Annotated in this window: 50 protein-coding genes, 2 tRNA genes and 1 pseudogene (2 of these 53 running past the window's edge); 33 read left to right on the top strand and 20 right to left on the bottom strand. The window is 62.1% G+C overall.

Features of this window, described 5'->3' with window-relative positions; all coding sequences use genetic code 11:
- On the bottom strand, positions 1 to 754 hold the 5' portion of the coding sequence (locus AC0L2Y_RS22265; protein WP_473559528.1) for a helix-turn-helix domain-containing protein. The gene continues 698 nt to the left of window position 1, outside the view; only the first 754 of its 1,452 coding nucleotides appear in the window; it begins with the start codon at positions 752 to 754; the stop codon falls past the left edge of the window.
- Positions 755 to 994: 240 nt separating this feature from the next.
- Here AC0L2Y_RS22265 and aceA point away from each other — a divergent pair, with 240 nt between their 5' ends.
- Both aceA and AC0L2Y_RS22255 read left to right on the top strand, forming a co-directional pair.
- The gene (aceA, locus tag AC0L2Y_RS22260) at positions 995 to 2,284 is read left to right on the top strand and encodes an isocitrate lyase (RefSeq protein WP_473559526.1); all 1,290 of its coding nucleotides are present in this window, start codon (positions 995 to 997) and stop codon (positions 2,282 to 2,284) included.
- Between the two features lie 78 nt (positions 2,285 to 2,362).
- Positions 2,363 to 2,605, top strand: coding sequence for an SMc00767 family acetate metabolism repressor (locus AC0L2Y_RS22255; RefSeq protein ID WP_352526326.1), 243 nt, complete (start codon positions 2,363 to 2,365; stop codon positions 2,603 to 2,605).
- 65 nt (positions 2,606 to 2,670) lie between these two features.
- On the opposite strand, the gene AC0L2Y_RS22250 is transcribed toward AC0L2Y_RS22255, so the two are convergent.
- Positions 2,671 to 3,132 carry a RidA family protein gene (locus AC0L2Y_RS22250; RefSeq protein ID WP_352488318.1) on the bottom strand — a complete coding sequence of 154 codons (462 nt, stop codon included), beginning with the start codon at positions 3,130 to 3,132 and terminating at the stop codon, positions 2,671 to 2,673.
- A 431-nt stretch (positions 3,133 to 3,563) separates the two neighbouring features.
- Between AC0L2Y_RS22250 and AC0L2Y_RS22245 the strand changes: the two genes are divergently transcribed.
- Positions 3,564 to 3,953: an ANTAR domain-containing protein gene (locus AC0L2Y_RS22245; protein WP_473559524.1), complete on the top strand. Its 390-nt coding sequence runs from the start codon at positions 3,564 to 3,566 to the stop codon at positions 3,951 to 3,953.
- Between the two features lie 32 nt (positions 3,954 to 3,985).
- Here AC0L2Y_RS22245 and AC0L2Y_RS22240 read toward each other — a convergent pair whose 3' ends face one another.
- Positions 3,986 to 4,702: an HAD family hydrolase gene (locus AC0L2Y_RS22240; protein WP_352488577.1), complete on the bottom strand. Its 717-nt coding sequence runs from the start codon at positions 4,700 to 4,702 to the stop codon at positions 3,986 to 3,988.
- A 169-nt stretch (positions 4,703 to 4,871) separates the two neighbouring features.
- Here AC0L2Y_RS22240 and AC0L2Y_RS22235 point away from each other — a divergent pair, with 169 nt between their 5' ends.
- From AC0L2Y_RS22235 to AC0L2Y_RS22220, 4 genes and pseudogenes are all read left to right on the top strand, one after another.
- Complete coding sequence (locus AC0L2Y_RS22235) at positions 4,872 to 6,305, top strand: glutamine synthetase family protein (RefSeq protein WP_352488315.1); 1,434 nt, start codon at positions 4,872 to 4,874, stop codon at positions 6,303 to 6,305.
- 58 nt (positions 6,306 to 6,363) lie between these two features.
- Positions 6,364 to 6,733 (top strand): annotated as a pseudogene (locus AC0L2Y_RS22230) (four helix bundle protein).
- 89 nt (positions 6,734 to 6,822) lie between these two features.
- The gene (locus AC0L2Y_RS22225) at positions 6,823 to 8,109 is read left to right on the top strand and encodes an NAD(P)/FAD-dependent oxidoreductase (protein WP_473559521.1); all 1,287 of its coding nucleotides are present in this window, start codon (positions 6,823 to 6,825) and stop codon (positions 8,107 to 8,109) included.
- Between the two features lie 211 nt (positions 8,110 to 8,320).
- On the top strand, positions 8,321 to 9,145 hold the full coding sequence (locus tag AC0L2Y_RS22220) for an SH3 domain-containing protein (protein WP_473559519.1): 825 nt from the start codon (positions 8,321 to 8,323) through the stop codon (positions 9,143 to 9,145).
- A 63-nt stretch (positions 9,146 to 9,208) separates the two neighbouring features.
- Here the strand turns inward: AC0L2Y_RS22220 and AC0L2Y_RS22215 are convergent, their stop codons facing one another.
- Entirely contained in the window at positions 9,209 to 9,955 is a 747-nt protein-coding gene (locus AC0L2Y_RS22215) for an SDR family oxidoreductase (protein WP_473559517.1), read from the bottom strand.
- A gap of 274 nt (positions 9,956 to 10,229) precedes the next feature.
- On the opposite strand from AC0L2Y_RS22215, the gene zwf reads away from it, so the two are divergent.
- The 3 genes from zwf (at position 10,230) to edd (ending at position 14,291) form a co-directional block, all read left to right on the top strand.
- Positions 10,230 to 11,699, top strand: a complete 1,470-nt coding sequence (gene zwf / locus AC0L2Y_RS22210) for a glucose-6-phosphate dehydrogenase (RefSeq protein ID WP_473559515.1) — start codon at positions 10,230 to 10,232, stop codon at positions 11,697 to 11,699.
- Positions 11,681 to 12,394, top strand: a complete 714-nt coding sequence (gene pgl, locus AC0L2Y_RS22205; RefSeq protein WP_473559514.1) for a 6-phosphogluconolactonase — start codon at positions 11,681 to 11,683, stop codon at positions 12,392 to 12,394. The genes zwf and pgl overlap by 19 nt, the downstream gene beginning before the upstream one ends.
- A gap of 73 nt (positions 12,395 to 12,467) precedes the next feature.
- Positions 12,468 to 14,291: a phosphogluconate dehydratase gene (edd, locus tag AC0L2Y_RS22200; RefSeq protein ID WP_473559512.1), complete on the top strand. Its 1,824-nt coding sequence runs from the start codon at positions 12,468 to 12,470 to the stop codon at positions 14,289 to 14,291.
- 103 nt (positions 14,292 to 14,394) lie between these two features.
- On the opposite strand, the gene AC0L2Y_RS22195 is transcribed toward edd, so the two are convergent.
- From AC0L2Y_RS22195 to AC0L2Y_RS22180, 4 genes are all read right to left on the bottom strand, one after another.
- Entirely contained in the window at positions 14,395 to 16,062 is a 1,668-nt protein-coding gene (locus AC0L2Y_RS22195) for a vWA domain-containing protein (protein WP_473559510.1), read from the bottom strand.
- 110 nt (positions 16,063 to 16,172) lie between these two features.
- Positions 16,173 to 17,171, bottom strand: a complete 999-nt coding sequence (locus AC0L2Y_RS22190) for a GlxA family transcriptional regulator (RefSeq protein ID WP_473559508.1) — start codon at positions 17,169 to 17,171, stop codon at positions 16,173 to 16,175.
- A 16-nt stretch (positions 17,172 to 17,187) separates the two neighbouring features.
- Complete coding sequence (folD, locus tag AC0L2Y_RS22185; protein WP_473559506.1) at positions 17,188 to 18,087, bottom strand: bifunctional methylenetetrahydrofolate dehydrogenase/methenyltetrahydrofolate cyclohydrolase FolD; 900 nt, start codon at positions 18,085 to 18,087, stop codon at positions 17,188 to 17,190.
- Positions 18,088 to 18,296: 209 nt separating this feature from the next.
- Positions 18,297 to 19,031 carry a hypothetical protein gene (locus AC0L2Y_RS22180; protein WP_473559504.1) on the bottom strand — a complete coding sequence of 245 codons (735 nt, stop codon included), beginning with the start codon at positions 19,029 to 19,031 and terminating at the stop codon, positions 18,297 to 18,299.
- Positions 19,032 to 19,258: 227 nt separating this feature from the next.
- Between AC0L2Y_RS22180 and proC the strand changes: the two genes are divergently transcribed.
- Positions 19,259 to 20,074 (top strand): pyrroline-5-carboxylate reductase, encoded by an 816-nt coding sequence (gene proC / locus AC0L2Y_RS22175; protein ID WP_352488299.1) that lies wholly within the window; start codon positions 19,259 to 19,261, stop codon positions 20,072 to 20,074.
- Between the two features lie 285 nt (positions 20,075 to 20,359).
- On the opposite strand, the gene AC0L2Y_RS22170 is transcribed toward proC, so the two are convergent.
- Both AC0L2Y_RS22170 and AC0L2Y_RS22165 read right to left on the bottom strand, forming a co-directional pair.
- Positions 20,360 to 21,676 carry an NAD(P)H-dependent oxidoreductase gene (locus AC0L2Y_RS22170; RefSeq protein ID WP_473559502.1) on the bottom strand — a complete coding sequence of 439 codons (1,317 nt, stop codon included), beginning with the start codon at positions 21,674 to 21,676 and terminating at the stop codon, positions 20,360 to 20,362.
- Between the two features lie 97 nt (positions 21,677 to 21,773).
- Positions 21,774 to 25,607 (bottom strand): caspase family protein, encoded by a 3,834-nt coding sequence (locus AC0L2Y_RS22165; protein WP_473559501.1) that lies wholly within the window; start codon positions 25,605 to 25,607, stop codon positions 21,774 to 21,776.
- A gap of 251 nt (positions 25,608 to 25,858) precedes the next feature.
- Between AC0L2Y_RS22165 and AC0L2Y_RS22160 the strand changes: the two genes are divergently transcribed.
- Positions 25,859 to 26,740, top strand: coding sequence for a YihY/virulence factor BrkB family protein (locus tag AC0L2Y_RS22160; RefSeq protein ID WP_352488295.1), 882 nt, complete (start codon positions 25,859 to 25,861; stop codon positions 26,738 to 26,740).
- 114 nt (positions 26,741 to 26,854) lie between these two features.
- On the opposite strand, the gene AC0L2Y_RS22155 is transcribed toward AC0L2Y_RS22160, so the two are convergent.
- The 4 genes from AC0L2Y_RS22155 to AC0L2Y_RS22140 form a co-directional block, all read right to left on the bottom strand.
- On the bottom strand, positions 26,855 to 27,616 hold the full coding sequence (locus AC0L2Y_RS22155; protein WP_352488293.1) for a glutamine amidotransferase: 762 nt from the start codon (positions 27,614 to 27,616) through the stop codon (positions 26,855 to 26,857).
- Positions 27,617 to 27,699: 83 nt separating this feature from the next.
- Positions 27,700 to 28,701: a rhamnose ABC transporter substrate-binding protein gene (locus AC0L2Y_RS22150; protein ID WP_352488291.1), complete on the bottom strand. Its 1,002-nt coding sequence runs from the start codon at positions 28,699 to 28,701 to the stop codon at positions 27,700 to 27,702.
- A gap of 46 nt (positions 28,702 to 28,747) precedes the next feature.
- Positions 28,748 to 29,695, bottom strand: coding sequence for an ABC transporter permease (locus AC0L2Y_RS22145; protein WP_473559498.1), 948 nt, complete (start codon positions 29,693 to 29,695; stop codon positions 28,748 to 28,750).
- Positions 29,696 to 29,732: 37 nt separating this feature from the next.
- Positions 29,733 to 32,291 carry an ATP-binding cassette domain-containing protein gene (locus AC0L2Y_RS22140; protein ID WP_473559496.1) on the bottom strand — a complete coding sequence of 853 codons (2,559 nt, stop codon included), beginning with the start codon at positions 32,289 to 32,291 and terminating at the stop codon, positions 29,733 to 29,735.
- Between the two features lie 195 nt (positions 32,292 to 32,486).
- On the opposite strand from AC0L2Y_RS22140, the gene AC0L2Y_RS22135 reads away from it, so the two are divergent.
- From AC0L2Y_RS22135 to AC0L2Y_RS22115, 5 genes are all read left to right on the top strand, one after another.
- Entirely contained in the window at positions 32,487 to 33,770 is a 1,284-nt protein-coding gene (locus AC0L2Y_RS22135; RefSeq protein ID WP_473559494.1) for an ROK family transcriptional regulator, read from the top strand.
- Positions 33,771 to 33,961: 191 nt separating this feature from the next.
- A complete protein-coding gene (locus AC0L2Y_RS22130) occupies positions 33,962 to 34,162 on the top strand; it encodes a CsbD family protein (RefSeq protein WP_023719429.1) in 201 nt (66 codons plus the stop codon).
- Positions 34,163 to 34,450: 288 nt separating this feature from the next.
- The gene (locus AC0L2Y_RS22125; protein ID WP_352488284.1) at positions 34,451 to 34,927 is read left to right on the top strand and encodes a hypothetical protein; all 477 of its coding nucleotides are present in this window, start codon (positions 34,451 to 34,453) and stop codon (positions 34,925 to 34,927) included.
- A 264-nt stretch (positions 34,928 to 35,191) separates the two neighbouring features.
- A complete protein-coding gene (locus tag AC0L2Y_RS22120) occupies positions 35,192 to 35,449 on the top strand; it encodes a hypothetical protein (protein WP_473559492.1) in 258 nt (85 codons plus the stop codon).
- A gap of 77 nt (positions 35,450 to 35,526) precedes the next feature.
- Positions 35,527 to 36,129, top strand: a complete 603-nt coding sequence (locus tag AC0L2Y_RS22115; RefSeq protein WP_473559489.1) for an SOS response-associated peptidase — start codon at positions 35,527 to 35,529, stop codon at positions 36,127 to 36,129.
- Positions 36,130 to 36,226: 97 nt separating this feature from the next.
- Here the strand turns inward: AC0L2Y_RS22115 and AC0L2Y_RS22110 are convergent, their stop codons facing one another.
- The 3 genes from AC0L2Y_RS22110 to AC0L2Y_RS22100 all read right to left on the bottom strand — a co-directional run bounded on the left by AC0L2Y_RS22110 (position 36,227) and on the right by AC0L2Y_RS22100 (position 39,754).
- A complete protein-coding gene (locus AC0L2Y_RS22110) occupies positions 36,227 to 36,772 on the bottom strand; it encodes a group I truncated hemoglobin (protein ID WP_473559487.1) in 546 nt (181 codons plus the stop codon).
- A 1,296-nt stretch (positions 36,773 to 38,068) separates the two neighbouring features.
- The gene (locus AC0L2Y_RS22105) at positions 38,069 to 38,860 is read right to left on the bottom strand and encodes a DUF1194 domain-containing protein (RefSeq protein WP_473559485.1); all 792 of its coding nucleotides are present in this window, start codon (positions 38,858 to 38,860) and stop codon (positions 38,069 to 38,071) included.
- A gap of 819 nt (positions 38,861 to 39,679) precedes the next feature.
- Positions 39,680 to 39,754, bottom strand: a tRNA-Thr gene (locus AC0L2Y_RS22100).
- Positions 39,755 to 39,889: 135 nt separating this feature from the next.
- On the opposite strand from AC0L2Y_RS22100, the gene AC0L2Y_RS22095 reads away from it, so the two are divergent.
- The 16 genes from AC0L2Y_RS22095 (at position 39,890) to AC0L2Y_RS22020 (ending at position 51,902) form a co-directional block, all read left to right on the top strand.
- Positions 39,890 to 40,135, top strand: a complete 246-nt coding sequence (locus AC0L2Y_RS22095) for a hypothetical protein (protein ID WP_473559483.1) — start codon at positions 39,890 to 39,892, stop codon at positions 40,133 to 40,135.
- Between the two features lie 158 nt (positions 40,136 to 40,293).
- A complete protein-coding gene (murA, locus tag AC0L2Y_RS22090; RefSeq protein ID WP_292662909.1) occupies positions 40,294 to 41,586 on the top strand; it encodes a UDP-N-acetylglucosamine 1-carboxyvinyltransferase in 1,293 nt (430 codons plus the stop codon).
- A 299-nt stretch (positions 41,587 to 41,885) separates the two neighbouring features.
- Positions 41,886 to 42,317 carry a DUF2948 family protein gene (locus AC0L2Y_RS22085; RefSeq protein WP_473559481.1) on the top strand — a complete coding sequence of 144 codons (432 nt, stop codon included), beginning with the start codon at positions 41,886 to 41,888 and terminating at the stop codon, positions 42,315 to 42,317.
- Between the two features lie 4 nt (positions 42,318 to 42,321).
- Positions 42,322 to 43,614, top strand: coding sequence for a histidinol dehydrogenase (gene hisD, locus AC0L2Y_RS22080; protein ID WP_473559479.1), 1,293 nt, complete (start codon positions 42,322 to 42,324; stop codon positions 43,612 to 43,614).
- Between the two features lie 2 nt (positions 43,615 to 43,616).
- On the top strand, positions 43,617 to 44,102 hold the full coding sequence (locus tag AC0L2Y_RS22075) for a UPF0262 family protein (RefSeq protein ID WP_473559477.1): 486 nt from the start codon (positions 43,617 to 43,619) through the stop codon (positions 44,100 to 44,102).
- 13 nt (positions 44,103 to 44,115) lie between these two features.
- Positions 44,116 to 44,586, top strand: coding sequence for an arsenate-mycothiol transferase ArsC (locus tag AC0L2Y_RS22070; RefSeq protein ID WP_473559560.1), 471 nt, complete (start codon positions 44,116 to 44,118; stop codon positions 44,584 to 44,586).
- An 89-nt stretch (positions 44,587 to 44,675) separates the two neighbouring features.
- A complete protein-coding gene (gene infA, locus AC0L2Y_RS22065; RefSeq protein WP_006200926.1) occupies positions 44,676 to 44,894 on the top strand; it encodes a translation initiation factor IF-1 in 219 nt (72 codons plus the stop codon).
- A 25-nt stretch (positions 44,895 to 44,919) separates the two neighbouring features.
- The gene (locus AC0L2Y_RS22060) at positions 44,920 to 45,549 is read left to right on the top strand and encodes a Maf-like protein (RefSeq protein WP_352470150.1); all 630 of its coding nucleotides are present in this window, start codon (positions 44,920 to 44,922) and stop codon (positions 45,547 to 45,549) included.
- A complete protein-coding gene (gene yacG, locus AC0L2Y_RS22055) occupies positions 45,546 to 45,737 on the top strand; it encodes a DNA gyrase inhibitor YacG (RefSeq protein WP_352488273.1) in 192 nt (63 codons plus the stop codon). Before AC0L2Y_RS22060 ends, yacG begins: the two co-directional genes overlap by 4 nt.
- A 375-nt stretch (positions 45,738 to 46,112) precedes the next feature.
- Positions 46,113 to 46,188, top strand: a tRNA-Phe gene (locus AC0L2Y_RS22050).
- A 212-nt stretch (positions 46,189 to 46,400) separates the two neighbouring features.
- Positions 46,401 to 47,618: a tyrosine-type recombinase/integrase gene (locus AC0L2Y_RS22045; protein WP_473559475.1), complete on the top strand. Its 1,218-nt coding sequence runs from the start codon at positions 46,401 to 46,403 to the stop codon at positions 47,616 to 47,618.
- Positions 47,619 to 47,960: 342 nt separating this feature from the next.
- Positions 47,961 to 48,197, top strand: a complete 237-nt coding sequence (locus AC0L2Y_RS22040; RefSeq protein WP_473559473.1) for a multiubiquitin domain-containing protein — start codon at positions 47,961 to 47,963, stop codon at positions 48,195 to 48,197.
- Positions 48,197 to 48,574, top strand: a complete 378-nt coding sequence (locus tag AC0L2Y_RS22035; protein WP_473559471.1) for an E2/UBC family protein — start codon at positions 48,197 to 48,199, stop codon at positions 48,572 to 48,574. The genes AC0L2Y_RS22040 and AC0L2Y_RS22035 overlap by 1 nt, the downstream gene beginning before the upstream one ends.
- Entirely contained in the window at positions 48,571 to 49,911 is a 1,341-nt protein-coding gene (locus AC0L2Y_RS22030; RefSeq protein WP_473559469.1) for a HesA/MoeB/ThiF family protein, read from the top strand. Before AC0L2Y_RS22035 ends, AC0L2Y_RS22030 begins: the two co-directional genes overlap by 4 nt.
- The gene (locus AC0L2Y_RS22025) at positions 49,884 to 51,389 is read left to right on the top strand and encodes a hypothetical protein (RefSeq protein WP_473559467.1); all 1,506 of its coding nucleotides are present in this window, start codon (positions 49,884 to 49,886) and stop codon (positions 51,387 to 51,389) included. Before AC0L2Y_RS22030 ends, AC0L2Y_RS22025 begins: the two co-directional genes overlap by 28 nt.
- A 9-nt stretch (positions 51,390 to 51,398) precedes the next feature.
- Complete coding sequence (locus AC0L2Y_RS22020; RefSeq protein WP_473559465.1) at positions 51,399 to 51,902, top strand: ubiquitination-like system serine protease family protein; 504 nt, start codon at positions 51,399 to 51,401, stop codon at positions 51,900 to 51,902.
- Positions 51,903 to 51,911: 9 nt separating this feature from the next.
- Here AC0L2Y_RS22020 and AC0L2Y_RS22015 read toward each other — a convergent pair whose 3' ends face one another.
- From AC0L2Y_RS22015 to AC0L2Y_RS22005, 3 genes are all read right to left on the bottom strand, one after another.
- Positions 51,912 to 52,955: a DUF4238 domain-containing protein gene (locus AC0L2Y_RS22015; RefSeq protein WP_473559463.1), complete on the bottom strand. Its 1,044-nt coding sequence runs from the start codon at positions 52,953 to 52,955 to the stop codon at positions 51,912 to 51,914.
- Complete coding sequence (locus tag AC0L2Y_RS22010; RefSeq protein WP_473559461.1) at positions 52,955 to 53,728, bottom strand: hypothetical protein; 774 nt, start codon at positions 53,726 to 53,728, stop codon at positions 52,955 to 52,957. The genes AC0L2Y_RS22015 and AC0L2Y_RS22010 overlap by 1 nt, the downstream gene beginning before the upstream one ends.
- A gap of 217 nt (positions 53,729 to 53,945) precedes the next feature.
- Positions 53,946 to 57,195 carry the 3' portion of an AAA family ATPase gene (locus AC0L2Y_RS22005; RefSeq protein ID WP_473559459.1) on the bottom strand. The gene runs 620 nt beyond the window's last position, so 3,250 of the gene's 3,870 nt are visible here — the last part of the coding sequence; its start codon lies beyond the right edge, outside the window — the gene reads right to left on this strand; the stop codon is at positions 53,946 to 53,948.

The following is a 57,195-nucleotide window of genomic DNA, read 5'->3' as shown; positions in this document are numbered from 1 at the left end:
GGATCTCGGCGGCGACAGCGACGCTCATGCGGATCAGGCAGGCCTCCATAGCCACCTCGCGCAGCTGATCGAATGGCGACAGGCGCTCGGATAGGAACAGGCGCTGCGAGTGACGGTCATAGCGACGGCGCCAGTTGGGCATGGTGGCGACCGGCAGTACCTTGACGACGATGCCGAATTCACGCCGCAGCCAGGCCTTCAACGCACTGAACAGATCGTCGCCGGGATCGAGCACCGACGTGAAAGCCTCGGCTTCCTCTTCGAGCGCGGCAAAATGGTTCGGCCGGCGTTCGAAAATCTCATGCACCTCGTCGATCGGCAGCCTGGCACCGGAGAGTGCGGTGGCCTTGCCCTCGCGCGCGAGCAGCTCGTTGAGATCCGATAATCGCTCGGCCTGCTCGCGATAGGCGCGAAACAGCTTTATGACAGCGGCGGAAGCGTTTGGCGCCGCCTCGGCAAGCTCGATGAGTTCCTGGTCGCCCGGCAGTTCGCCGGCCAGCAACGGATCTGAAAACACTTCCTTCAAATCGGCCACCGACCCCCTCGCCTCGCCCTGCAATTCGTGCGGGTCGACCTTGTAGACGGATGCCAGCCTCAGGATCAGTTGCACCGTCAGCGGCCGCTGGTTGCGCTCGATGAGATTGAGATAGGACGGCGAGATGCCGAGCCCTTCGGCCATCGCCGTCTGGGTCAGCCCCTTGGCGTTGCGGATGCGGCGAATGCGCGGCCCGGCGAAGATTTTATGGTCGGCCAATCGACTGCCCTTGACAGAAATTTACATCCGCCAATGACATGGCGGTCTTTTACAATCATGACAGATTTACAGCTCTCATTAGTCAAACACAACACAGGTTTTCTCTTATTTTTTGACCAATCTGAAGCTTTTTCTCGCTTGCATCGTGCCGGCATGTAAATGGTGTCACACATATGGCGCAGTTATTTTTCCCTCTGCGGCGCCTTCCGAAATCGGCATCAAAACGGCCTGGAGTGACCAATGACCGACTTTTACAACCTTGTCCCGTCGGCGCCGCAAGGCCGCTTTGATGGCATCGAAAGGCCCTATTCGCCGGACGACGTGAAACGGCTGCGCGGCTCGGTGCAGATCCGGCAGAGCCTTGCTGAAATGGGCGCAAACCGGCTGTGGCAGCTCATCCACGGAGAGGATTTCGTCAATGCGCTCGGTGCCATGTCGGGCAACCAGGCGATGCAGCAGGTGCGGGCCGGGCTGAAAGCGATCTATCTGTCGGGATGGCAGGTCGCCGCCGATGCCAACACGGCTTCCGCCATGTACCCGGACCAATCGCTCTATCCCGCCAATGCGGCGCCCGAACTGGTCAAGCGCATCAACCGCACCCTGCAGCGCGCCGACCAGATCGAGATTTCGGAAGGCAAGGGGCTGTCGGTCGACACCTGGTTCGCGCCGATCGTCGCCGATGCCGAAGCCGGCTTCGGCGGGCCGCTCAACGCTTTCGAGATCATGAAGGCGTTCATCGAGGCGGGTGCGGCCGGCGTCCATTACGAGGACCAGCTGGCTTCGGAGAAGAAATGCGGCCATCTCGGCGGCAAGGTGCTGATCCCGACCGCCGCACACATCCGCAACCTCAACGCGGCGCGCCTTGCCGCTGACGTCATGGGTACGCCGACGCTGGTCGTGGCGCGCACCGACGCGGAAGCGGCAAAGCTCCTGACCTCCGACATCGACGAACGCGACCGGCCCTTCGTCGATTATGGCGCCGGCCGCACTGCGGAGGGCTTCTACCATGTCAGCAACGGCATCGAGCCCTGCATCGCCCGCGCCGTCGCCTATGCGCCCTATGCGGACCTGATCTGGTGCGAGACCTCCAAGCCCGATCTGGCGCAGGCCAGGACGTTTGCCGAGGGTGTGCGCAAGCATCATCCAGGCAAGCTGCTTGCCTATAATTGCTCGCCGTCTTTCAACTGGAAGAAGAATCTCGACGACGCGACGATTGCGAAGTTCCAGAAGGAACTCGGCGCCATGGGCTACAAGTTCCAGTTCATTACGCTTGCCGGTTTCCACCAGCTCAACTTCGGCATGTTCGAGCTCGCCCGCGGCTACAAGGAGCGGCAGATGGCAGCCTATTCGGAACTGCAGGAGGCGGAATTCGCCGCGGAAGCCAATGGCTACACCGCCACCAAGCATCAACGCGAGGTCGGCACCGGCTATTTCGACGCCGTCTCGATGGCGATCACCGGTGGCCAGTCTTCGACCACGGCCATGCATGGATCGACCGAGCACGCCCAGTTCAGGCCGGCGGCGGAATAGCGGAATAGCAGACAAACAGAGGGAACGCCCAAACGGGCATGGCAACACAACAGACATGGCAACACAGGGAGAAGACCAATGGCATCGATAAGCCGCGTCAAGGAACGGGCCGAAGAGCAGGCCACCAGCATGAATGTCGACCAGCAGGCGACCATCCGAATGCTGGCAAACGATCTGCACAGGCTCAATCAGTCGGTGATGAAGGCGGTCGAGGCCGGCGTCTCGGTCGAGCTGGTGCGCTCGGCACGGCACCATGGCGGCGACGGCAACTGGGGCGATCTGCTGATCCCGGTCATCGTCACGCAGCGGAGCCACGGCTGATGAACTCGATAGCACGGCGCCTCTTTTGAGCGCATGCTATCGCACCTCGCAGGCAGCGGCTGTGCCTAATCCGGCAGAGCCGCTAATGCAACGATTTCAATGACAAGATCAGGCTGCGCAAGCGCTGCAACGCCAATAACTTCCGAGGGCGGCGGGTTGTTGTAGCTGCAGTGCTTCGGGCAGTGCTCGGCAAAGAATTCGTCCAAGACGTCCAGGCGAAAATTGGGCGAGCTCAGCACGCCGCCATCGGGAAATGGCCCCTTAACAAAGAAGGTCAGCCTAATGAGATGGTCGAGCGCACTGCCAAGCTCTTCCAGATCTGATTTGATGTTGGTGAGAATTGCGCGCCACTGCGCGGCCGCATCGCCAACGGTGCCGCCGCCGCTTTTGCCGATCGGATCGTAGTCCTCGGCGGTCGCGGTGTTTCCGGAAAGGTAGACAAACCCCTTTGCGCCGGTAACGACCGTACCCTTTCCCCATGGCATCAACCGGCCATTTTTGAATTTCTTGTGAGTCACGAGTTCCATTGTCATCTCCCGTCGCTCAAAGAGACGTGCCTAGCCAACGAGGAAGGGTAGTCCGGCGAGGCGATACGACAAGCTCGCGACAGACCTGCCTCGCCTTCGTTCAACCTTACGTCAAACCGGCTACAGCTGCGAGTTGGTCGTTCGCGCTGCAAAGCCAAACTTCGCTGAAGCCTGCCCGGTTGTAGTGACAACTTCTCCTTCGGGAGGCGGCAAAGAAAAGCACTTAATTTTAATTTTAATGTTTCTTGCGATATTCTCCTGATATGCCATTTGAGCTTGACATGAGCAGTGATCTCACGCCAATTACCTCTCGAGTTTCAACCCTGCATTGAAACATTGAACAACGGCCTGCCCCCGCCATGTGCCCAGCGAATCGCGATATCGAGACTGCAAAACAGCTGCCTTTCGTTAGCCGGGACATGGAGACGCGGATGCTCCCGGATTTCTCGCGGGTGCTGGTGGTCGGAAAATCACCGATCAACCGTGTCGTGGTTTCAAAGATCGTGGAGCGGTCCGGCCTCAAACCGGTCTCGGAAACTCCCGAAACCGCGGCAAAGGCCTTGCACGCGCTGATTCCCGGGACTGTCGTTCTCGACGGCGGTGCGGAGAACGGGGACTGCGACGCCTTGCTGTCGGGTATCGATGCACTGCGAAGAGCGTCAGGCAGATCGCTTCCGTCGGTGATCCTGCTTTCAGTCAAGAGCGGCACTCCGGAGAGCCTGGGCCTGTCCAGCGTCATCGATGCAGTGGTCGTCAAGCCGATCACCACCGAACGGCTGCAGCCGGTGATCGACCGGCTGATCGCAATTAGCCGCAATTGACGCCTACCGCGATGCCTCGGCTGCAGACCTGATCAATCAGTCTCGCCGATATGCTCGATCAAGCCCGGCAGTTCACCGAGATTGGCTATCTGGCGAAAGCGTGGTGCCGAGACCGGCGGCTCGACATGTTCCAGCACCCAGGTCAGCTCATGCGGAACGTGGATGCCCCAACTGCCGGCTTCGATGGCCGGCACGACGTCCGATTTGAGCGAGTTGCCGACCATCATGCCCTTTTCCGGGCCGTCGCCGTGGCGGCTGAAGATGCGGCTATAGGTGGCCGCGCTCTTGTCGCTGACGATCTCGACGGCATCAAACAGCTCGCCCAGTCCGGATTGCGCCAGCTTGCGTTCCTGGTCGAACAGGTCGCCCTTGGTGATCAGCACCAGGCGGTAGGCGCCGGTCAGCTTTTCCACGGTTTCGCGCGCATGCGGAAGCGGCTCGATCGGATGGCTGAGCATCTCGCGGCCCGCGGCGAGAATTTCGGCGATAGTCGAGGCCGGCACCAGGCCGTTGGTGACCTCGATCGCCGTCTCGATCATCGACAGCGTGAAGCCCTTGATGCCGAAGCCGTAGACCGCGAGGTTGCGCTTCTCGGCCTCCAGCAATCTTGCCGAGATCCGGTCCGCCTCGGCGTGGTCGGCGAGCAGTGCGGCAAAGCGCTTCTCGGTCACGCGGAAGAACTGTTCGTTCTGCCACAGCGTGTCATCGGCGTCGAAGCCGATCGTCGTCAGTTTGCGGCTGTGTTGCATGCGGCCCATTAATTGCAGCGTTGCGGGGAGGCCGACCCTAAACCAGGAGGCTTTTATCCGGAAGTCGTTGTGTTCCCCGGGGTTATCGAGGCGCACGCCAGCCGGCTCCCCTTCCCTTTCGTCGTCGGCAACGGCTATACTCCACAATCTGCAACAAATCTGGTGATTGATGCCGCCTGCAAAAAAGGAAGTCCGTCCGTCGAGCCGCGGAGGACGCGCCCGCACGCCTGCCTTCGTGAAAAACCAACGTGGCGTCAAGAACTGGAAGGAAGTCAGCGCCTGGCTGGAATGGCGCGGCATCGAAGATATCGAATGCATCACACCCGACCAGGCCGGAGTTGCGCGCGGCAAGATGATGCCATCGAAGAAGTTCACCTCCAACACCTCGCTGGCGCTGCCTTCGGCGGTATTCATGACAACGATTTCCGGCGGCTATCCGGAGGACGGCAACGGCTTCCACTATCCGGAGGACGATGGCGACCTCAAGCTGATGCCTGACCTCTCAACGCTGACGGTGGTGCCGTGGGAGGAGGACCCTACCGCGGCGGTTATCTGCGACCTCGTCCACCAGGACGGCCGCTCGGTCGAATTCACGCCGCGCAACGTGCTGAAGCGCGTGCTTGCCGCCTATGACAAGCGTGGGCTGAGACCGGTCGTGGCGCCCGAGATCGAGTTCTACCTGGTGCGCAAGAACCCCGATCCGGACTACCCGCTCACCCCGCCTGTCGGGCGCTCCGGGCGGCCGATCGGCGGCGGCGCCGGCTATTCGATCGCCGGGGTCAACGAATTCGACGAACTGATCGACGACATCTACCATTTCTCCGAAAGCCAGGGCCTGGAGATCGACACGCTGATCCACGAGGAGGGCGCCGGCCAGCTCGAAATCAATCTGCGTCACGGCGATCCAATCGAGCTCGCCGACCAGGTGTTCATGTTCAAGCGCACCATCCGCGAGGCGGCGCTGAAACACGAGATCTACGCCACGTTCATGGCCAAGCCGATACAGGGGCAGCCCGGTTCTGCCATGCATATCCATCAGTCGATCATCGACAAGAAGACCGGCAAGAACGTCTTTTCGGCGGAGGACGGCTCGGAGACCGAGGCCTTCTTCCATTTCATCGGCGGTATGCAGAAACATGTGCCGAACGCGCTGGTGATGTTTGCGCCCTACGTCAATTCCTACCGGCGGCTGACGCAGTCGGCCTCGGCGCCGGTCAACAACAAATGGGGCTACGACAACCGCACCACCGCCTTCCGCGTGCCCCGCTCCGACCCGGCAGCGCGGCGCGTCGAAAACCGCATCCCCTCCTCGGACGCCAATCCCTATCTGGCGATGGCGGCATCGCTCGCCTGCGGGCTGATCGGCATGATCAACAAGATCCAGGCCGAGCCGCCGGTTCTGACGACCGCCAACGAGGACCAGATCGACCTGCCGCGCAGCCTGCTTGAAGCCGTCGACCTGTTCGAGGCAGACGAGGAACTCTGCGCGCTGCTCGGCAAGTCATTTGCCGCCACCTATGCGGCGATCAAGCGAGCGGAATTCGAGACCTTCATGGAAGTGATCAGCCCGTGGGAGAGGGAGTATTTGCTGCTGAACGTGTAGTAGGGGAGTAGGGGAGTAGGGGAGTAGGGCAATGTGGCAGTAGGGCAGTAGGGCAAGGATGACGGACAAGATCGCATCGTACGGGGATCTGATCGTTTGGCAGCAAGCCATGGACCTAACAGTTGCAATCTACCAAGTAACAAGGACTTGGCCGAAAGACGAGATCTACGGGCTGACGGGTCAGGTGCGTCGGGCAGCAACGTCGGTGCCCGCCAACATCGCCGAGGGTTACGGCCGAGAAAGCCGAGCTTCCTACCAGCAGTTTCTCAGGATCGCCCAGGGATCACTCAAGGAACTGGAGACACACCTTTTGATCGCGCAAAGGGTTGGAATTACCTCTCGCGAGGCGGTCGAGTCATTGATGCCCCACAGCGAGAGCGTAGGAAAGCTCCCTGCGGCTTCTGATCCGCAAGCTGTCGGCTGAATAGACACCTACTGCCCTACTGCCCTACTGCCCTACTGCCCTACTGCCCTACTGCCCTACTGCCCTACTCCCCTACTCCCCTAGCCGAGCATCATGACTTACCAATCCCCAATCTCTCCCGGCCGCTCCTGGTACGAAGACACGGCCGGACCAAGGCCCGAATATCCGGCGCTCGACGGCGACCGGACATGCGATGTGGTGATTGTCGGCGGCGGCTTTACCGGCCTGTCGGCCGCGGCTCATCTCGCCAAGACAGGCGCGAATGTGGTGCTGATCGAAACGCATCGTTTCGGTGACGGCGCATCGGGCCGCAATGGTGGCCAGCTCGGCACCGGACAACGGGCCTGGGCAGAGGAACTGGAAGCGGAATACGGCTTTTCCCGCGCCAAGGCGCTGTTCGAGCTGGCCGAAGAGGCCAAGGCGCATCTGCTCGATTTCGCCGCGATGCACGAGATCGAGATCGACTATATGCCCGGCCAGATGTCGGTGGCGCACAAGAAGCGCTATGTCGACGACTACAAGGCTCATGCCGAGATCATGGCGAGCCGTTTCGGCTATCCGCACATCTCATTCATGGATGCCGCGGAGACAGCCGAGCGGCTGGGCTCGACGCATTATTTCGGCGGCACCCGCGACACCGGCACCGGCCATATCCATCCGCTGAAACTGGTGATCGGCACCGCAAAAGTCGCGGCACAGGCCGGCGCAAAGCTTTTCGAGCAGACGCCGTCGACCGGCATCACCTTCGGCGGCGGCAAGGTGATGGTTGTGACGCCGAAGGGCACGATCACCGCCGCTAAATGCCTGATCGGGGTCAATGCCTATGGCGGCACGCTCGAACCGGTGAGTGCCGCGCATATTATGCCGATTGGCTCGTTCATCGGCGCGACGGTACCGCTAGGAGCCGATTCCAAAGTGTTGCCGGGTGGCGAGGCGGTCGACGATTCGCGCTTCGTCGTGCGCTATTTCCGCAAATCGAAGGATGGGCGGCTGCTGTTTGGTGGGCGCGAGATCTACGCGGTCAACGACCCCAAGGACATCCACATCCACATCCGCCGGCAGATCGCCGAGATTTATCCGGCATTGAAGGACGTCGAGATCACCCATGGCTGGGGCGGTTATGTCGGCATCACCGTGCCGAGAAAGCCGTTCGTGCGCGAAGTGATGCCCAATGTGATCTCGGTCGGCGGTTATTCCGGTCACGGCGTCATGCTGTCGAACTTTTTCGGCAAGCTTTATGCCGAGACGGTCGCCGGCAACCGCGACCGGCTGAAGCTGATCGAGGACCTGAAAATTCCACCCTTCCCCGGCGGCCGGCGTTTGCGCGCGCCACTGCTCTTTCTTGCGCTCAACTGGTACGCGTTGCGGGACAGAATCTAACCAGACGTTGCAGAATCCTTAACCAGGGCGCAGAATTCCCGCCAAGGGCGCAGTGATGCCACAATCGCGGGCGAAAGATGATGCTCGTGGGCAGCTGAACGGGGAATTTTTGCGGGCCTGCCCGCTTTTGGTTTGGGACCGATGCCGATCGAAATGCCGGCTCTCCGGCATCGGTCGTAAGAACATCGGCCCGCAAATGGAGGTGGCAAGAGTGAGAGAGCCCTTCAGTTTCGGCGCGCCGGAACGACGGCGCCTTGCGATGCAATTCGGTTACGATATGCGGCCGACGTTCTGGCACGGGGTCCGGTCGAACGCGCATCTGGTAATCGCCGCGCTTGGCACGGCCGCACTGCTCGGCGTTGCCGCGGTGGCGCTGTGGCTGGCATTGCCGGCAAATGAGCGACAAGCGGCCGCAAGCCCTGAGCAGATCGTTCCGACCATCCCGGTCAAGACGACGAAGATCATGCCTGCCAAGGTTGCTGCGGCGCCGAGGACGACGGGCAAGGCAGATGCAGTTTCCCCAGCGGTGGCCGCAGCGGAAGCCGAGATACCGGCGCTGGCTCCCAACAATCCGCGCTGGACGGGGCCAAAGACGGCATCGGCCGCCGCCACGGCAGCATCCGACCAGCTGGCAAGCCAGACCGAGCAGGCGGCCGATAAATCGTCTGCTTCGGTGGCATTCGCCGACCCGGCAGCAAAACCCGACGCTGCGGCATTGTTTGCCAAGGTGGCGGCTCCCGGCAGCTCGACGAAGAACACAGGGCCTGACGGCGCGCAGACCGCCGCCATTCCAACGCCCAAGCCGCAACCGGCGGCGCAGACCGCGAGCGAAGACGACAACAGCACCAAGGCAAAATCCGGACGGATCCTGAGATCCGTTACCATGCGCACCGGCCCAAAGAAGAATGCGGCCGCCATTCTCACCGTGCCGGCCAAGACCTCGGTGCAAGTGATGAGCTGCAAGCAATGGTGCCAGATCGTCTACAACGGCAAGCGCGGCTGGGTCTACAAGAGCTACGTCAAAACCGGGGCGTAGGGCCGGCAGAGCAATCGGGGGTCGCTCGCCATCAGCCCGTCCTCCGCCGGATGACTGGACCGTTCAAATACAACGCCCGCCATCGACTTCCAGCGCCACGCCGGTGATGAAAGCCGCCTCGTCCGAAGCGAGCCAAAGCGCGGCATTGGCTATGTCGAGCGGCGTCGAAAGCCGGGCGAGCGGGATCGACGCGCGGAACTTCTCGCGGATCTCGGGTGTGTCGGCGCCCATGAATTTCGCGAGCATGCCGGTCTCGCCGGCAACCGGGCAGAGGCAGTTGACGCGGATGTTCTTCGGCGCGAGTTCCACCGCCATCGATTTGGTCGCGGTGATCGCCCAGCCTTTCGATGCGTTGTACCAGGTGAGGCCAGGCCGCGGCCTGATACCGGCCGTAGAGGCCGTCGTCAGGATGACGCCACCGCCTTGCCGCTCCATCACCGGTACCACGGCAAGCGCTGCGTGGTAGATCGCCTTCATGTTGACTGATGTGATCAGGTCAAAGGTCGCCTCATCGACTTCCAGCATGTCACCGTTGCGATGGGTGTAACCGGCGTTGTTGACCATGATGTCGATGCGACCGAAGGCGCCCATTGCAGCATGGACCATGTCGTCGAATTCGGACCGCAGCGAGACGTCGGTCTGGGTCCAGATCGCGTTTTCGCCGATCTCGCCGGCGACGCGCCCTGCGCCCTTGGCGTTCAGGTCGGCGACGACTACCCGCGCGCCCTCCTCGGCAAAGCGCCTGGCCATGCCCTCGCCAAAGCCCGAGGCAGCGCCGGTGATGATGGCGACCTTGTTTTTGAGGCGCATGCTTTTCTCACTCATCGTTGAAGGCGATCGACGACGTGTTTGGCCATGGCCATCGAAAGATGTGTGTCCATTGCCGATTTCTCCTTTGGCTTTCGCCTTGATCCCGCTCTATGCTGCACCTGCGAACGCTCCCGGAAGCATCGCTTGCCGACAAGCCTCCGGCTAGCGCCCGTGTCAAGAGCACACGCGGATGTGACGCAATGGTACTGGCAAGTTTAAATCGATTAGATTATATCAGCCGCGTTATCGCGACCGGCGTCAGAGCGGACACACCATGACCAGCCAGATCATCCCCGTCGATCCTTTCGACTTCATCATCTTCGGCGGCACCGGCGATCTGTCGGAACGCAAGCTTCTGCCGTCGCTGTACCACCGGCAGCGCGACCACCAGTTTTCCGAGCCGACGCGCATCATCGGCACATCACGTTCGAAGATGACCGACGAGGAGTTCCAGTCTTTCGCCAGGCAGGCGATTGCCGATCATGTGAAGCCGGAAGATATCGACGCCAAGGAACTGAAGACGTTCCTCGCACGGCTTTCCTATGTCCCGGCAGATGCAACCACTGGCGCCGGGTTCGACAGGCTGAAGGAGGCGATCGGCAACAGCGAACACATCCGCGCTTTCTATCTGGCGGTGGCGCCGGCGCTGTTCGGCGACATCTCGCACAAGCTGAAGGAGCACGGGCTGATCACGCCCAATTCGCGCATCGTGCTGGAAAAACCGATCGGCCGCGATCTCGCTTCGGCGCGGACGCTCAATGACCTGGTCGGCGACGACTTCCATGAAAGCCAGATTTTCCGCATCGACCACTATCTCGGCAAGGAGACGGTGCAGAATTTGATGGCACTGCGCTTTGCCAATGCGCTCTACGAGCCGCTGTGGAACTCCGCCAATGTCGATCATGTGCAGATCACCGTGGCCGAGACAGTCGGCCTGGAAGACCGTGTCACCTACTACGACAAGGCCGGCGCATTGCGCGACATGGTGCAGAACCACATGCTGCAACTGCTCTGCCTTGTCGCCATGGAGGCGCCATCGTCGATGGACGCCGATGCCGTCCGTGACGAAAAGCTGAAGGTGCTGCGGGCGCTGAAGCGCATCAACGGCAACGAAGCGCCGAAGCACACGGTGCGTGGACAATACCGTGCCGGCGCCTCGGCCGGCGGGCCGGTGAAAGGCTATGTGGAGGAGCTCGGCAAGAACAGCAACACCGAAACTTTCGTTGCGCTCAAGGCCGAGATCGGCAACTGGCGCTGGGCGGGCGTGCCGTTCTACCTCCGGACCGGCAAGCGGCTGGCGACCCGCGTTTCGGAGATCGTCATCGAATTCAAGCCGATTCCGCATTCGATCTTCGGCGAGAGCGCCGGGCCGATTTCCGCCAACCAGCTGGTCATCAGGCTGCAGCCCGACGAAGGCGTCAAGCAGTTCATCATGATCAAGGATCCGGGGCCGGGCGGCATGCGACTGCGCCAGATTCCGCTCGACATGAGTTTTGCGCAATCCTTCGACGGCCGCGCCCCCGATGCCTATGAGCGGCTGATCATGGACGTCATCCGTGGCAACCAGACGCTGTTCATGCGCCGCGACGAGGTCGAGGCGGCGTGGAAATGGATCGACCCGATCCAGGACGCCTGGGAAAGCGGCAGGCAAGAGGCGCAAGGCTACACCGCCGGCACATGGGGCCCCTCGGCCTCGATTGCGCTGATCGAACGCGACGGGCGGACATGGCACGAGAGCAATTAGGCGGCGCCTACAACTGGCACGAATTTGCCGGACGCCAGGAGTTGGCGGCAGCGCTTGCCGGCCACGTCGCCGGCTGCCTGTCAAAGGCGATCGCCGAGCGCGGCACGGCACTGCTTGCGGTCTCGGGCGGCACGACGCCGGCGAAATTCTTCGCGGCGCTTTCGACCGTTCCTATCGCCTGGGAAAAGGTGACGATAACATTGGTCGACGAGCGCTTCGTGCCGCCCTCATCGCCGCGCTCCAATGCCGGCCTGGTTGCCGCCAACCTGCTGCAGAACGCCGCCGTCGCCGCGAAATTCGTGCCGCTCTATCATGACGCGGCAAGTATCGAGGGCGCAGCGGTCTCCGACAGTAAGGCGCTGCAAGCGCTGCCCTGGCCACTCGACGTCGTTGTGCTCGGCATGGGAACTGATGGCCACACAGCCTCGTTCTTTCCGGATGCCGATAACCTGGCAAGATTGCTCGACCCGTCGTCGCAAAGGATCGTGCTTCCGGTTCACGCCGCAAGCGCGGGCGAGCCACGGCTGACGCTGTCACTGGCGCGGATTATCAATGCCGGCTTCATCGCGCTGCACATCGAGGGCGCGGAAAAACGCAGCGCATTCGAGGCCGCGCTTGGAGCTGGGACACGAAAGCCCATTCGCGCCGTGCTCGATGCCACTCAAAAGCCCATAGAGGTTTTCTGGGCACCCTGATCTCAACTTGGCTGCAGGTCCCGGCAACAGCCGGAAGGTGTTTGCGGGACCTCGCCTGAAAGGACCGACCGCCATGACCGCAAGACGCGACATCGAAGCCATCACCCAGCGCATCCGTGAGCGCTCCAAGCCCGGTCGCGAGGCCTATCTCGGCCGCATCGCCGAAGCCTCGAACCGCACCGCCAACCGGGCCGTGCTGTCCTGCGGCAACCTGGCCCACGGCTTTGCCGTCTGCAGCCCTTCCGAAAAGATAGCGCTTGGCGGCGACCGGGTGCCGAACCTCGGCATCATCACCTCCTATAACGACATGCTGTCGGCGCATCAGCCTTTCGAGACATTTCCGGCGCTGATCAAGGACGCGGCGCGTGAGGCCGGCGGCATCGCCCAGGTGGCCGGCGGCGTGCCGGCGATGTGCGACGGCGTCACCCAGGGCCAGCCCGGAATGGAGCTGTCGCTGTTTTCGCGCGACGTGATCGCCATGGCCGCGGCGATCGGCCTGTCGCACAACATGTTCGACGCCGCCGTCTATCTCGGCGTCTGCGACAAGATCGTGCCGGGGCTGGTGATCGCGGCGCTGACCTTCGGCCATCTGCCGGCGGTCTTCATCCCGGCCGGGCCGATGACGACCGGCATTCCGAATGACGAAAAAGCCAAGATCCGCCAGCTCTATGCCGAGGGCAAGGTGGGGCGGGCCGAACTGCTCGAAGCCGAATCAAAATCCTATCACGGGCCGGGAACCTGCACTTTCTACGGCACCGCCAATTCCAACCAGATGCTGATGGAGATCATGGGCCTGCACACGCCTGGCGCTTCCTTTGTCAATCCCGGCACGCCGCTGCGCGACGCGCTGACCAGGGAAGCGACGAAGCGGGCGCTGGCGATCACCGCGCTCGGCAACGCCTACACGCCGGTCGGGCGGATGATCGACGAGCGCTCGATCGTCAACGGCATCGCCGGCCTGCACGCCACCGGCGGTTCGACCAACCACACCATCCACCTCATCGCCATGGCAGCGGCGGCCGGCATCGCCATTACCTGGCAGGATATTTCCGACATCTCGGAAGCGGTGCCGCTGCTGGCGCGGGTCTATCCGAACGGCCTTGCCGATGTGAACCACTTCCACGCCGCCGGCGGGCTCGGCTTCCTGATCCGCGAACTGCTCGACGCAGGCATCCTGCACGAGGATGTGCAGACGGTGTGGGGCGAAGGGCTGCGCCCCTACGCGGTCGAGGCCAAGCTCGGCGCCGACGGCGGTGTCGTGCGCGAGGCCTCGCCGCGCCAGAGCGGCGACGAGAAGGTGCTGGCGCCGTTCAAGAAGGCGTTCCAGCCGAGCGGCGGGCTGAAAGTGCTTTCAGGCAATCTCGGCCACGCCGTCATCAAGACATCCGCGGTCAAGCCGGAGCGGCGCATCATCGAGGCGCCGGCCAAGGTGTTCGACAGCCAGCAAGGGCTGAACGAGGCGTTCAAGGCGGGGTCGCTGACCGGCGACTTCATCGCCGTCATTCGGTTCCAGGGACCGAAGGCCAATGGCATGCCGGAATTGCACAGGCTGACCACCGTGCTCGGCATCCTGCAGGACCGCGGCCAGCATGTGGCGCTAGTCACCGACGGGCGCATGTCGGGCGCTTCAGGCAAGGTGCCGGCGGCGATCCACGTGACGCCGGAAGCGGCGGAGGACGGGCCGATCGCCAGGATCCATGACGGCGATATCGTCAGGCTCGACGCGGAGGCCGGGACGCTCGAAGTACTGGTGCCGGCCGGCGATTTCGCACTGCGCCGCCCCGCGGACAGCGACCTCATAGGCAATGAATTCGGCTTCGGCCGCGAGCTTTTCGCCGGGTTCCGGCAGTTGGTAGGCCGCGCCGACCATGGCGCCAGCGCGTTCGGTACGGCGTGACTTTTCGGCCAGGAGGAAGCGGCCGATGGCTGGTCTCCCTCTTTGTTTCTGCGCAATTCCGGACGGAAAACCGTTCCACACTTTTCCTGGAATTGCTCTGGATCTATTGAACCGTCAGCTCGGCTCGCGCGCCGGCCCTGACCGTTACCGTGCCTTCTTTCGAGCTGTTGTCCGATTTCTCCGAAACCACCGCATAGTCGCCGGCCGACAGGGTGGCTTCATACTTCTGGTCATAGGCGTAGCCGACCGACTTGCGGGTTCCGTCGATGGCCTTCCTGGCCTCGAATATCTCGATCTTCGAAGCCCCTGGCGCGGTTATCGTCAGCATACCGGCGTTCATCGCGATCTTCAGATCCTGATGGTCGCCAACCTTCAAGCTGAAGGGCTGCTCGGCCACTGCAAGGTCGACGGTCGCGACCATTACATAATCGTCGGGCGGCAGATCGAACTTGCTGTCCGGACCGTAGGCATAAGTCACCTCCTGCCTGGTTCCGTCGACCTGCTTTTTCGCCTGGAGCACCTTGAAACCGACGCCGGAACCCTCGGCCTTGTCGCCGCCGGCAGCATAATAGGCGTTGGCGACGATACGCCCGACGCCGACGATGATGTCCTTGTCGATGACCCTGCCAGCGGCAAGCGGGATCGTCTCGGAAACCATGCCCTGGCCGATCGTGACCGTCACCTTCTGGTCACCGGCAGGCAGCACGACTTTCGTGTCGCCGTAGTAGGTCGGCGGGGTATCGACGCCGGGATAGCCGATTACGACAGCCGCGCCGTCATCAACGTCCGCTCCTTCGCTTGGCCTGGGGTGGATGACCAGCGTGCCGGCATTCAGGTTGAAGTGCGGCTTGGCGACCTGGCCAGGCTCTATCTTGATCTTCTGTTCGGCCCTGGCCTCGCCGGCACGCGCGACGACGATATAGTCGCCCGGCTCCAGATTGCCCTTGTAGGTGCCATATTCGGTCGTGACGGGATCGCCACGCGTGCCGTCGGAATTCGCCTTATAGATCTCCCAGGCATTGCCGTCGGTGACGGGATCGCCACCCTCGGCAAGCACGACGGTGGGCACGAAATTGGGCTCCGCCGGCTGGGCAGGCGCCGGCTGGGGAGCAGGCTGCGGGGCGGGAGCCGGTTCAGTGACGGGTGGCGGGGGCGCGACGGTCTCGACGAGGGCATCGTGCAATGCCTTTTCATCCGATGCTTCGACATATTTGCCGCCGGTGTTGTCGGCGAGGCAAGCGACCTGCTTGCCTTCGGCAGCCGTCAGCCCAAAGCCGACGACATTGACGGTGAAGTCGACGCCGGCAGCCTCCAGTTCCTTGCCCAGCGCACAGGGGTCGCCATTGCATGTCTCGATGCCATCGGTGATGAGAACGACCGTCGCCTTGTCCTCGGTGTATTTCAATGCCTCCGCCGCTTGCCTGACCGCGGCGGTCAGCGGCGTCTTGCCCTGAAATTTCAGGCTGTCGGCCGCGGCTGAGATCGCACTTGCCGAGCCGGCCTGTGGTGGCACGATGAGTTCGATGTCGTCGCAACTGGCCTTCTCGCGATGGCCATAGGCCATGAGGCCGATTTCCTCGTCGGCCGGGACCGATTGCAGCACGTTCCGCAGCGATTGACGGGCGATTTCGAGCTTGGGCTTGCCGTCGATCTGCGCCCACATCGAGCCGGAGGCATCGAGAACGACGATGACGCGATCGGCGGCGAAGCCTAACCCCGTCATCCACATCAGCAGGGCTGCCGCAGCGGCGCTCCGCACGAATCCCGCCATCCAATATCTCCCCGTCAGTCGCCGCCGCTCGGCGCCGGAAAGCTATTTGACGCTGCGTCGCGACACAAGCCCGGGCGGAGCACGAAGCTCCGACGACTCTGCAAAAACCTTCAATAGGTCGTGCGGCGTTCCTCGGAAGGCGGCCGGCCGAATTGCAGCCGGTAGCTCTGGGCAAAATAGGAATGCGAGGTGAAGCCGGTGGCGATTGCCACGTCGAGGATCGGCATGTTGGTCTGGCGCAGCAATTCGCGCGCCCGCTCGAGTCTGAGCCGCATGTAATAACGCCCGGGCGTCACGCTGAGATGGCGCAGGAACAGGCGCTCGACCTGGCGCACCGACAGGCCCGCCGACTTGGCGAGCTGTACCGCCGACAGCGGCTCGTCGAGATGGTCGGCCATCAGCTCGACGATGCGCCGCAGCTTTTCCGACTTGCCGGTCAGGTCGCGCTCCGGGCCGACGCGCTGGCGGTCCCCGGCCGAGCGGATGCGCTCATGCTGGAACTGGTTGGCGACGCCATTGGAGAGGCTCGAGCCGAAATCGCCGCGCACGATCTCCAGCATCAGGTCGATCGAGGTGGTGCCGCCGGCGCAGGTGTAGCGCTTGCGGTCGATCTCGAAGACGTTGCCGGTGCAGTTGATCTCCGGAAAGCGCTCGAGGAAACCGGCGCGGTTTTCCCAATGGATGGTGCAGCGATAGCCATCGAGCTGGCCTGCCTCGGCAAGCAGATAGGAGCCGACCGACAGCGCGCCGAGCGCATTGCCGCGCCGGCCCCAGCTGCGCAGCGCTGCCAGCACCTTGCTCTTGCCGGGAAATTCCGTCGTCAGCCCGACCGAGACGAACAGGATGTCGACCGGCGGCAGATCGGCAACGGCGTAGTCGATCTTGAGCGGCAGGCCGTTGGACGCCATGACGGCATCGCCGTCGGCCGACACCGTCGTCCAGCCATAGAAATCGCGGCCGAGCAGCCGGTTCGCCGACCGGAACGTGTCTATTGCCGCCGCCAGCGAGAACATGGAGAACTTATCGACCAGCAGAAACCCGAACTGCCGGCCGCCCTGAACGGGATCATTGGTGACCGGCCGCTCTAAGGGAACAGTGAGGTTCGGCAAGGACGCTGCTCTCTGGTCAGAAGGAAGGCCGTTTCAACCCGGCTGCGAGGTAGGCGGAAGCTAGCGTGTTGGCCATCAGCATGGCAATGGTCATCGGCCCGACGCCGCCAGGCACCGGCGTGATGGCGCCGGCCGCCTTCGCTGCTTCGGCAAAGGCGACATCGCCGACGAGGCGGGTCTTGCCTTCGCCCTTTTCGGGTGCGGCGATACGGTTGATGCCGACGTCAATGACGGTGGCGCCAGGCTTGACCCAGTCGCCGCGGACCATTTCAGGCCGGCCGACGGCTGCGACCAGAATATCGGCGGTGCGGGCAAGCGCCGGCAGGTCCCTGGTGCGGCTGTGTGCGATGGTAACGGTGCAGTTGGCGGCAAGCAGAAGATTGGCCATCGGTTTGCCGACGATGTTCGAACGCCCGACGACGACCGCATTGAGACCGGACAGGTCCTTGCCGCGCACGCGTTCGATCAGCAGCATCGAGCCGGCCGGCGTGCAAGGCACGAAGGCGGTCTCGAGTTCGCCGGTGCCGAGCTTGCCGACATTGATGAAATGGAAGCCGTCGACATCCTTCTCCGGCGCTATTGCCTGGATGATCTTGCCGGCATCGACATGGCCGGGAAGCGGAAGCTGCACCAGGATGCCGTTGATGGCCGGATCGGCATTGAGCTCGCCGATGATCTTCAACAGGTCCGGCTCGGAGGTTTCGGCCGGCAGCGTGTGCTGAACCGAATGGAAGCCGCATTCCTTGGCGGTGCGGGATTTGGAGGCGACATAGACCTGGCTCGCCGGATCCTCGCCGACGATGACCACGGCGAGACCGGCCTGCCGTCCGCCCTTTTCCGCCAGTTCGGCGGTCAGGGCCTTGACCCGCCGCACCACGTCTTCGGCGACGCTTTTTCCGTCAATCAACTCAGCCATGAACCACCCTCGACGCCTATCGCGTAAGCCTGCCGCGTGAAAGCATCCATGCGGCGCGCTCCAGATATCTTTTATGCAGGCCGTTGCCCAGAACCATGCGCAGGCGGGCGGACATGCAGCGCGGCATTTTCACGAAAATCGAGCCGGGCAATCCCGTCAATGCGCCGTCCCATGCCGTTAACTCGAAACCGGCATGTTTTATTCGACGCTTAGAAATAGCGGCGGCGCGTGCGGTTTTCGGTCAGCTCGCGAACGACCTCGCGGAATTCGCGCAGGCTGGCGCGGATTTCCTCGATCTGGCTTTGCTGATCGGCGGCTTCCGAGGCCTGATTTGCCGCCTTCGACCAGGCTTGAGTATGGGCCGAATGCGGCGTGGGTTGCTGCGGATAAGGTGCCCGACCGGCATAAAGCGGCTGCGGGTGGAACGCAGGCGGCATGGCTGCGCCGGAATTTGTCGCGGCGGAAGTCTCACCGGACGCCATCTCCTCCGGCGCTCTGCCAGGCATGAGCCGGCTCAAAGCCGACAACACGGCACCGATCGGACCAGGACGTTTGGTGCGCGCGACCTCGACCGGCAGAGCGGGAGGCGGCGCTGCCCGGTATGCTGCGTGATCGGCGGAAAGGGCATCGGGGCCGCCAAGGGAGCCAGCGGGATCGAAAAACCGATCGGCCGTTGCAGCCTCTTCCATCAGCATGGTGCCGGCCTTTGGCTCATCAGGATCGGGCTGGCTGATACCGGCGGCTGCCAACAGGATCGGGCTGGCACGCGCTTCGCGGCGCGAGCGGGCGAGACGATGGCGTGTGGGGGCATCCTCGCGCCATGACGGGCCTGCACGGTCCTCTAGCGAAACCAGCGACGCTTCGTCCCCGTCGCGCGCTGCCTCGACGAACGACAGCAGGGACTGCTCGTTCCTCCAGTGTTCATGATTATTCCTATAAGCCATGGTTTCTGGAGCTTTCCCCTCGGGCTGGGACGTAGCGACCGCCACTGGTTAAGCGATGCTAAACAGGCATAGGAAATAAAAGGTTAATTTGGTCGCCGCGCGGCTGCGCGACTACATGTGCATCCCAACCGCAAAGGTCCGGGTTTCGGCCTGATCACGGTCCCAACAGGGCTTCCCCGCCCTGCCGCGAACGTCTATGGGGAAGCCATCTCTATGGGAGGCTTTCGATGACGATCAGGCTTGTTCTCGCCGGTTGCGGCAATATGGGCTACGCCATGCTCTCGGGCTGGCTGAAAGCCGGCAAGCTCGCTCCGGCTGCGGTGTTCGTGGTCGAGCCGAATGCCGAGTTGCGTAAGCGTGCCGAAGCGCTGGGCTGCTCTGCTGCCGCGGATGCCGGTGCCATCCCGGCGGACGCCGTGCCCGCCCTCATCGTCCTTGCGGTCAAGCCACAGGTGATCCGCGACGTGACCGCCGGCTACATCCGCTTCAACGATGGCCGAACCACTTTCCTCAGCATCGCCGCCGGGACGCCGGTCGCCACGTTCGAAGGCATTCTCGGCGACCGCGCACCGATCGTGCGCTGCATGCCCAACACGCCGGCGGCGATCGGCAAGGGCATGATGGTGGTGTTTTCCAACAGCCTGGTTTCCGAGGACACCAAACGCCTTGTCGCCGACCTGCTTTCGGCGAGCGGGCAAGTGGCCGACATCGACGACGAAGGCCTGATGGACGCGGTGACGGCAGTCTCCGGATCGGGGCCGGCGTATATCTTCCATTTCATCGAAGCGCTGACGGTGGCCGCCGAGAAGGCCGGCCTGCCTGGCAAGGTCGCAAAGCTCCTGGCCATGCAGACGGTCTACGGCGCCGCATCGCTGGCCGCCGAAAGCGGCGAGGAGCCGGGCGTGCTCAGACAGCAGGTGACCAGCCCCAACGGCACCACGGCTGCCGCCCTTGCGGTGCTGATGGGCGAGGACCGGCTGACGCAACTGCTCACCGAAGCGGTGGAAGCGGCGCGGCTGCGCTCGATCGAGCTGGGGAAGTAGGGGGCGGGGCTGGAAGCCGTCGGCGGAAGGCCGATCATGCGTTTCAGTGGCAATGGCCACCTGGAGAAAAGCCGCTAAGCAGCGATCCTTCGCGCCCCCCTCTGTCCTGCCGGACATCTCCCCCACGAGGGGGGAGATTGGCAGGTTGGGCGCTTCGCTCACGAACTGCGATGTTGGAGATTGGCGAAAGCCGGCATGACGTCCGATCTCCCCCCATGTGGGGGAGATGTCCGGCAGGACAGAGAGGGGCGCTGTCCCGCCGACGTCAAAGTTTCTGCACCCCACCTACCCCGCCCCATACAGCATCTCGTCCTGCAGCCGGCGCAAGGCGAATAGCCTGGTCGTCGGGTCGGGCGCGGCATTGTCGGCGGTGAGCAATTCGCCTTTCCTCACCGGTTTCAGCACCTTGCCGCCTTCGAGCAGACCGACGGGCACGGCGTGGTGAGCGCGGGCCTCCTCGATCGTCATGGTCCAGGAGCGGTAGCAGGTCTCGCCGATCGCGTCGAACGTCTCGCCTGCCGCCAGATCCCGCTTGGCCACGGCGCAGACCTCGGCCACCGGCCGCGGCAGCGGCACCATGTCGGGCTTGCCGTAAAGCGCGATGCGAGCGGCCGTCAGCGGCACTTCAAGCGAGGTCAGATGGTAGGGCCTGAAGAAGCTGTAATAGGGGCCGTGGCCGATATGCAGATCGTTCATGCGCTCGATGATGCGCGGATGCGTCGCCTCGACGATGACGAAGACACCGGGCGCCACGCCCTTGCCGACGGTGTAGTCCACGACGCCCTTCTTCGACAGGATGCCGCCCTGCTCGCGCGGGATCAGCACCTTGACCAGCTCGTCGCGATCGGCCTTGGGACCGTGCATGCCGGGAACGTCGGGCACCAGCCCGGTGGCGTTGGCAATGGCGCACATCTCGACCATGGTTTTCGAGCCGTCGACGAACTCGACCAGCATGCGCGGGTTCATGTTTCGGCGCAGCGCTTCCGCGCGGTAGTCGTCGGGAACGGCGTCGTGGTTGAGCGGGTTGTTCTTGCCCTTGCCCGCGGAGACGATGGTGTAGCCGAGCGCCGAGGCGAACTCGATCAGCTCCATGCAGCTCGACGGCTCGTCGCCGGCACCGACCGAATAGACGACGCCGAGCCGGTCCGCCTGCTGCTTCAGATAGCAGCCGATGGTGACGTCGGCCTCGACATTCATCATCACCAGATGCTTGCCGTGCTGCATCGCCATCAGGTCGAAATCGGCGGCGACGCCGGGCTTGCCGGTAGCATCGATGACGACGTCGATAAGCGGATTGGTGACCAGCATTTCGTTCGAGGTAATTGCGATCTTGCCGCTTTCAATCGCCTGGCTGACCTTCGAAGCGCTGTCCGCTTCGGCTGCCATCGCCTCGTCGCCATAGGCGATGCGGATGGCGTCACGCGCCGTATGCGGCCGGCGGGTCGAGATCGCGCAAACCGAAATGCCCGGCATCAGCATGCCTTGCGTCACCAGGTCGGTGCCCATCTCGCCCGAACCGATAACGCCGATGCGCACCGGGCGGCCTTCCGCGGCACGCTTGGCAAGATCGCGGGCAAGCCCGGTCAATGCGACATTGGTCATACTGGAACGTCCACTGCTTTTTGATTTGAAGCGGGAATAGCAGGGAACGGCAACCCATTGCCAATCGAAACCGGCCGCGGCCGCCTTTTCCTGTGCGCTATTGCAATTCGGCCAGCAAGGCTTGTGCCTCGGCAAGGTTCTTGGCGGAGCCGGCGGCAAGGTCGTCCATTTTTCGCTCCCTGAAGACGACAAGTGCGTGCTGGCAGACGGCGATCGCTTCCTCGGCCATTGCCTTCTGCTTGCGGGCAGCACCCAGATCGGTAAGCACGTCGCACAGGCTGTCCTCGGTGAAGGCGATGCCCGGCACCGAACCGATCTTCTTCTGCACGGCGATGGCCTCGCGCAGGATCGGCACCGCCTCCTCGAATTTGGCGACATTGTTTTCGGCACGGCCGGCGAGCGTCAGCTGATAGCCGATCTCGTTTTGCAGGCTCGCCCAGCGGTCGGGATCGCGGTCGCGGCCGACCTCGTCTGCCAGCGCCCGGTTGACGGCGACCGCCTCGGCGAACAGAGCCGGCGAAGGCTCTTTCGCGCCGATCATGCCAAGCACATTGGCCAGGCTTGCCTGCGTGCTGGCCCAGGGTTCGGGGGCGCGGTCGCGCGTGCGCACGCTCTGGATCGAGCGATAGATGCCGGCCGAGCGCTGCAGCAGGGCGACGTCGTCGCGCCAGTAGCCCAGCGTCGACAGCGCACTGGCCAGATTGGCCTGGTTGCGCAGCCATTCGTCGGCATCCCTGTCGCGGCTCATCACCGTCAGTGCCGCCTCATAGGCGTGGACCGATTTGGCCATGGCGTCCGGCTCGGAACTGGCGTTTGCCTGCATCATGCGGGCATTGCCGAGGTCGCCTTCGACCGAAGCCCAGAGCGAGCGGTCGGGCAGCGTGGCATAGACGGCCAGCGCCTTTTCATGCGCGGCGGCCGCCTTCTGGTAGAGCGATGGGTCATTGGCGCTGCCAGCAAGGTAGTAATAGGCGCTGCCGAGTTCGTTCTGCAGCTGGGCGTGGTCTTCCGGCACCGTGGCGAGGTCGTAGAAGGGCAGCGCCGCTTCGAGCGCCGTCGCCGACTGGCGGAACGCTTCGCCGTCCTGCGTCCGGTCGCCCAGCACCAGGAGCACGTGGCCGAGGCCCCATTGCGTTGCCGCCCAGGCGTCAGGATCGGCGTCGCGGCTCTGCACCTCGAGCGCCGCGCGATAGGCCGCCGCCGAGCGCTTGAGCGCCTCGTCCGAACCGCCATTGGCCTTGCCGAGCATGGAAAGCGCTGCGCCCAGCCGGTACTGCGTCTTCGCCCAGTCCTTCGGGGCGCTCTGCTTGCTTCGCACGGTGAGCGCTGCATCATAAGCGGCGACCGCCCCTTCGAGCACCGCTTTGTCGCGGGCGCGGTCGCCCCAGGTCGACGAAGTGTTGCCGAGACTGTGCTCGATCGAAGCAAACTCGATTGGAGCAGCGGTGGCGGTATAGATCTGCGAGGCCTCGCGATAGGCGGACGCCGACTTCCGGAGATAGTCGATGCCGGTGTCCCGCTCGCCAAGCGTCGCATAGACCGAGCCCAGATTCTGCTTCAGCGAGGCCCAGTCGAGCGGCAGCTTTTCGCGCGGATATTCAGAAAGTGCGGCCTCATAGGCAGTGATCGCCTTGAGCAGCGCGTCGTTGCCGTCCTGCCTGGCGCCCAGGCGCTGCAAGGCATTGCCAAGCGTCAACTGGCCGTTCGCCCAGCTCGCCGGCGCACGCTCGCGCGTCCAGACCGTCAGTGCCGCCTCTGCCGCCTCCCGAGCGCGTTGCAGCGTGGCGATGTCGCCATTGATCTGACCGATCGATTCCAGCGCCGAGCTCAAATTGTTCTGGATCGTCGCCCATTGCGCCGGGGCGCGCTCGCGCGTCATTTCCTCGGTGGCAGCCTGATAGGCGGCCACCGCCTGCTCAAGCGTCGGCACGTCTTTTTCACGCTCGCCAAGGCGAAACAAGGCCGCGCCGAGATTGACCTGGCTCAACGCCCAGTCGAGCGGGACACGCTCCCTGCGGTATTCGGTCAGCGCGGCGCGATGCGCTTCGATCGAAGCGCGGAAACTGTCGGTCGTGGCCTGGCGCTCGCCGATCTCGGATAGCACGATGCCGAGATTATTCTCAGTCGCCGCCCATTCGAGCGGCATTTTTTTCGCCGCTTGCACCGCGAGCGCCGCGCGAAAGGAGGCGACCGCCTTGTCGAGCAGTGCGGTACCATTCTCGCGCTGGCCGAGCCGCCAATAGACGGTGCCGAGATTGCCAAGCGTCGAGGCCCAGTCGTCCGGATCGGCGTCGCGTGTGTAGACGCTCAGCGCCTGGTCGAAGGCGGCAGCCGCCCTGTCGAGGTTTTCGCGACCGGCCTCGCGTTCGCCCAGCGTCGAGAGTGTGGTGGCGAGATTGTTTTGCGTGGCCGCCCATTGCCGCGGACTGTTTTCGCGCGACACATAGGTCAGCGCCTTTTCATAGGCAGCGACCGCCTGCGCCAGAAAGGCGTTGTCGCCAGAGAAAGAACCGTGCGCGGAGAGCGCCTGGGCCTCGGCTGCCTTGTAGAACCAGGCTTCATGGTCGTCCCATTTCTCGACCTGCTCATAGGCCTTGGCATAGTCCTGGGCTGCCGCCTGATAGCTGAAGGAAATTTCGTAGGTTTTGGCGCTGTCGCCGAAGACCTCAGCAAACTCGAAACGACGCGCCTTGAGGTCGGCTTCGGCCTGGTCGACGGTCTTTGATAGTTCGCCAACGCGGGCCTTGGCCTGTTCATGGATTTTCTGCGCTGCTTCGAGTGCGCCTTCCTGCACCGCCTGCTCGGCCAGTCTTGAAAGCCGCACGATTTCCGGATCCTGGCTCTTCAGCGTCGCCTGCTCGGCCAGCACCTGTTTCAGCCGCTCGGTCTGGCCACGCAGCAATTGGTCGAGTTCGGCCGCGCCCCTGGGTGTCTCGGTGCCCAGCGTCTTCAACATGGCGTAGAGCGCGTCCATCGGTACGCCGCCATCGCGGGCGATCGTCTCGATCTGGCGGCGTTGCGGGTCGGGCAACGTCGAGATCGTCACCAGCAGCCGGCGGCGCTCGCTGAGGATCTCGCCCTCCTCGCCTTTCGGCACCTCGGCGGGCGTACCGAAATAGAGCAGCCGGCGCAGGCTCTCATTGACCCACGGCCGCTGCCGGCCGCCGGTCTTGAGATAGACCTCCTCGCCGATCATGCGCAGCACGGTGCCGAATTCCTCGCCGCCCATCGTGTCGATGTGACGCAAAATGGCTGCCGCATAGGGGCTGTTGCCATCGGCGGGACCGTCGAGGGCCACCTTGCCGGGCTCGGCGGCAAAACCGATGACCTGGCCCAGGCTGTCATCGGCCGAACCCTTGGCCGGCGCGCTGCCGTTCAGCGCCACGACGCTGCGCGTTTCGCCGAGGCCGCCGGCGCCGATCGGCTTGCCCGCTTCACCCGGCTCGAGTTTCAAAAGCGTGCCCGGTGGAAACGGATCGTTGCGGCAGGCATCGAGCAGCACGATGGTGACCGGCACCTTGGCCTTCAGCTCGGCCACGATCGACGACAGCGGCACCAGATTCTCGCCGGCATCGTCGAGCGCTGTAATGTCGGCATCGACCGGCACCAGGAAATTCTCGCCGCCGGCTTCGATGCCGTGGCCGGAATAGTAGATAATGGCGACGTCGGCACCCTCGGCATCGTCGACGAAGCCTTCGAGGTCACGCCGCAATTTGCGCGCGTCGCGATTGGTCGCGACATCGGTTTCGAAGCCGAGCCTGTCGAACATCTCCTCGATGGCGCGGGCGTCGTTTTCCGGATTGGGCAGCTTGCCGACGTGCTCATAGTCGGACTGCCCGATGACGAGCGCGACGCCTTTCAGCGCCTTCGGCTCTTCAGCCCGCGCAGGAACCAGCGCGCACAAAAGTGCAAGCAGCGCGGCAAACGCCACGCTTATGCGCCCCGTTGCCCCTGGAAACAGCATCGTCGCCCACCCCAAACCCAGCGCGCCATCTTCCGCAACGGCATGGCATCATGATGGCCGGCGCGTGGCAAGTGTTCGGGCAAGAGGTGTTCTTGTCGTGGGGACGGGAGGCAGGAATGTCATGCTGTTCCACGCCCCCTCCTGTCCCGCCGGCCTCTCGCCCCTCGCCCAGCGCTGCGCCGCCGCTACTTGTTTGTTGACAGGCATGCGAGGCCCACATGTGGATTTTGGCAGCAGAGGGCTGGAGGCTTCTCAAGCAGAGCGTCCTCGGCTTCATTGATGACAATGCGCTGAGCCATGGGGCGGCGATAGCGTTTTATGCCACGACCTCGCTCGCGCCGATCCTGCTCATCATTGTCGCTATCGCCGGCATGGCCTTCGGGCACGAGGCGGCGCAACTCGCGCTTTCGGCACAGATCGCCGGCCTGATGGGGCCGCAAAGTGCCGAGCTGCTGCAGGCGACGATCGAAAACGCTTCGCAGAAGGAAGCGGGAACCGTTGCCAGCATTCTGGGGCTGGTCACGCTGTTCGTTGCCGCATCCGGCGTGTTCGGCGAGATGCAGCTGGCGCTGAACGAAATCTGGAAAGTCAAACCGAGCGGGGCAACGATTTCACGGCTGGTCCGGGCACGCATTGCAAGCCTGGGCCTGGTCGCCGCCCTCGGCTTTCTGCTCTTGGTGTCGCTGGTTGTGAGCGCCGTGATTTCGGCGCTCGGAGACATCATCAACGCCTATCTGCCGTTCGGCACCATCATCCTGAGCGCCATCAACGGGATCGTGTCGTTTGCCCTGATCACGCTGCTGTTTGCCGCGATCTACAAGGTGCTGCCCGACCGCAGCCTGCAATGGCGCGATGTCGGCATCGGCGCGGTGGTCACCGGGTTTCTGTTCACCATCGGCAAGTCGCTGATTGGCTGGTATATCGGAACCAGCGCCATCTCATCATCATACGGCGCGGCCGGCGCCCTGCTCGTCGTGCTGTTATGGGTCTATTATTCGGCGGAGATATTTCTGCTGGGCGCCGAATTCACGCGAGCCTATTCGGTTCGACACGGCAGCCGGTCCGATTTGAAGAACAAGGTGGAATCGCATCACAAATGAATTCACGCCGATATTCGACCTGGCCGGTAAGGTGGTGCTGGTCACCGGCGCCTCGCGAGGCAGCGGAGGCAGCGGCAGGCGGACTGCACCGATCAAACCTAGTGTCCAGCTTTCTCATTCATTGCCGGCGAGCCAACGGACCATGTTCGCCATCAGTCTTCCGTAGAACGGCCATCCGAGGAAATCCTGCGAGAGCCAATGCGGGCCGATATCGGTTGCCCAGGCAATCGTGCGGCCGCGGCCATGGCTGCCGACGGCAAGGAGCGGCCAGTCGGTGCCGCGATGGTGGCAGGTCGCCAGAAGCCGGGACGAACTGTCGCGCCTGAATTCCAGCTTGTTCATGCCGAGAATCGGCGGCAACGGCCCCTCCACCCCGGAAAAAATCGGATGTGACGACTGCAGGATGGAGGCCTGCAGTCCTTGCGGCACCTCCATGCCGTCGCAGTAGGGCAGGCAACGGACCGGCAGAACGTCCTCGACCGGGGTGTCGTGGAAACGCGCTGTCCCGAACATGCCCTGAAAGCCCATATAGCCGCCGGCCAGCATCAGACCGCCGCCAGCTTCGACATAGGCTTTGAGCAGATCGAGGCGGTTGACGCCGACACGCCCGGCGCGGGCATCCGGCGTCACCAGCAATGTCAGGGCGCCGACATCGGAGATCACCACCGCCTGATATTGGGCGAGCCCATCGAGGTCATAGGGAAACTCCGCGCTGCAACGCTCGCCGCCGATCTGCGTGACGGCGATGCCTTCAGTGGCCAGCGCGGCATTGAAGGCCGTTGCACCATTTGTCGAGGCCGCACTTGTAAGCACATCACTACCGATGGCGACCGAGGTCGTCGCCGCAAAGGTTTCGCCTGCAAGCAATATCTTCATTGCCGTCCGCACTGTTTTCATTCGAGAGGTTTTAGGAAGGGCGCCGGATGGACCGGCGCCCCTAGAATTCAAGATCTATAGGATCAGAACTTGAACTCGGCCAGATTTTCGGGGGTCACGATCTTGGCCGGACCAAGGATCAGTTCGCCGCCGGCGCCAATCGTGTATTCGCCGAGCCTGCCTGCCGTGAACTTCTCACCCTCCTTGCCGGTGATCTTGCACTGCGCAAGCGCCTGGGCCGTCTGATAGGTAAGGTAGCCAAGATCGGTGACGTTCCACCAGATATCCTGAGCCGCCCCGTCCTTGATGTATTTCGAGATCAGAGTGGCCGGCGCGAGGCCGGTCAGCTTGACCTTGCCGATCATGCCCGCCTCCTCGAGTGCTCGCGCGGCCGCCGGAAGGCCGATGCCAGCCGGGACGATGATCACCTTGAGATCCGGAAACGCCTGGACCAGCGCCAACGCCTGTTGCTGGTTGATTTGTTCGCTTTCTTCGCCATAGGCCACCTGCACCAGCTTCATCTTGGAGAACTTCGGCTCGGCCGCCATCTTCGCCTTCATGAAGTCGATCCAGGCGTTCTGGTTGGTTGCCGTCGGCGTCGACGACAGGATCGCGAATTCGCCTTCACCGCCGCTGAGGGCGAATGCACTTTCCAGCATCATCTCGGCGAGACTGTCGCCCTTCACCTGATTGACAAATGCCGCGCGGGCATCGGCGGCCACATCGGAGTCATACGAAATCACCCTGACGCCCTGCTGAACGGCGCGCTTCAGCGCAGGCGCAACGGCATTGGCGTCGTTGCCGGCGATTGCGATGACCCCGACCTTCTGCGACACGAGGCTGTTGATGAATTCGATCTGCGCCTCGGCGGTCGCCTGCGATGGGGCGACCTGGGTAGCGGTGCCGCCAATTTCCTTGGCTGCCTCTTGTGCGCCTCCGAAGGCCACTTTGAAGTAGGGGTCTGTGTCGAGCTTGGGCAGGAAACCGACCGTTACGGGTTCCTTGGCGCACTCCTGGCTGAAGGCCAGCGACGTTGGCGCAAGCAGAACCGCGGATGCGAGCAGGGCTAATCTAAACGCTTTCATTGTGACTCCTCCGTCAAAATTCGGGCTTGAAGGAAGGGGCCCGAGATCACCCCTTTGTCTCGCGCATTGCGCGGGATCTGCTGAGCATCTCCTGTGTGGAGCGCCAGTAATTGCCGACCAGCAGCGAGCCGATCAGAAGCAGGCCGATAATCATGCCCTGCGCGTCGCCACCGATCTGGTTCAGCGCCAGCACGTTGCGGATGATGGCGATCAGGACCAGTGCCAGCATGACGCCGGTCAGGCGGCCCTTGCCGCCAAAGACGCTGACGCCGCCAAGCAGCACGATGGTGATGACGTCGAGCTCCATGCCGAGCGCATTGTTGGCGCGGGCGTTGGAAAGGCGCGCGGTATAGACGATGCCGGCTATCGCCGCGACGACGCCCGAGACGACGAACAGGTTCAGCACCATCCGGCGCGTGTTTATGCCGGAATAGCGCGCCACTTCAGGGCTGCCGCCGAGCGCGTAGATGCGCTTGCCGGTCGGCGTCTTCTGCAGCACGACCGCAAAAACCGGCGCCAGCACCAGGAAGGGGACGATGGTCCACGGTATCTCGGTGCCAGGCAGGCTGTTGATGCCGAAATCGACGACCGCGGGCGGCAGGATGTTGACCGAGCCGGTGCCGAGCAGGATGTAGCCAATGCCTCTATAGAGCGCCATGGTGCCGAGCGTCACAACCAACGACTGCAGTCCAAGGCCCGAGACCAGATAGCCGTTGAAAGCACCGAGCAGGCCGCCGATGGCGAGCGTCAGCGGGATTGCGGCAAGCGTCGGCACACCGGCCTGGACCAGCAAGCCAAAGACGACGGAGGTCAGCGCCAGCACCGAGGCGATCGACAGGTCGATCTCGCGGGTGATGATGAGCAGCGTCATCGGCAGGATCAGCAATGCCTTTTCCGAGGCGCTGGCGGCGAGCTGCGAGAGATTGAAGCCGGAAACGAAATTCGGCACGAAGATCGCGGCATAGAGGAAGATGGCCAGGCAAGAGGTCGCCAACAGCAGATCCCGAAGTCGATCGAACGGAGGAACTTTTTCACCGCGCCCTCGCCTGTCTTGCCTGCTCGGCGCGCCGCACGATGAAGGTGTCGATGCCGATGGCGACCAGGATAACCAGACCGTAGACGCCCTGCAGCCACAGCGGATCGACGCGCACCAGCGTCAGCCCGTTCTTGATGACGAGCAGCGTGAGGGCTCCAAGGATGATACCGAGCAGCGTGCCCGAACCACCGCGGATGGCGACGCCACCGACCACCGCCGACGCGATCACCGTGAGTTCGAAGCCGAGCGCGACGCGGGCGTCGATGGTCGCATAGCGCGATGCCCACAGCGCGCCGCACAGGCCGCCGAGCAGGCCGGCCATGCCAAAGGCCAGCAGGATGCGCCGGTCGACGGGGATGCCGATGAGACGCGCGCCGTCGGGATTGGAGCCGGCGGCGAACAATTCGCGCCCGATGGCGGTGCGATAGAGCAGCACGTAGCCCAAGCAGAGGATGACGACCGCAATGACGACGATCAGCGGCACGTCGGCGATCTTCAGGCCGGTCATGTCGAGCCAGGCTTGCGTGACTTCGTCGGCGCTGATCTGGTCGCCGGCTGCCCAGATCGAGTTGAAGCCACGGAAGATCGACATCGAGGCCAGCGTGACGACGATCGCCGGGATCTTTCCCCTGGTGACGACGAGGCCGTTGATCAGGCCGGCGACGCCACCGACGGCGCATGCGGTTATCAGGCCGATGCCGATGTCGAGCCCCGGATAGGCCTGGACCATGCTGGCCGCCATGTAAGCCGACAGGCCGATCACCGCTGCGATCGAAAGGTCGATGTTGCGGGTGATCAGCACCAGCATCTGCGCGAGTGCTGCAACGACGAGCAGGGCGGCATCCATCGACACGGCGGTCAGGTTTGCAGCGCTCACCATGCGCGGGTTGATGATGGTGACCGGGATGGCGACCGCCAGCATCGCGGCGAGCAGGCCGAACTCCCGCCGCTTCAGTATGTCGAGCGGTCCTTTTCTTGTCTCCTGGCCGGCGGCCTGTGCCGCCGCATCGGCGCCTTGGCCGGCCTTGGTCGCTGCTTCCAGCACCTTTTCCTGAGTGGCTTCGCCCCTGGTGAATTCGGCCGTCCGATGGCCTTCGCGCAGGACGATGATGCGGTCGCACATGCCGATGAGCTCGGGCATTTCGGAGGAGATCAGGATGATCGCCATGCCCTGCCCGGCAAGGTCGGCGATCATCGCATGCACTTCAGCCTTGGTGCCGACATCGATACCTTGCGTCGGCTCGTCGAGGATGAGGACGCGCGGCTCGGTGCGCAGCCATTTGGCCAACACCACCTTCTGCTGGTTGCCGCCCGACAGTTCCTTCACCGGCTGCGCGTAGCCGGAAAAGCGAAGCTTCATGCGCTTCAACCAGTCCGAAATCAGTCCGATCGCGCGGTTCGTGCCGTAGACGCCGGAGCGGGCTGCCTTGTCGAGGACTGGCAGCACGGCGTTGTCGAGGATGGAAAAATCCATCACCAGGCTCTGGCCCATGCGGTCTTCCGAGACATAGGCGATACGCGCATCCATGGCGTCGCGTGCCGATGCGAAGCGCACAGCCTCGCCGTCGATCAGGATTTCGCCGGCATCGGGCCGGTCGATGCCGAACAGCACGCGCGCGATCTCGGTCCGCCCGCTGCCGACCAGGCCGCCGAGCCCGAGCACCTCGCCGGCATGGAGCTTGAGGTCGATATTGGAAAAGCCGCCGGCGTGCGAAAGCCCCCTCGCCTCCAGCACGAGTGCGCCGGCGGCGTGGTTTCGCTGCGGATAGAGGTCGGTCACCTCGCGGCCGACCATCATGCCGATGGCGGCGGCGCGGCCAAGCTCGGCCTTCGGCTTGACACCAATGAGACGCCCGTCGCGCAGCACCGCGATGCGGTCGGCGATGCGGAAAATCTCGTCCATGCGGTGGCCGACGAACATCATCGCCACGCCGTGCAGCCGCAGGTCGGCGACGACAGTGAACAGCCGCTCGACCTCGCGCTGCGACAGGGCGGCCGTCGGCTCGTCCATGATCAGCACCCGCGCGTCGAGCGACAGGGCGCGGGCGATCTCGACCAGTTGCTGTTCGGAGGTGCGCAACGTTCCGAGCCGGGTTTCGGCCGGCACGTCGAGGCCGACTGTCGCCAGCACCCTGCGCGCGCCGGCAAGCATGGCGGCGTTGTCGATACCGCCGAAGCGGTCGCGCGGCATATGGCCGAGATAGATGTTTTCCGCCACCGAAAGATCCGGGAAAAGACCGGGATGCTGGTGCATGACCGAGATGCCGGCAGCCTGGGCGTCGTGCGGCGAATGAAAGACCACAGGCTTGCCATCGACTTCGACATGGCCGCCGGTCGGGAGATACACGCCGGCCAGCAGTTTTACGCAGGTGCTCTTGCCGGCGCCGTTTTCGCCAAGCAGAGCCAGCACCTCGCCTGAGCGCAATTCGAAGGACGCGTCCTTGAGGGCAATCGTGCCGCCGAAGGCTTTTGTCGCCTGAACCAGGGCAACGGGGACAGCCGCGTCGCTCTTCACCATGGCATCGGCTTCGCCTAATGCGCCCAAGTGCAGCACCTTTCCTCCATAGTCCTTTTTTTCAATTTGCTATATTAAATGGCTGAATGCCGCAACTGGAAAATTGACTTCCATGGCCGCGAAGGGCACTGTCGCGTCGCGCACGGGTGCGATTGGAGTGCTCGACCCCGCGGCAGCCTCAACGCTGCAAGCGACTGGAGTGGCTCTGCGGGAATGAATGGGGAGGCGCCGGTTTTGTCCGGAAAAGGCAGCAATTCGGTCAAGGTGCGGCATTATAACGAGCGCTTCGTGCTTGATGCCATTCGCCGCCTGAAGGAGGCATCCAAGTCCGATCTGGCGCGCGCCGCAAATCTGACGCCGGCCGCGGTCGCCACCATTGTCGACGGGCTGGAATCGTCCGGATTCGTAAAGCAAGTGGGAAAAAGGTTCGGACAACGCGGATCGCCATCCACTCTCTACCGACTTGCACCGGAGCGCATCTACAGCGTCGGCATCAAGATCGGCCGGCGCGCGCTGGAAGCCGTGCTCGTCGACTTTGCCGGCGAGGTCCGCTCGCGCGAGTCGCACGAATATCGCTTTCCGGATCCCGACATGGTGCTCAAGGCCGGCAACATGTCGCTGGCCAATTTCGACAAGCTGGTCGAGGGGCTTGGCGATGCCAGCATCGTCGGCGTCGGCATCGCCTCGCCATATTTCCTCGGCGGCTGGAGTGAAGAGCTCGGCTTTCCCGACGATCTCGGCAGCCGCTGGGAAGCAATCGATCTGACGACGTTCTTCGCCACAAAGCCGAAGACCCCGGTCTTCGTGGAAAACGACGCATCATCGGCCGCACTCGCCGAACTCATCCAGGGGACCGGCGCGCGCTTCCGCGACTTCATGCATATTTCGATCGACACCTTTGTCGGCGGCGGACTGGTACAAGGCGGCAAGGTCCATACCGGGCCGCACGGCAACAGCGCCGCGCTTGGTCCTTTGCCGGTCTCGCCTTCAAGCCTCGATTCGGTGGCGGCCAAGCCGGCGCGCTACCAGAGCCTGCTGCATCGCGCTTCGATCTATGTGCTGGTCAATCATCTCAAATCGCGCGGCATCGAGATCAACCGCGTGCGCGAACTCGATCCCTTGCCGCCGGGGGCGCGCGAACCGCTGTCCGAATGGATCGACGATTGCGCCAATGCGCTGGTCGAGGCGATCATCGCCATCACCTCCGTCATCGACATCGAGGCGATCGTTCTCGACAGCATCCTGCCGCGGCCGATCCATCTCGAGCTGCTGGCAAAGGTGCAGACCCAGTTCAACAGGATCAGCGCCATCGGCATCGTGGCGCCGGAAATCGTCTCGGGACAATTCGGCCCCGAGGCTTCGCCGATCGGCGCGGCGATGCTGCCGTTCTCGGCCCTGCTGGCGCCCGACAGCGGCGTGCTGATGATCGGCAAGGACAGAACAATGCTGCCGGGCAGCCTTTCGCGGCTTGCCGGCCAAAGCCAGCCAGCAAGAAGTCCGGCGACTTCAACGGGATAGGATGGCGCTGCGAACGGCAATCAAGCTCTGGATAGCATCAACATCAGCTCGCAGTCCGGCACGGGCACGGCGGGCTTTTTGCGCCGGCACCGGAACTTTTAGCGGCTGCTAATCTTCATTCGTCACCGACATTGAAATGCCGATCGGTCCGCGCTCCGCTTAGTGCGGGCCCAGGAAGCAAGGAGGAACATATGAACTGGGATCAAATCAAGGGAAAATGGACGCAGTTCAAGGGCAAGGCGAAAGAGCAGTGGGGTGACCTCACCGACGACGATCTTGATCGTATCGAGGGCAACCGGGACCAGCTCTTGGGACGCATCCAGGAGCGATATGGCATCGCCAAGGAAGAGGCGGAGCGCCAGGTTGATAACTGGTCCAGAAGCATCAGCTGAGCCTTGGACGCAAGGCCGTCTGCTGCTCACCACCGGTGAAACGTTGCACTCAAGCAGGTCAGACTTAGGTCCCAAGCAAGATACTCCAGGATTGGACCGAAGCCCCGGCTGAGGAACGTAGCCCGCTGGCTCACGTTGTGGTGAGCTTTGGCGCGACGAAGATGCGTCCGGGCGGAAGAGTTCAAAGCCAGGGAGGAGAGGCCCGACGCTCCGAACGAGCGCCGGGCCTGGGCGTAAATGCAAACAATCAGCAGACTGTTCAATTCCCATGCCCAGGCAGCACGTGCCGTGGCCAGACTTCAGGCTGCCGGGATTCGCCGCCGCCAGATCAGCGTCGTCGGATCTTACAACGACAATGATGAACCGATCAGCGTTGCTGGATATTACGACGATGAGATGAGCGCTCTCTGGCGGGGTGCGGTTGCTGGTGCCGCACTTGGCGCGACGGCCGGTCTGTTGGCCGGCTTAAGCGCTTTTGGAGCTCAAGGCGTTGATCCTGCGGGGATGACGGGGATGGCCCTGGTCGGTGCGGCGTGGGGCGGCTTTGCCGGCGTGCTTCTCGGAACTTTTGCCGATTTTGCCCAGAAATCGCGCAAGCCGAAGATCGCAGAGGGTGTCGTACTGGTGATGGCCCGCGTCGATGAAAAGCAGGCCGGCGCCGCGCATACGGTGCTCCGGAGTTTCGCGGAGATGCCTTCCGGGCCGATGAAGAGGAGCGCTTTGCCGAATTCAAGCCGGCTCCGCGTCCGATCTGGTGCCCGATGAAGTTTGTTTCGCGAAACAGGAATTCAAACCGGAGGCGCCCGACGAAAGCTTGGCAAACCAACGCTTTGGAAGCATGCGGGCTACTTGCCGTCGTGCTGTCCTTTATTCTTACCGTTCTGTTGGTTGGTCTCATCCTTGGCTGAACCCATGCCCTTGCCACCGGCGACACGATGCCCGGCAATTGGCGAAGGTATGGCCAGTTCGAAGGATTGAACCATTCGTGCTAAGCGTTAATAGCTTGTAGCCATAGGAGAGGACGCCAACGTGGACAAACGGGCTGAAGGAGACGCGGGGAAATTGGCTCGAGGCGAGTTCGAGCTCAAAGCCGAACGATATGGCGTGAACGCCTTTCTTCTCATTGTCGAACTTGTAAATCTGCTGGAGAAGCGCGGAACGATCAGCAGCAACGACGTCGCGAAAATAGCCGAGGCCGCCGCACTTGCCGTTGCCGCATCCAGTGAACCCGACGTGAACAGCATCAATCTGTTGCAGGCCATCGCTGCCGCCCGCCGGCCCAAATAGGCTCACATCAAATCCGCCAGCAATCGGCGCGAAACGCTATATTGAACTGATCTCGGTCGAGCGTGCGGAGCCCTTTCATGTGCAATGACTACGAGCAGCACATCGCCTGGGCCGAATATTGCCGGATGATGGAATCGCTGGCGCTCAAAATCCCCAGCCATCAAACCGAACTGGATCTGCCGCAGGCGGATGACATCCACATCAACGACCCCGCGCCGGTAATGCGCGCCGCCGGCGACACAGGCGACACAATCGAACTGGCGTCGATGACGTTCGGCTTTCCCCCGGCCGGACCAAAAGGCGGACCTGTATTCAACTTTCGCTCGGAGGGCCGGCAGTTCGGCAACAGCAAGCGCTGTCTCGTTCCGGCGTCGGCATTCTTCGAATTCACGGGAGCGAAATATCCAAAAACCAAGCACAGATTCACGCTGAATGGCCATTCGTTCATGGCGATTGCCGGGCTGTGGCGCGAGGGCGTCGGCAACAAGCCGCCGACGTTCACGATGCTGACGACCGAGCCGGGCCCGGATGTCGCGCCATATCACAACCGGCAAGTGGTTGTGCTGCGGCCATCGGACTGGGCGGCGTGGATCCACCTGACGAGGTCCGAGGCTGAACTCCTGCGACCGCTGCCGGAAGGGTCGCTCCAAGTGGAGACAGCTCGGGCAGGTTCGGAGTAGGAACCATCGGATAATTGCCCGCTGAGCTGCGGCCGCGCTGCATAGTCACAGCGACGCGCGCCATGCTCAGAACGAATGCCCATACGGTATAGACGCTTCAGCCCGGCTTGACGTAGCCGGCGGTGACCTCGTCCTTGTGGGCGGCGAAAGCTTCCAGGACCTCGGTTTTCTCAGGCTTCGGAATCTTGAAATGATCCAGGGTCCGCCCGAGTTCCGCTGCGACCTCATCGAATTCCGCAGGGGAGATCCGCAGGTCGCGATGCGCCTCCTCGAGGCCGAGCGGCGTCGTGCCGGGCTTGGTGGCGACGAACTTGAAGGGCCCACCGGAAACGTCGCAGACCCACAGCGTGCGCATGAACTTGAGGCCGGGCAACCTTTCAAGGTTCTTGGTGTGCCATTTGCGCAATTGTGGGTTCTTGGACTTCTGGCCGACGATGGGGTTCTTCACGACGGCGTCGCTGAAATGATCGATCACCGCTGCGATGGCGAACACGCCCCCCAGCCGCTCATACAGACTTTTCTCGGATGTGGTTTTCTTCGTCTGCGCGAGCGCCTTGTCGGCAGGCAATACCGATGTCGATGCGGCGGCCAGCGCCAGCCCGGCGACAACACTTCGTCTCGTCAAAGAGGTCGAAATTTTCATCCCTGGTTCCCTTCGAGGTTAGGCCAGAGCGAGCCGCAGCCGGTCTGGCGGCATGAAGTGACATTCGGACACTTTGCCATATTTAGCATCGTCTAATGAACTAACGAGCCCCGCGACGGGATTATTCCGGTTGGCCGCATTGTCATGGTCAACATGCGTAGAAAGGGCGAAGGCGGCGCGGATGAGGAAGGGTTAAGCACGCGTCGCTGCACGCGGCAGAGGTCGCGAAGGCACTTCGGCCGCATCGGCGGCCCTATCGATCTTTGCGGGCACCGTAGTGTTCCTGGCCTCGCTGGCGGCGGTCGCCTGCGACCAATAGCCTGTGCTTTTCGAAGATCGCTAGCTTCTGCGGATAGGTGATCCGCACCTTTGCGTTGCACCCGTCGCATTTGAAGTGCGCGATCGCTCTTAGTGCAGAGCCCTTTCTTACCGCCGGATGCGAGCAATCCGGACATTCGAATGTGAGCGCGACATCCGATAAGTCTTCGGCTAAGCCCATTTCCATCCCCTTCGCAAGCTCGGTGGCTACACTCTGGCTAGTTTCAATGAGCAATTCAGATGCCAAACGGCCGTGCCAAAGCGGCACCAGACCAATTCGCCCCCGGAACGCTGCAAGCTAGTGCGCCTTCTCTGTGCCTTTCGAGCGACGAAGAGACCTAACTTCCTCCAGCAGTTCGCGCTCATTGGTGGTCACGTTTCGGAAGATTGCGACAATCATCACCGCTAAGGCTTCGGCATCCAGGCTTAGAGGGTCAATGTGCTCATCTGCGCAAACCTGATCAAACACGCGTTCACAAATAGCCAAATCGTGAGGGCTGAGGCGAGTGCGATTGAAACGCCGGCGCGACATTTGCGAGCCTTCGAGGCCCGCTGCCCGTGGAAATGAGGCGGGTCTTGGCAAGAAACGCGAGGGTTGAGTGATTGTTCCCGGCTGCAAGCTTTGTTACGCCGCCTGCGGCAGGGGCAGACCAGAACGCTTTCCCCGCGCGCATCATGGCGCGTGCGAGCGCGAGCTGTGCCTCGACCTTGGCATTTTCCTGGCATGGCGAGATGCTTGGCACCTCAGGCATTTTCGAGCGCCCGCCCGAACGGCTCTGGCTGCCATGTGCGGACCGATTTTTGGACGGCTGGACCGTTGGACTCACGTCAGACACAGCAGCCTGGGCAAGACTGCTTCGAACCCTAAACGGGGCCGTCGACTACCGTTTTGCTTCGAGATCAGCCTGGCCGATTTTTGGATCCCCCCAAAATCGCTCGAACCTTTCTTAGCTTCGTCGGGCAGACCGCAGGATCCGTCTAAGAACGTGCTTTGCCGGAGGCGGAACTCACTTCTCGAATTAACTTCCTGATTATTGCCGATTGAAAGGCAGCGGCACTGTCGGCGGGAATGACGAACGAGCCGGGTCCTCCGATCACGTGCCTCGAATAATATTCCGTCGTCGTCTCACCATTTTCAACGTCAGCGCCAATTGGAAGGCCATTAATTACAATGGCTTTCTGGAGTGCTCTCTGACGGCTGTCCTCGACGGACGTTCCGTCATTGTTTGATCCGTCGCCTGAAATATCGATGATTCTGCGCAACGTTGGGACAGGCAGTTTGTCAAAGGCGTCCACAGAGGCGTCGATCGCGTATGAGATCGACGTATTCGATCCGCGCGGACCAGAGCGTCGCCTTTCCGACTTCTTCCGGAGTGCCTCAGCGATGACGGCCGCATCATTTGCATCGGAAAGAATGGTCCAGCCCACCCTGGTTTCCAAGGAGCCGCGGCTCGACCATTCGACAAAGGTGACGGCGATCTTGCCGTGCATACCCTCTTTGATCACGTTAAGCACGGTTGCTGATTCCAAAGCAGCGGCATAGCTCTCGCGCTGTAGCTTGGCCTCTATGTGGTTGATGGAGCCGGACATGTCGGCCGCAAGAACGATTGCGACGTCGACTTCGTTAATCGGATCGTCAAAGACAACCTTCTCGCGATTTTCATCAGGAGAGAGACCGTTCGTATAAGGATTAGCGTGAGTATACTGGACAGAGACCAGCACAATTTTCAGCAATCCTGCGACCAGTGCGCTAAAGGATAGGACATGCATCTGCCATCTATCCTCATGAGCTTATGAAACTCTGGGGGACGGTTGATCGCTGACTTCTATTAATTCTGAAGGGAACTCAAGTAGTTGAGATAAAAGGGGGTTACTCTCCTAACATTAGCTTTCTCTATATTAGCTGTGACTATTTCAAAAGTCAACAAAATGGAGGGAGAGACACGGGGTAGGCAGCATGCCGGAGCGGAACGCGAGAACGGCTGCACAGGAGGACGCTCCAGCACTAGTGCTAATTAGCAGGCATATGATCTTCAACATGTGGCCGAAGCGGCAACCGGAAAAGGGAATGGCGCGGCGCCGAGCCACTGCCGCGGTCGTCCTTGCGGCACTTTCGTCGCCAGGGTTTTTGGTTCCCTCGAGGGCGCATGATGCCCCCTCAGGGTGGAGCTACCCGCTGGCCTGCTGTCACGGCGACGCGGAACACGGCGAGTGTCAGCGAATCCCAGCGCGGGCGGTTCATGTTCGTCCCGGTGGCTGGGTTGTCATCCTGAGGCCTGGGGATCATCGGAAGATCACGCGGCAGCAGCGATACTTCATTCCGTATGGTGATGAGATTCCGTCGCAGGATGGCAATTATCATATTTGCCTTCATCCGACCGAAGAGCATGAGAACTGTTTTCTTGCACCGCCCGATGCCATGTGACCCAGGAGCGGCGCTGCGTCCGAAAAATCGCGAGATGCGGGAACGGCGCTGCAAGCCGGGTCCAGGAGCATGCTGGGTCGGCGCGCCCTAAAGGCCGCAAAGACACGGCGAGTCAAAGGGCAATGAAATTCAGGCGCAACACAAATCCTCGGTGACCGAAAATCTGGTGCTGCGAGAGAGGATTGAACTCTCGACCTCTCCCTTACCAAGGGAGTGCTCTACCACTGAGCTACCGCAGCCGCCGATGGCGGGGCTTCTGCCATATCGAACCGGCAAGCGCAAGGCCAAGACAAGCGGCACAAACGGGGGCCGGGTTGAAAGGCCGCACCGGGCGGTTGCTGCGGACATGGCCGTGCCACAATGTTGGCTATCCCTTGATCCGCACCGGCGGGTCGCCGGCCGGGGACGGAACGATGAACGGCAAGACAGTTTCTCCGAACAAGGATGGATCACCGGAGAAGGATGGTTCAGCGAAAAAGGGCGGAACGGGCCGCAAGGACCGGCTGGCCGAGCAACTGCGCGCCAACCTGCAGAAGCGCAAGGCGCAATCGCGCTCGCGAAGGACTGGCGACGCCGACGAGCGGCCAGAGGGGCTGCAGGCGGCGATGAAAAAAGATTAACGCGAATCGGCTATGTTTGGCGCCGGTACTTTGGCCAAAGTCGGCGTGGGCCAAAGTGGGGAGTAGCCTGTTTCTTGAACCAAGCCGGCCAATGGTCTAGATGGCCGCAACAGACTCAACCGATTTAAACCGGCCTTGGCGCCGAGGGGACGCTCTTCATGGATCGCATCAGAATTGTCGGCGGCAATAAGCTTGCCGGAAGCATCCCGATCTCGGGCGCGAAAAACGCCGCGCTGCCGCTGATGATCGCCTCGCTTTTGACCGACGACACGCTGACGCTGGAAAACGTGCCGCATCTGGCCGATGTCGAGCAGCTGATCCGCATCCTCGGCAATCACGGCGTCGACTATTCGGTCAATGGCCGCCGCGAAAAGCAGCAGGAAGGCTATTCGCGAACCATCACTTTCTCCGCCCGTAACATTGTCGACACGACGGCGCCTTACGAGCTGGTGTCGAAGATGCGGGCGTCGTTCTGGGTGATCGGGCCGCTGCTGGCCCGCATGGGCGAGGCCAAGGTGTCGCTGCCCGGCGGCTGCGCCATCGGCACGCGCCCGGTCGACCTCTTCCTCGAAGGCCTGCAGGCGCTGGGCGCCGACATCGACGTCGACACCGGCTATGTCATCGCCAAGACCAGGAACGGCCGGCTTGTCGGCAACCGTTATGTGTTCCCGAAAGTCTCGGTCGGCGCCACCCATGTGCTGATGATGGCGGCCTCGCTGGCCAAGGGCGAGACGGTGCTCGAAAATGCCGCCCGTGAGCCCGAGATCGTCAACCTCGCCGAATGCCTCAACGCCATGGGCGCGAAGATCTCCGGCGCCGGCACGGCGACCATCACCATCGACGGCGTCGAGGCGCTGTCGGGCGCTCGCGTCAGGGTGATCCCCGACCGTATCGAGACCGGCACCTATGCGATGGCGGTGGCGATGACCGGCGGCGACGTCGTGCTGGAAGGCGCGCGGCCCGACCTGTTGCAGACGGCGCTGGACATCATCTCGCAGACCGGCGCCGAGATCACGCAGACCAATTCCGGCATCCGCGTCAGGCGCAACGGCGCCGGCATTTCGCCGGTCGACGTGACGACGGCGCCCTTCCCGGCTTTCCCGACCGATCTGCAGGCGCAGTTCATGGGCCTGATGACGATGGCCAAGGGCAAGTCGCGCATCACCGAGACGATCTTCGAAAACCGCTTCATGCACGTCCAGGAACTTGCCCGGCTAGGCGCCCACATCACGCTGTCCGGCCAGACGGCGATCGTCGACGGCGTAGCGAAGCTGAAGGGCGCGCCGGTCATGGCGACCGATCTTCGCGCCTCGGTGTCGCTGGTCATCGCCGGCCTTGCGGCCGAAGGCGAAACCACGGTCAACCGCGTCTACCACCTCGACCGCGGCTTCGAGCGGCTGGAGGAAAAGCTGTCCGGCTGCGGCGCGGAGATCGAGCGCATTTCGGGGTAACGATAGCAGGCTCAGGTCGGCGCTGCCCCTCATCCCCCTGCCGGGACCTTCTCCCCGTATAGGGACGGGGAGAAGTACCGCCTCGCGAAGGATTTCGCCAATCTCCAGCGTTGCGGAGAAGGTGCCGAGGTTGCGGCCAGTCCCTTCTCCCCGTCCCTATACGGGGAGAAGGTCCCGGCAGGGGGATGAGGGGCGCTGACCGGAGCGATTGCCTGGCCAAGACCTCCGGCGCGGTTGCACGAGCCGGGAAGACCGCCTAACAGAAGGTCGAATAGCCAACCTTCAGGTGTGAAATCCGCATGGCCCTCAAGCTTGTCGCGCTCGACGATCAGGATCTGAGCATCATCTCGGCGCATGTCCAGGATGCTGTCATGAAGGTCAGCGATCTCGAATACCTGCCTTCGGTAAAGCGCTTCGTGCTGACCATGAACCGCTTCGTCTGGGAGGCGAAATCCGGCTTCTTCCGCCAGCACAATGAACGGCGGCAGGCCGTGCTGCATTTCGACCGGGTGCTCGGCGCCAAGACCAGCGGCATTGCCCGCGACAAGCCCGACGAAGTGCTGTCGCTGCTGGCGATCAGCTTTCTCGCGCTCGACAAGCCGGCCGGCATCGTCGAGCTGATCTTTTCGGGCGGCGGCACAATCATGCTCGACGTCGAATGCATCGAGGCACGGCTTGCCGATGTCGGCGGCGCCTGGGAAGCGACGTCGCGCCCGGTCCACAGGGTTTGAGCCAATGGCCGTCACGCTTCGCCAGTCCGACCCCGATTTCGAGCAGCGCTTTGCCGCGTTCCTGCTGACCAAGCGGGAAGTCTCGGCCGATGTCGACGCCGTGGTGCGCGAGATCATCGCCAGGGTGCGCGCCGAGGGCGACGCGGCGGTTATCGGGTACACGCAGAAATTCGGTGGCGGCGACCTGGCCAGGCTCGGCATCGCCGTCTCCAGGGACGACATTGCCAGGGCCTACGAGGCCGCCGATCCGCAGACGGTCGAGGCGCTGAAATTCGCGCGCGAGCGCATCCGCGCCCACCACCAGCGGCAGCTGCCGCAGGACGACCGCTACACCGATGCCGCCGGCGTCGAGCTCGGCTCGCGTTGGACGGCGATCGAGGCCGTCGGGCTCTACGTGCCGGGCGGCACGGCGAGCTATCCGAGTTCGGTGCTGATGAATGCCGTGCCGGCCAAGGTCGCCGGCGTCGAGCGCATCGCCATGGTGGTGCCGGCCTCAGGCGGCGAGGTGCCGCCGCTGGTGCTGGTGGCGGCCGACCTTGCCGGCGTCTCCGAAATCTACCGCGTCGGCGGCGCCCAGGCGATCGCGGCCCTTGCCTATGGCACCGAGACGATAAAGCCGGTCGCCAAGATCGTCGGCCCCGGCAATGCCTATGTCGCTGCAGCCAAGCGTCAGGTGTTCGGCACGGTCGGCATCGACATGATCGCCGGGCCGTCGGAAGTGCTGGTCGTCGCCGACGGCAGCAACGATCCCGACTGGATCGCCGCCGACCTGCTCGCCCAGGCCGAACATGACGTGTCAGCGCAGTCGATCCTGATCACCAACGACCGTGCGTTTGGCGCAGCGGTCGAACAGGCAGTCGAACGCCAGTTGCAGAACCTGCCGCGCCGAGAAACGGCGGCGGCGAGCTGGCGCGATTTCGGCGCCATAGTCCTGGTGCCGACGATCGAGGCAGCATTGCCGCTGGTCGACCGCATCGCGGCCGAACATGTCGAGCTTGCCATCGACGACCCAGAGGCCTTCCTGGCGCGGATGCGCAATGCCGGCGCGGTGTTTCTCGGCCGCCACACGCCGGAAGCCATTGGCGACTATGTCGCCGGCTCCAACCACGTGCTGCCGACGGCGCGCTCGGCGCGCTTTTCGTCCGGGCTTTCGGTGCTCGATTTCGTCAAGCGCACGTCGATCCTGAAGCTCGGGCCGGAGCAATTACGGGCGCTGGCGCCGGCGGCGATCACGCTTGCCAAGGCGGAAGGCCTCGATGCGCATGGACGCTCCGTCGCCATCCGGCTGAACATGTAGAAATGTCCGACTACGACCAAATCCGCGCCAGGCTGATCGATGTCGAGCTCGACGAGACGATCGGCCGCTCGACGCCCGATGTCGAGCATGAGCGGGCGGTGGCGATCTTCGACCTGATCGAGGAGAACCGCTTCCAGCCGGTCAATGACGACGGCGCCGGGCCGTACCGGCTAAAACTGTCGCTGGCCGAATCCCGGCTGGTGTTCGCGGTGGCGCGCGAGGACGGCGCAGCCGTGGTCACCCACATCCTGTCGCTGACGCCGCTTAGGCGCATCGTCAAGGATTACTACATGATCTGCGAAAGCTATTACGATGCCATCCGCACCGCGACGCCCAGCCACATCGAGGCGATCGACATGGGGCGGCGCGGCCTGCACAATGAAGGCTCGCAGACGCTGATGGACCGGCTTGCCGGCAAGATCGAGATTGACTTCGACACGGCCCGCCGGCTGTTCACGCTGGTTTGCGTGCTGCACTGGCGAGGCTGAACTGGCCGCCCCGCTGCCCCGCCCGATCTTGCCCCGGTCGATCCTGCCCCGGTCGATCCTGTTTGTCTGCGGTATGAACGCCGTGCGCTCGCCGATGGCCGAATTGCTGGCGCGCAAGGTGCTTCCGCCTACCACCTTCGTCGCCTCGGCGGGAGTGCGCGGCGGCGAACGCGATCCGTTCGTCGATGCCGTGCTGGCCGAAGAAGGGCTGTCGCTGGGCGAACGGCACCCGAGAACGATGGACGACCTCGAGGACGACTATTTCGACCTGATCGTCACGCTGGCGCCGGAAGCTCACCACACCGCGCTCGAGCTCACCCGCTCGCTGGCCGTCGAGGTCGAGTATTGGCCGATGCCCGACCCGACCGGCGTCAGCGGCACGCGCGAGCAGATCATGGCCGCCTACCGCGACGTACGCGAGCGGCTGAAGGCGCGGATCGGCCGCCGTTTTCTCGGCAACGGGGCTGAAAACGCCGCGGATTAAGCATGTTCACAAGCGGACGTTTATCATATAGGTTCCGCGCAACTTTCCGGCCGGGGCGCTGGAAGTACCCATCCAAGCAAAGGTATCGAATGCCGAAGGAAGAAGTCCTCGAGTTTCCGGGTGTCGTGACGGAACTGCTGCCCAACGCGATGTTCAGGGTCAAGCTCGAAAACGAACATGAAATCATCGCCCACACGGCCGGCCGCATGCGCAAGAACCGCATCCGCGTTTTGACCGGCGACAAGGTCCTGGTCGAGATGACGCCCTACGACCTGACCAAGGGCCGCATCACCTACCGCTTCAAGTAAGTTCAAGGACCCGGCCGGGATCGCGATGGGCATTTTGCAGAAGCTCGTGCTTGCCTCGGGTTCGCCGCGCCGGATCGAGCTGCTGCAGCAGGCCGGCATCGAGCCGGACCGTGTGTTGCCGGCCGATGTCGACGAGACGCCGCTGCGCGCCGAACACCCGCGCTCGCTGGCCAAGCGCCTGGCGACCCAGAAGGCCGAAAAGGCGCTGGCCTCGCTGAAGACCGAGACGGACTACGCGCCGAGCTTCGTGCTGGCCGCCGACACGGTAGTTGCCGTCGGGCGGCGCATCCTGCCCAAGGCCGAGACGCTCGACGACGCCGCCAACTGCCTCGGGCTTTTGTCCGGCCGTTCGCACCGCGTCTATTCCGGCATCTGCCTGATCACGCCGGGCGGCAAGCAGCGCTTGCGGCTGGTCGAGACCAGGGTGCGTTTCAAGCGGCTGCCGCGCGAGGAGATCGAGGCCTACATCGCGTCGGGAGAATGGCGCGGCAAGGCCGGCGGCTATGGCGTCCAGGGGCTTGCCGGCGCCTTCGTCGTCAAGCTTGTCGGCTCCTACACCAACGTCGTCGGCCTACCGCTCTACGAGACGGTAGCGCTTTTGAGCGGCGAAGGATTCAAGGTGCACGCCAACTGGCTGTCGGGTGCGCGGATATGAGCCCGGACGACAAGGTCACGCCGTTGCGGCCCAAGCGGCCCTGCCCCGAATGCGGCAAGCCATCGGCGCGCGAAACCTATCCGTTCTGCTCGAAGCGCTGCAAGGACATCGACCTCAACCGCTGGCTGAAGGGGGTCTACGTCATCCCGGGTCGCGACGACGAGGACGACAACGACGACCAGAAATAGCGCCATCCACCTGCAGTTTTCCACAGGCTTGGGACGGCTTGCCAACCCTGACCGCGGCCGGTGAACTGGCCCGCATTGAGGGCCAATCGTTTCTGGCTGAAATCAATATCCAGCCTGTTCCATCCGGATAGAATCGGATGGAACAGGTTCTGGCTTTTCGTCTGAGCATGATGTTTTCCGAAAACCGGATTCCACTTTTCGGGATCATGCTTTTTGTCTGAGCATGATCTTTTTCCGAAAACCGGATTCCACTTTTCGGGATCATGCTCTAAGCGCTGGACAGGCCGAATTCCCGTGCTATAACCCACGCGCTTTCAAGGGGTGCCGACGGCGCTTTCATGAACCCGGTGTGCAGACTGCCGCGCGCCGGAGCAGGCCCAGATAGCTCAGTTGGTAGAGCAGCGGACTGAAAATCCGCGTGTCGGTGGTTCGAATCCGCCTCTGGGCACCATCCCCTCTTCTCCCGACAGTCTCTTTCGCCGAAGCAACTACGCTTTTGTCTCGGCAACTATCTGAAATCCTTGGTAATTTTGGCACGCAAGGCACGGTTGGTCGGGTTTTGTGGGATTTCGGCGTAGTTGGTCCAACGAGGCGGAGGGCTGGTATTTTCGCTGGTATTGGAAATCCTGATGGTATCGATGCAGCCAAATGGAGGTCCCGAAAATGGCCCTTTCCGACGTGAAATGCCGAAATGCCCGACCCGCTTCCAAGCTCGTGAAATTGACTGACGGTGGCGGGCTCCAGCTTTGGGTGCAGCCCACTGGATCTCGCTTATGGCGCCTCGCCTATCGTTTTGGCGGCAAGCAGAAGCTTCTGGCGTTGGGCAGCTATCCCCTCATCTCCCTCGCTGAGGCACGCGAGGCGCGCGATACCGCCAAACGTCTCCTCCTACGTGGCATCGACCCCGCACAAGAGCGTAAGTTGCAAAAGGCTTCGGCAGAGGACACATTTCGGTCAATCGCGGAGGACTACGTCGACAAGCTGAAGAAGGAGGGACGTGCCGACCGGACCATCACCAAGGTCAAATGGTTGCTCGACTTTGCCTATCCAACGTTTGGGGACAAAAGCGTTCGGGAGATCGATCCGGCCACAATTCTTGTCGCTCTCCGCAGCGTGGAGGTTCGCGGTCGATACGAGTCGGCCAGGCGACTGCGCTCGACCATCGGCAGCGTGTTTCGATATGCAATCGCGACCGCACGCGCCGATGTAGATCCGACGGTCGCCCTGAGGGGCGCACTCGTCGGTCCGACGGTCACGCCACGCGCCGCGGTTACCGATCCTAAGGCCTTGGGAGGCTTGCTGAGGGCGATCAATGCATTTGACGGACAGCCTACAACCCGAGCCGCCCTGAAGCTGATGGCCCTGCTGTTTCCCCGCCCCGGCGAGCTGCGCGCGGCCGGATGGGACGAGTTCGATTTCGAAAGCTCGGTTTGGATCATCCCTGAAGGACGCATGAAGATGCGACGGCCGCACCGCGTACCCCTTGCAACGCAGGCCATCAGCGCACTGACCTCACTTGCAGAAATCTCTGGTGGTGGGTTGCTGCTGTTTCCTAGTGTTCGATCGGGTTCGCGTCCGATTTCCGACAACACGCTTAACGCCGCCCTGCGCCGCATGGGCTACGGTAAGGAAGAAGCTACCGCGCACGGTTTTCGAGCAACGGCATCAACTCTGCTGAACGAATGCGGAAAGTGGCATCCGGACGCCATAGAGCGGCAGCTGGCCCATGTTGAGAACAACGACGTTCGTCGCGCCTACGCCCGGGCAGAGCACTGGGAAGAGCGCGTAAAGATGATGCAATGGTGGGCCGATTATCTGGATGAACTCGAGAGCAAAAACGCCCGGGTGAAAATTACCGGCGGTACCACTGTACTGAATTAAACTCTACGAGAGGGTGATCCCTCCCGCTTTGGGACACGTTAACACTGGCCAAATTTCCAGTGAAGCCAAGCATTCTGACTCGAATTCGGCCCATCCATGGCGGGAAGTGAGAGTGAGCTTTGCGCCGATGTCGGTCGTAGAGGCAGCCTTGCCTATTCCTAAAGGCAGACAAGCCGGCGACCAAGCTGAAGGTCGTGGTTGTGCGAGCAGCAATGCCTCTGACTCAGTCTCCATCGCGGAAATGCGCCGACGGTTAGCTGTTGGGAACTCTGCTTCGGCCCGGTTTGAGCTTGGAAACATAACTCCAAACTGCTAGGTCAAAAGGTGAACCGGAGCGACCAAATGGCCAAGGACGACAAGCCTCATTTTACCATTCAAATCGATGGTCAAGAGTACAAAGTCGACCATGAGAGCGTAACGGGCGCTGAGTTGAAGAAGATTGCTGGCAAAGACCCCCAGTATCAGCTCTTTCTTGAAGGCAAGGGACATGAAGAAGACAGCCAGATCGGCGATACCCAGGGCTTGGCTCTAAAGAGCGGCATGCATTTCTACACGGTGCCCCCGGCGACGTTTGGCTGATGAGTATCCCTGAACGTCACATTCTCGCGCTGCAAGAAAAGCATCCCGACGCAACAATGACAGCGGCGGGCAACGGAACTCAGGTCGTCACACTTCCCGGTATCGAGTTGGCCCCGGGGTGGAACATGGACTCTGTCGAGATAAAGTTCGTGGTTCCCGCAGGCTACCCCCAAGCTGCGCCGGATTGCTTTTGGACTACTCCAGGGCTGGCGCTGCCGCACGGGGGTGTTCCTCAAAACACCGGCACTCAACTCACTGCAGGTATTCCGGCCGACTGGCTTTGGTTTTCATGGCATCCGACATCGTGGAACTCAAACACGGACGACCTCAATACCTTCGTCAATGTTATTCGGCGGCGGCTGGTAGAAGTTCGATGAGTTGTAAGATCGTCTTCGCCGACGGTGCCTTAGACAAGCTTCGGACGTCCCTGTTTCTCGACACGACGCTAGAAAGCGCTGCGGCGCTTGTGGTCGCGCCCGGACGCTTCCCATCAGGTGTGCGGCTTGTAGTCCGCGAGGTACTCCTGGCGAACAACGGCGATTATCTGGAACGCACGAGACACCGCCTGACGCTCACGCCGGCGTTTGTGGCGCGCGCGCTGAAGCGTGCAAGGTTAGGGAGTGGCGGCGTAATGCTCGTGCATACGCACCCGCAACAGAATGAGCCTACCTTTTCGCACGTAGACGATGAGGCGCAGGGCATACTCGCACCGGTACTATACTCACGCGCCCCCGGACCGCACGGTTTCCTCGTGTTCGGATCGAAGGGGTTTTCTGGGCGCCTCTTCTCCGAGTCGGGAGTAACCACCCAAACTATCGACTCGCTGCAGGATGTTGGTCGATCCGTGAAATTTGTCTTCACCGATCGACCTTCTCGGCTTGAGGCCGAGTACTTCGATCGAAATGTTCGCGCATTCGGGCGCGACGGGCAGGCCCACTTGCAGCGCCTTCACGTTGGCGTGGTAGGCGTAGGGGGAACGGGCTCAATTGTGGTTGAGGAGCTCGCGCGCCTTGGCGTCGGTTCCCTGATCGTCATCGATGGCGAAGTCGTCGAGGAGACCAACCGGAATCGCCTGCTCGGATCAACGAGCGTGGACGTAGGTCGCGCGAAAGTCTCAGTGGCCGGGACGGCGGCGAGACGGGCACGCTCAGATGTCGCAGTCCGGGAGATCGAGGGTTCGGTGCTCAACGAGCCAATTTGGCGGGAGCTACTCCAGTGTGACTTCGTTTTTTGTTGCACCGACTCCCACGGCAGCCGGGCAGTCCTCAATCAAATCGCCTATCAATATCGGTTGCCGATGATCGACGTCGGCGTACGCATCGACGCGCATGACGGCGTGGTGACTGCCATGTCGACGCGGGTGCAGATGCTGGCGCAACCTCTCGCCTGTCTCAATTGCGCCCCCTTATTGGACCCGGCTGCCATCCGGCGCGACTTGCTGGGTGACAAATCGACCGACCCGTACATTGTAGGCGCGTTCGAACCGCAACCTGCGGTCATCTCCCTTAATGCGGCAACATCCTCCATGGCAGTGTCCATGTTCCTGTCTGCGACTGTCGGCTTCCCAGGTAATGCAAGGCATCTTATCGGACGGCCCATCGAGGGAGTAGTGCGGCCCGTCGCGGCGTCACGCAATCCATCGTGCATCGTGTGCGCGCCTGAGAACGCCTTGGCCAAAGCAGATGAATGGCCGATGATTGGGCCGAGCAGATGAAGGCTACAGAGCGCCGTACCGTGCTGGTCGATGGATCGGTGAAAATCAAGGAGTTTGCCTTTCGCGAACTCACGATAGACAACCTTGTCGCCGTCTCGGATCTGCACCGGTCAGACGCACGCTCACTCCTGATTGTCGCAGGAGACATGCAGCTCGATCACGAGCGCCAAGCACTCGTGAAGAAGCTTCGAAACTATGCAACGCACGCCGCGCAAGCAGGGCTCCTCATTGTAGTAGTGGCTGCGAAGAACCAGATTGACATTGCGATGCGATGCGCTGATGCGGGCGCGGCAGCGCTTGCCCAGTTCAAGCCTGGCGCCAGGATTAGTCAATCACAGTTGATTGTCCGGGGCAGTAACGACATCGCGCGCGTAGCCGAGGCCGTCGCTCGCCACGATCCAGGTCCGGCCGAAAACACCTCTTTAAACCTGGTTGATTCCCTGGGAAGACCAGCGACGCTTTCTGAGGAGCGCGCGCGGCTATTACGGCGTTCGTTCGCTGAATTTGATTCTATCGAGTTGAAGCGTCTCACAGACGGATTCTCCCGTGATGACGTGTGGCGCGTCGTGCCGAACTCATCCGACGGCGCACTACGCTCGCCGTTTATCGTCAAATGTGGCATGCAGAGCGATATGGACGAACATATCGACACGTATCAGTACTTTGTCGCCGACCGCATTCCGTTCCGCGGGTGCGCGCCCATCTGCATCGAACGTAGCGTCCGTGGTGCTTCGCTCCGCTTTGCCGTCTCTCGCTTCGTTGAGCATGGGAAGCAGCTCAATGAGGTTGTCGAGACACACAACGTCATCGAGGCCATCGACTCAATCTACAAGCGCACTTTGCATCGCTGGCGACACGTCTCCGAGCGCGTGGACCTTCAGCTATTCGAGGAGTTTCTGCCAAAGACGCTTTGGACCAAGTACGAGACAGAGCTGACACCGAACTACAATCGACTCCGCACGCCCGGCTTGTCGCTCATGTCGCCAGCAGACATCGCAGAGAAGCTTTACGGCCGTCCCACCGTCACGTGTCCGCTTGTGCAGGCACATGATGACCTCAACGTACGCAACGTCTTCGTGTGTGGTGGTCACTCGGAAGCGGTGCTTATCGACTTCACGCGCGCTAAGAAACGTCCGTTGTCGTTCGACTGCGCGCGCCTAGACGTTGGACTCGCTTTTGATACAGCTCTGCATACGACACAGCCGTTGCCTGAAGACGTGCTGCTCGCATTATACGGGGAGGATCCGTTCTTCTGGTCGTTGGTCCGGACGCGCAAGGGCTCGGTCGGCAAACACCGCATGGCTGCGATTTCCCATCTGCGCTCTCTCCTGCTGGAGGAAGCTGAAAACACGTCCTACGAAATCGAAGAAGAATATTCCGTGGCGCTTTGCGCGTCGCTGTTGTGGCACAGCCGCGACGACACAGACTTGGCACGCATTGCGTATCGGTGCGCGTCAAACCTCGTGGGCAACCTTTAGGAACGGCGCGTGAACGGAGTTCGGAATGCGCGGTGGCTTGGCACCGTCGAACATCAAGCTGAAGCGGGAGCGCTCGCTGCCCAAGCAGGAGATACTGTTATCGTGAAGCGAGGGGTTGTGCGGTCCGTGGTCATGCGCTGCCCGGACGGATGTGGGGATCTCCTTACCGTCAACCTCGACCCGCGAACCGGTCCGGCGTGGCGGCTCTACGAGACACTCGACGCGCTCACGCTCTTTCCATCAGTGTGGCGGGAGACCGGGTGCCTCGCTCACTTCGTGCTTTGGGATAACAGCATCTATTGGACCAATGAGCGGTGGCCGATGTTCGTTGACAGCGCGCTGGTTGCTCGCGTCGCAGATTTACTCACAGGCGAGCCGCAGTCCTACGCAGATCTCGCACTTATGCTCGACGAGATTCCATGGGCCGTGCTCAATGCCTGCCGAAGTCTCGTGGCAAGGTTCCTAGCATTTGAGGGAAGAGGAAAACAGGTTGGCTTCTTTTGGAAACGCTAGGCACCTGGCTTACACATTGCTACTGCAGGAAAATGCTGCTCGTATCTGGCAGCTTCGAGGTGGCGGCTCTTGAGGCGCCTCTGCACGGTCATGTTCGGTGAAAGTGGCAGCCTGTCGAGCCAACGCCGTGGGGAGATCCTTCCCGCTGGTGTAGAGACCCGACCTTGTGTGGATCTCGAACTCGCCGTCACGGGCATAGAGCTGCTTCGTGGCATTCTTTGCGATGCTCGTATTCATGTCAGCCACCTGGTCGCGGCGGAAATTCCGGTTCGGCGGCTGTTTGACAAATAGACCAATGAGCGCGAGGCCTGGCGCGATCGGAAATATGACAATCGTGCCAGACACTCCAAACCCGGGAGAGTACGGCCCCTTATCCTGTCCATCAGCCCAAGCCAGGACGACAGGGTCGTCGCAGGTGATGAAGGTGGTTCCTGGCGGCGCCGAGGCGAATGACCAGCTTCTGCGAGCCAGTTGTTCGACGACCGTCGCAACCGAGTCGAGCTCCAAGCCTATAAGATAGGTCCGATCGATCGCGACGTTGTATTCGCCGCGCTCGATGAATTCCTTCATGTCCTCGTAGCTGATGTCATCTCGGATTGGCGCGCCCTTTTCCCGAGCATCTCTGATTGAGTCGTGATAGCGATCCTTATCTGCAATCGTCATTCGCATCATGCCATTCGCAACCTTCACATGAAGGTCTTCGACCATCGAACGGAAGCGAGGATTGCGAACGGCGACATTCCCCATCAGCATCATGACCGATGAAAAATGAGCTTCGGAGGGAAAGCTCTTCGTGGCGATCACTTCCTCGAGAAGAGGTGCGATCTCGCTCTCGATCTCGGCCATGCCGTCTTCAACGTGATTGGGGTGAAAACCCTCGACGTCGATCCGGAAAAAGTTCCGTCGCGCACCGATGTTTCTGACCAGTGTTCGGAACGACTTCTTCGTCGACTGGTCGAAGACGAAAACCTGGGACTTCCGTCGGTCAACTGAATCGCTGAAGCCCCTTAGATAAAACTGCGGAATGAAGTGGTGATTGACGGTGTCTGACATTACTTTCCGCAGTGCTTGCAGACCTTCGAAGGTCTTACTTGGTCGATAACGGTCGATATCGCGCCGAGAACCTGGACGACGAAGGGCTCCGGGTCTTTATGGCCGGTGACATCCGTCGCAGCCCAGATGAGGCCGAGCGTCAGGAGTGTGTGCTCACGAAGCCCATCGTCCAGTTGCTGGCGCGACAGAGCGGGTCCGCCGTCATCGCCGGCATACAGTGCCTTATCGCGGAAGCTCGCTCTTTCGTAAACGCGTGCAACCATGGCTGCTGGGTTCGGAAACCAACTTCTAAGAGCATCGAAAGCAGCCTCCGAGGACGGGTCCTCGCCATCCTCATTGAACGAGAAAAGCCTGAGCCGTAGCGGATAGACTATCTCTTCGCCTCCGATCCTGACCCTTGCCAGAACGTCATCCGCGGCAGGGTTGTAGGCTACTGCCAGCTTCAACTCTTCTGCATGACCCGAAATGATCTGAGCATAAGCCGATACCACCGCCTTCTGCGCATGGTCATGGATATTCACTTTCCTGGCTAACTCACGGTAGCCATATTGTTTCGCCGAAGCGATGAACGCCGCGACCGCCTCTTCGGTGGCGTGTGTCGCGCAGAAGTAGGCGATAGTATTCGAAATTTCAGCGTCAGCGATCTTTTGCGCCCGAACCAGATGGTTCCGAGCGTTCACCGCGCATGACAAGGCCCTGCCTGAGAGTTGCTCATTGGCCCGCCTGTAGACCCAATCCGCCATTGGATGATCGATTAACGCCTTGACGACCAACAATTATATCCCGGTTTGGAGGCCAATTTGCGGTTTGTCATAGGAAGGCGCCTGATGTCACTCATTCGGGCTTGTTTGTACCTGCTGGCAGTAGCAGACATCGACGTTAAGCAACTCCAAATTTCGATTGCCAGATACCCATTTCCTCTCGCAGCCGAGATTATCGACGGCACATCAAAGCTAGCGAGAGATGCTGGACCTCGATCACTGCAAGTGCCTATGTAGGTTGTTCGAAAAGTACGCCGACAACTTCAAGGATTTGCGTCAGACGCGGCAATCCGTCTCCGCTGGATAGGCTCAACAGCTCGCTTGGCGACATGCCATCTGGGTTGAGGCTTTCCAGCACGATAATCGTACCTCGCTGCCGCATGCGCTTGAAATAGCGCGCCCCCGCTTCATCAACGGCGATAACGAGGCCTCCGTCAAGACGCTTAAGAGCTTCGGGCGTTATCAGCGCGTCGCGGGCTATCAGGTACTGTCCGTCAAGAGCAATCGGTTCTGCACTGCGGCCGCTCACTGCGAAGAGCCTGGCTTTCTCTAGCAGCTTCGTGATGACGCCGAAGGGCGAAAGGGCGATAAATTCCGCATTCGGGTTAGCAGGCGGCACTGGGAGCTCTCGTCCTGCAAACAGCGTCCCTACAATCTTGCGGGGCGAGAGTCTTTCGCGCGGCGCGATGACAGGCTGGGCCAGCGCGTAAGGGTCGACGCTCTGGCCGGTAAGGACCGCGATATTCGGATGAGCTTCCGTTTCGTTGTAGCGCCGGGCAAGAAGCTTGTCGCCGAATGCGGCCGTAACCAGATTGCGCTCTTTGATCTTCGCATAGTTGCTGGTGATGATTACGTCGCCAACCCCCGCCACCGGATCGAGCGTGCCTGCAGCCAACTGATAAGCATCATGGTTATGGAGCGTGATCTCGATGGCTTTCGCGAGGTCCTCGATCGTGATCAGTCCATCGCCGGCGCGGCCGTCCGTGCGCGCGGCAGCGGCAATGCCCGTATGCACGAGCTTCAATTTCCTGAGATCGTCCGCATTTCCGGCGGGGAAGGAAACGACGTTGTCCATCCAGGGGAACAGGCGCGGCTCCCCCGCGTAAGCCTCATACTCGGCGTACACCTTGAAGCCCGTATGAATCTGGCTCTGAAGGGTCGTTTCCCAGAAAGTCTTCACGTCGCCCGCTTCGGCCAGCCCGATTGTGCGATCAAAAACATGGTGTGACTCATTGATGATCTTCATCTGCTTCCCGCCGCCGCCGGAAAGCGTCTTGTAGAGCTTGTCAAACGCCGCATGGCTGAATGGCGCCACGCTGGCATCGCGCCGTTCTTTCAAAAGCTTCGCGAGATCACCGATCGTCATGTCGCATACCGTCGGCTCCTCCGCGCGCAGCATGATCTTCAGCAGGTCTTCGCAGTACCTGCGGACATCAGCGATATATTCGTAGGCGAGTCTGTCGTCAGAGGCCTGTTGGGCCTCCGCGTATGCCGCCGCCAGGGCATGGCCATTGACGACCGTTGCGACCTTGCTGCTGGCATTGAGGCGGGCCAGCAAACCTTGCTGCCCGGAAAGATTCTCGATGTTGACGAGAAGCTGGAAGAACTGCCGTTCGTGGGTGATAAGAAAAAGCTGTGCGGCTTCGATCGTAGCCGCATCTGCATTCGCAATTCGCGCCAGTTCCTGGGCCCATTTCCTTTTGTTGCGCGGATCGAACGTCACCTGAGGGTCGTCGAGAAGCATCAGGGGAAATGGGTTGCTGCCGAGGGCTTCAATGGTCTGCTCGCGCATGGCCAACGTGAAGGCCCAGAGAATGGCGCGAAGCCAGGAACTGTTGGCAACAGTCGAGGCATCGATCCGGATGCCATGGTCAAAGCTCCCTGAAACCTGAACCGATTTCTTGCCGAGCGCAGCATCCTCGAACGCGAGCCGCTCCCTGAACTGGATGCGGTCAAGGATGGATTTCATACGGCCTGACAGCGCCGAAATCGAACTGGCGGTTTCCGCCGTGACAAGGCCGCGCAGGTCTTTGAGGGGTTCAAGGGCCTCGGCAATCGCCTCCCGCACGCGCTGATCGGTTTGGATCACAAGCCAGTTCTCGGCGTGCTTCGCCCCGTCTCGAAGCGCCTTTGCCAGATCGTCGAGAGGGACGACCTTTTCCAGGGCCTCTTCTAGCGAAGCGAGCCGGCCTTCGAGACTGGACGCCGGAAAGAGGCCGTTTTCGCCGGCAACACCTTTGAGCGCGTTCCACGCGTCAACGAACGACGGCCGTTCCACCGTCCACCATTCGACCAGAGCCGCCACACGCTCAACCAGCGAGAGGTAGGCAAGAAGACTTTGCCCCGCGGCAGGAACGTCGCCGGGAACCGCGCGGTTCACATGGTCGAACGCGGGCAGTTTTTCCGAGAGCACGGCGGCGGTGTTTGCAGCGAAATCGGCCATTCCCGTCAGGACTGTGGAAAAGGGAGCGTCCTTCACAAATCTTTCCCTCACGGCTTTCTCAAAGGCCGTCCGGGGTTGCATGTCCGAGAGCGATGCGAAGTGCGGCATTAGCGCCGCGGGGATCACGTCCCTGACCTGTTTTTCTATCGCAGCGCAGGCATCGGCAAGCTTGCGCTGCGCCGCGTCGGCGGCCGCTTTCAGGTCATCAAGCTCGGCCGCGAGCGCCTTTTGCTCGGGAAGCGAAAGCTTGCCTTTGCACAAAGGGCAATCGGCGTCGTCATGCTCATGGCTCGCGCGCACGAAATACTGGGCAGCCAATGCTTTCAGGCGAAGCCGTGAATCTTCGCCCTGCCGTTTGTCCCACGCAATGGCCTGCCCGATCTGCGTTTGCGCGCTGGTCAAAACCTGGGAGAGCGCCGCGAAACGGGAGTCGGCGTGCGCGGCCTTCAGTGCGGCCCAGCCTTCGAAGAGAGTAATGCCTTTGACATTCTGTTGCAGAACGCCGCGCGCCGCGCTGACCGCGCTCGTGATCCGGGCTCGGTGCTCCGCGTTCGCGGTGTCGACATCTTCTGCGACTTCTGCCTGGAGCGCGTGCGAATGCGTCGCCGCAAGGGCGGCGGCGCTGTCTGCGAGCTCGCGTAGTCCCTGCGCGTAAGTCTTGTCTTCCCGCTTGCCAACGATCGTCAGCCCGAAACCAGCCTTGCCGGCTTGCTCCGCCGCACGGTCGAGCGCCGTTTGCAGTTTGGTTTCGATCGCCTGGATACCCTTGTCGGAACCGTATTTGAGGAACCGCTTTGCCTTATGAGAAAAGCTGGCTGCACCTTCGCCAATGTCGGCAAGCTGATCGAGGCCGGTCAGAAGCTTGACGGCCTCGTAAATGGAATGACTCTTCTCGCCAAAACCGACCCGCGCGAGGCGCGCTGGCATCAGTAGGCCGGTTTCCACAAGCTGCGGGGCTTCCCCCAGGGCAGGATCTATCCTGGCGCCAAACTGCGGTTCGCCCACCGGCGGCGCGGTTAGCCGGCGGTAAGCTTCC

The sequence above is a fragment of the Mesorhizobium sp. WSM4830 genome (assembly GCF_055811495.1).
Note: the sequence above shows the minus strand (reverse complement) of the source record. Positions and strands in the feature narration are given on the sequence as shown.

What these genes read in the sequence shown, in the direction of transcription:
- AC0L2Y_RS22245 (WP_473559524.1), top strand. Translation starts at nt 3,564, where the DNA reads ATGCTCCCGGATTTCTCGCGGGTGCTGGTGGTCGGAAAATCACCGATC.
- AC0L2Y_RS22250 (WP_352488318.1), bottom strand. Translation starts at nt 3,132, where the DNA reads ATGGAACTCGTGACTCACAAGAAATTCAAAAATGGCCGGTTGATGCCA.
- AC0L2Y_RS22150 (WP_352488291.1), bottom strand. Translation starts at nt 28,701, where the DNA reads ATGAAAGCGTTTAGATTAGCCCTGCTCGCATCCGCGGTTCTGCTTGCG.
- murA (WP_292662909.1), top strand. Translation starts at nt 40,294, where the DNA reads ATGGATCGCATCAGAATTGTCGGCGGCAATAAGCTTGCCGGAAGCATC.
- proC (WP_352488299.1), top strand. Translation starts at nt 19,259, where the DNA reads ATGACGATCAGGCTTGTTCTCGCCGGTTGCGGCAATATGGGCTACGCC.
- AC0L2Y_RS22255 (WP_352526326.1), top strand. Translation starts at nt 2,363, where the DNA reads ATGGCATCGATAAGCCGCGTCAAGGAACGGGCCGAAGAGCAGGCCACC.
- AC0L2Y_RS22235 (WP_352488315.1), top strand. Translation starts at nt 4,872, where the DNA reads ATGCCGCCTGCAAAAAAGGAAGTCCGTCCGTCGAGCCGCGGAGGACGC.
- AC0L2Y_RS22045 (WP_473559475.1), top strand. Translation starts at nt 46,401, where the DNA reads ATGGCCCTTTCCGACGTGAAATGCCGAAATGCCCGACCCGCTTCCAAG.
- zwf (WP_473559515.1), top strand. Translation starts at nt 10,230, where the DNA reads ATGACCAGCCAGATCATCCCCGTCGATCCTTTCGACTTCATCATCTTC.
- AC0L2Y_RS22075 (WP_473559477.1), top strand. Translation starts at nt 43,617, where the DNA reads ATGTCCGACTACGACCAAATCCGCGCCAGGCTGATCGATGTCGAGCTC.
- AC0L2Y_RS22170 (WP_473559502.1), bottom strand. Translation starts at nt 21,676, where the DNA reads ATGACCAATGTCGCATTGACCGGGCTTGCCCGCGATCTTGCCAAGCGT.
- AC0L2Y_RS22130 (WP_023719429.1), top strand. Translation starts at nt 33,962, where the DNA reads ATGAACTGGGATCAAATCAAGGGAAAATGGACGCAGTTCAAGGGCAAG.
- AC0L2Y_RS22215 (WP_473559517.1), bottom strand. Translation starts at nt 9,955, where the DNA reads ATGCGCCTCAAAAACAAGGTCGCCATCATCACCGGCGCTGCCTCGGGC.
- AC0L2Y_RS22060 (WP_352470150.1), top strand. Translation starts at nt 44,920, where the DNA reads ATGGGCATTTTGCAGAAGCTCGTGCTTGCCTCGGGTTCGCCGCGCCGG.
- AC0L2Y_RS22240 (WP_352488577.1), bottom strand. Translation starts at nt 4,702, where the DNA reads ATGCAACACAGCCGCAAACTGACGACGATCGGCTTCGACGCCGATGAC.
- AC0L2Y_RS22115 (WP_473559489.1), top strand. Translation starts at nt 35,527, where the DNA reads ATGTGCAATGACTACGAGCAGCACATCGCCTGGGCCGAATATTGCCGG.
- AC0L2Y_RS22195 (WP_473559510.1), bottom strand. Translation starts at nt 16,062, where the DNA reads ATGGCGGGATTCGTGCGGAGCGCCGCTGCGGCAGCCCTGCTGATGTGG.
- hisD (WP_473559479.1), top strand. Translation starts at nt 42,322, where the DNA reads ATGGCCGTCACGCTTCGCCAGTCCGACCCCGATTTCGAGCAGCGCTTT.
- AC0L2Y_RS22160 (WP_352488295.1), top strand. Translation starts at nt 25,859, where the DNA reads ATGTGGATTTTGGCAGCAGAGGGCTGGAGGCTTCTCAAGCAGAGCGTC.
- AC0L2Y_RS22110 (WP_473559487.1), bottom strand. Translation starts at nt 36,772, where the DNA reads ATGAAAATTTCGACCTCTTTGACGAGACGAAGTGTTGTCGCCGGGCTG.
- edd (WP_473559512.1), top strand. Translation starts at nt 12,468, where the DNA reads ATGACCGCAAGACGCGACATCGAAGCCATCACCCAGCGCATCCGTGAG.
- pgl (WP_473559514.1), top strand. Translation starts at nt 11,681, where the DNA reads ATGGCACGAGAGCAATTAGGCGGCGCCTACAACTGGCACGAATTTGCC.
- AC0L2Y_RS22035 (WP_473559471.1), top strand. Translation starts at nt 48,197, where the DNA reads ATGAGTATCCCTGAACGTCACATTCTCGCGCTGCAAGAAAAGCATCCC.
- AC0L2Y_RS22015 (WP_473559463.1), bottom strand. Translation starts at nt 52,955, where the DNA reads ATGTCAGACACCGTCAATCACCACTTCATTCCGCAGTTTTATCTAAGG.
- infA (WP_006200926.1), top strand. Translation starts at nt 44,676, where the DNA reads ATGCCGAAGGAAGAAGTCCTCGAGTTTCCGGGTGTCGTGACGGAACTG.
- folD (WP_473559506.1), bottom strand. Translation starts at nt 18,087, where the DNA reads ATGGCTGAGTTGATTGACGGAAAAAGCGTCGCCGAAGACGTGGTGCGG.
- AC0L2Y_RS22180 (WP_473559504.1), bottom strand. Translation starts at nt 19,031, where the DNA reads ATGGCTTATAGGAATAATCATGAACACTGGAGGAACGAGCAGTCCCTG.
- aceA (WP_473559526.1), top strand. Translation starts at nt 995, where the DNA reads ATGACCGACTTTTACAACCTTGTCCCGTCGGCGCCGCAAGGCCGCTTT.
- AC0L2Y_RS22105 (WP_473559485.1), bottom strand. Translation starts at nt 38,860, where the DNA reads ATGCATGTCCTATCCTTTAGCGCACTGGTCGCAGGATTGCTGAAAATT.
- AC0L2Y_RS22155 (WP_352488293.1), bottom strand. Translation starts at nt 27,616, where the DNA reads ATGAAGATATTGCTTGCAGGCGAAACCTTTGCGGCGACGACCTCGGTC.
- AC0L2Y_RS22040 (WP_473559473.1), top strand. Translation starts at nt 47,961, where the DNA reads ATGGCCAAGGACGACAAGCCTCATTTTACCATTCAAATCGATGGTCAA.
- AC0L2Y_RS22030 (WP_473559469.1), top strand. Translation starts at nt 48,571, where the DNA reads ATGAGTTGTAAGATCGTCTTCGCCGACGGTGCCTTAGACAAGCTTCGG.
- yacG (WP_352488273.1), top strand. Translation starts at nt 45,546, where the DNA reads ATGAGCCCGGACGACAAGGTCACGCCGTTGCGGCCCAAGCGGCCCTGC.
- AC0L2Y_RS22085 (WP_473559481.1), top strand. Translation starts at nt 41,886, where the DNA reads ATGGCCCTCAAGCTTGTCGCGCTCGACGATCAGGATCTGAGCATCATC.
- AC0L2Y_RS22225 (WP_473559521.1), top strand. Translation starts at nt 6,823, where the DNA reads ATGACTTACCAATCCCCAATCTCTCCCGGCCGCTCCTGGTACGAAGAC.
- AC0L2Y_RS22025 (WP_473559467.1), top strand. Translation starts at nt 49,884, where the DNA reads ATGGCCGATGATTGGGCCGAGCAGATGAAGGCTACAGAGCGCCGTACC.